Annotated in this window: 52 protein-coding genes; 25 read left to right on the top strand and 27 right to left on the bottom strand. The window is 57.5% G+C overall.

The window, feature by feature from the left end; translation table 11 throughout:
- The first annotated feature begins 472 nt into the window (after window positions 1-472).
- Window positions 473-1723, top strand: a complete 1251-nt coding sequence (locus KGB18_RS23650) for a ribonucleotide-diphosphate reductase subunit beta (RefSeq protein WP_007905373.1) — start codon at window positions 473-475, stop codon at window positions 1721-1723.
- A gap of 166 nt (window positions 1724-1889) precedes the next feature.
- Here KGB18_RS23650 and KGB18_RS23645 read toward each other — a convergent pair whose 3' ends face one another.
- The 3 genes from KGB18_RS23645 to KGB18_RS23635 are packed head-to-tail and all read right to left on the bottom strand — an operon-like array spanning window position 1890 to window position 4691.
- On the bottom strand, window positions 1890-2927 hold the full coding sequence (locus KGB18_RS23645; RefSeq protein ID WP_223570554.1) for an RES family NAD+ phosphorylase: 1038 nt from the start codon (window positions 2925-2927) through the stop codon (window positions 1890-1892).
- Between the two features lies 1 nt (window position 2928).
- Window positions 2929-3843, bottom strand: a complete 915-nt coding sequence (locus tag KGB18_RS23640; RefSeq protein WP_223570553.1) for a sce7725 family protein — start codon at window positions 3841-3843, stop codon at window positions 2929-2931.
- Window positions 3844-3854: 11 nt separating this feature from the next.
- Window positions 3855-4691, bottom strand: a complete 837-nt coding sequence (locus tag KGB18_RS23635) for a sce7726 family protein (RefSeq protein WP_223570552.1) — start codon at window positions 4689-4691, stop codon at window positions 3855-3857.
- 453 nt (window positions 4692-5144) lie between these two features.
- On the opposite strand from KGB18_RS23635, the gene KGB18_RS23630 reads away from it, so the two are divergent.
- Window positions 5145-5678, top strand: a complete 534-nt coding sequence (locus tag KGB18_RS23630) for a Bro-N domain-containing protein (protein ID WP_223570551.1) — start codon at window positions 5145-5147, stop codon at window positions 5676-5678.
- 176 nt (window positions 5679-5854) lie between these two features.
- Here KGB18_RS23630 and KGB18_RS23625 read toward each other — a convergent pair whose 3' ends face one another.
- Window positions 5855-6949, bottom strand: coding sequence for an HNH endonuclease signature motif containing protein (locus KGB18_RS23625; RefSeq protein WP_223570550.1), 1095 nt, complete (start codon window positions 6947-6949; stop codon window positions 5855-5857).
- A 184-nt stretch (window positions 6950-7133) separates the two neighbouring features.
- Here KGB18_RS23625 and KGB18_RS23620 point away from each other — a divergent pair, with 184 nt between their 5' ends.
- Complete coding sequence (locus tag KGB18_RS23620) at window positions 7134-8123, top strand: hypothetical protein (RefSeq protein ID WP_223570549.1); 990 nt, start codon at window positions 7134-7136, stop codon at window positions 8121-8123.
- On the opposite strand, the gene KGB18_RS23615 is transcribed toward KGB18_RS23620, so the two are convergent.
- Both KGB18_RS23615 and KGB18_RS23610 read right to left on the bottom strand, forming a co-directional pair.
- Window positions 8124-8492 (bottom strand): hypothetical protein, encoded by a 369-nt coding sequence (locus KGB18_RS23615; protein WP_223570548.1) that lies wholly within the window; start codon window positions 8490-8492, stop codon window positions 8124-8126.
- Between the two features lie 71 nt (window positions 8493-8563).
- Entirely contained in the window at window positions 8564-9382 is an 819-nt protein-coding gene (locus tag KGB18_RS23610; protein ID WP_223570547.1) for a sulfite exporter TauE/SafE family protein, read from the bottom strand.
- 112 nt (window positions 9383-9494) lie between these two features.
- On the opposite strand from KGB18_RS23610, the gene KGB18_RS23605 reads away from it, so the two are divergent.
- Entirely contained in the window at window positions 9495-10262 is a 768-nt protein-coding gene (locus KGB18_RS23605) for an AraC family transcriptional regulator (protein ID WP_223570546.1), read from the top strand.
- Window positions 10263-10415: 153 nt separating this feature from the next.
- On the opposite strand, the gene bglX is transcribed toward KGB18_RS23605, so the two are convergent.
- On the bottom strand, window positions 10416-12707 hold the full coding sequence (bglX, locus tag KGB18_RS23600; RefSeq protein ID WP_223570545.1) for a beta-glucosidase BglX: 2292 nt from the start codon (window positions 12705-12707) through the stop codon (window positions 10416-10418).
- 275 nt (window positions 12708-12982) lie between these two features.
- Here bglX and KGB18_RS23595 point away from each other — a divergent pair, with 275 nt between their 5' ends.
- Both KGB18_RS23595 and KGB18_RS23590 read left to right on the top strand, forming a co-directional pair.
- Window positions 12983-13300, top strand: a complete 318-nt coding sequence (locus KGB18_RS23595) for a helix-turn-helix domain-containing protein (RefSeq protein WP_038979406.1) — start codon at window positions 12983-12985, stop codon at window positions 13298-13300.
- Between the two features lie 11 nt (window positions 13301-13311).
- Complete coding sequence (locus tag KGB18_RS23590; RefSeq protein WP_123721885.1) at window positions 13312-13572, top strand: XRE family transcriptional regulator; 261 nt, start codon at window positions 13312-13314, stop codon at window positions 13570-13572.
- A 252-nt stretch (window positions 13573-13824) separates the two neighbouring features.
- On the opposite strand, the gene KGB18_RS23585 is transcribed toward KGB18_RS23590, so the two are convergent.
- Window positions 13825-14883 (bottom strand): MBL fold metallo-hydrolase, encoded by a 1059-nt coding sequence (locus tag KGB18_RS23585; protein ID WP_223570544.1) that lies wholly within the window; start codon window positions 14881-14883, stop codon window positions 13825-13827.
- A gap of 214 nt (window positions 14884-15097) precedes the next feature.
- Between KGB18_RS23585 and KGB18_RS23580 the strand changes: the two genes are divergently transcribed.
- Both KGB18_RS23580 and KGB18_RS23575 read left to right on the top strand, forming a co-directional pair.
- A complete protein-coding gene (locus KGB18_RS23580) occupies window positions 15098-15706 on the top strand; it encodes a TetR/AcrR family transcriptional regulator (protein WP_123721887.1) in 609 nt (202 codons plus the stop codon).
- Between the two features lie 141 nt (window positions 15707-15847).
- Window positions 15848-16393 carry a DUF1003 domain-containing protein gene (locus tag KGB18_RS23575; RefSeq protein WP_123721888.1) on the top strand — a complete coding sequence of 182 codons (546 nt, stop codon included), beginning with the start codon at window positions 15848-15850 and terminating at the stop codon, window positions 16391-16393.
- 6 nt (window positions 16394-16399) lie between these two features.
- Here KGB18_RS23575 and KGB18_RS23570 read toward each other — a convergent pair whose 3' ends face one another.
- On the bottom strand, window positions 16400-17341 hold the full coding sequence (locus tag KGB18_RS23570) for a LysR family transcriptional regulator (protein ID WP_223570543.1): 942 nt from the start codon (window positions 17339-17341) through the stop codon (window positions 16400-16402).
- A 15-nt stretch (window positions 17342-17356) separates the two neighbouring features.
- On the opposite strand from KGB18_RS23570, the gene KGB18_RS23565 reads away from it, so the two are divergent.
- Window positions 17357-18064: a CTP synthase gene (locus KGB18_RS23565; RefSeq protein ID WP_223570542.1), complete on the top strand. Its 708-nt coding sequence runs from the start codon at window positions 17357-17359 to the stop codon at window positions 18062-18064.
- On the top strand, window positions 18061-18384 hold the full coding sequence (locus tag KGB18_RS23560; RefSeq protein WP_123721891.1) for an antibiotic biosynthesis monooxygenase family protein: 324 nt from the start codon (window positions 18061-18063) through the stop codon (window positions 18382-18384). The genes KGB18_RS23565 and KGB18_RS23560 overlap by 4 nt, the downstream gene beginning before the upstream one ends.
- 143 nt (window positions 18385-18527) lie before the next feature.
- On the opposite strand, the gene KGB18_RS23555 is transcribed toward KGB18_RS23560, so the two are convergent.
- On the bottom strand, window positions 18528-18854 hold the full coding sequence (locus tag KGB18_RS23555; RefSeq protein ID WP_123721892.1) for a DUF2025 family protein: 327 nt from the start codon (window positions 18852-18854) through the stop codon (window positions 18528-18530).
- A 234-nt stretch (window positions 18855-19088) separates the two neighbouring features.
- On the opposite strand from KGB18_RS23555, the gene KGB18_RS23550 reads away from it, so the two are divergent.
- The 3 genes from KGB18_RS23550 (at window position 19089) to KGB18_RS23540 (ending at window position 22072) form a co-directional block, all read left to right on the top strand.
- Window positions 19089-20216, top strand: coding sequence for a glycerophosphodiester phosphodiesterase (locus tag KGB18_RS23550; protein ID WP_123721893.1), 1128 nt, complete (start codon window positions 19089-19091; stop codon window positions 20214-20216).
- 211 nt (window positions 20217-20427) lie between these two features.
- Complete coding sequence (locus KGB18_RS23545; RefSeq protein WP_223570541.1) at window positions 20428-20733, top strand: PepSY domain-containing protein; 306 nt, start codon at window positions 20428-20430, stop codon at window positions 20731-20733.
- Window positions 20734-20893: 160 nt separating this feature from the next.
- Complete coding sequence (locus KGB18_RS23540) at window positions 20894-22072, top strand: GAF domain-containing sensor histidine kinase (RefSeq protein ID WP_223570540.1); 1179 nt, start codon at window positions 20894-20896, stop codon at window positions 22070-22072.
- Here KGB18_RS23540 and KGB18_RS23535 read toward each other — a convergent pair.
- Window positions 22069-22503, bottom strand: coding sequence for a hypothetical protein (locus KGB18_RS23535; protein ID WP_123721895.1), 435 nt, complete (start codon window positions 22501-22503; stop codon window positions 22069-22071). The genes KGB18_RS23540 and KGB18_RS23535 overlap by 4 nt on opposite strands.
- Before the next feature lie 111 nt (window positions 22504-22614).
- Window positions 22615-24240 carry a methyl-accepting chemotaxis protein gene (locus tag KGB18_RS23530; RefSeq protein ID WP_223570539.1) on the bottom strand — a complete coding sequence of 542 codons (1626 nt, stop codon included), beginning with the start codon at window positions 24238-24240 and terminating at the stop codon, window positions 22615-22617.
- 275 nt (window positions 24241-24515) lie between these two features.
- On the opposite strand from KGB18_RS23530, the gene KGB18_RS23525 reads away from it, so the two are divergent.
- The 4 genes from KGB18_RS23525 (at window position 24516) to KGB18_RS23510 (ending at window position 29060) form a co-directional block, all read left to right on the top strand.
- Window positions 24516-25538, top strand: a complete 1023-nt coding sequence (locus KGB18_RS23525) for a transporter (protein WP_007898751.1) — start codon at window positions 24516-24518, stop codon at window positions 25536-25538.
- Between the two features lie 131 nt (window positions 25539-25669).
- On the top strand, window positions 25670-27286 hold the full coding sequence (locus KGB18_RS23520) for an inorganic phosphate transporter (RefSeq protein WP_223570538.1): 1617 nt from the start codon (window positions 25670-25672) through the stop codon (window positions 27284-27286).
- 188 nt (window positions 27287-27474) lie between these two features.
- Window positions 27475-28341: a hypothetical protein gene (locus tag KGB18_RS23515; RefSeq protein ID WP_008009875.1), complete on the top strand. Its 867-nt coding sequence runs from the start codon at window positions 27475-27477 to the stop codon at window positions 28339-28341.
- Window positions 28338-29060 (top strand): TylF/MycF/NovP-related O-methyltransferase, encoded by a 723-nt coding sequence (locus KGB18_RS23510; RefSeq protein ID WP_007898747.1) that lies wholly within the window; start codon window positions 28338-28340, stop codon window positions 29058-29060. Before KGB18_RS23515 ends, KGB18_RS23510 begins: the two co-directional genes overlap by 4 nt.
- Window positions 29061-29309: 249 nt before the next feature.
- Here KGB18_RS23510 and KGB18_RS23505 read toward each other — a convergent pair whose 3' ends face one another.
- Window positions 29310-29747: a multidrug/biocide efflux PACE transporter gene (locus tag KGB18_RS23505; protein ID WP_123721898.1), complete on the bottom strand. Its 438-nt coding sequence runs from the start codon at window positions 29745-29747 to the stop codon at window positions 29310-29312.
- A gap of 89 nt (window positions 29748-29836) precedes the next feature.
- Between KGB18_RS23505 and KGB18_RS23500 the strand changes: the two genes are divergently transcribed.
- Complete coding sequence (locus KGB18_RS23500) at window positions 29837-30691, top strand: LysR family transcriptional regulator (protein WP_201059717.1); 855 nt, start codon at window positions 29837-29839, stop codon at window positions 30689-30691.
- A 139-nt stretch (window positions 30692-30830) separates the two neighbouring features.
- On the opposite strand, the gene KGB18_RS23495 is transcribed toward KGB18_RS23500, so the two are convergent.
- The 4 genes from KGB18_RS23495 to KGB18_RS23480 all read right to left on the bottom strand — a co-directional run bounded on the left by KGB18_RS23495 (window position 30831) and on the right by KGB18_RS23480 (window position 33483).
- Window positions 30831-32066, bottom strand: coding sequence for an RNA polymerase sigma factor (locus tag KGB18_RS23495; RefSeq protein WP_123721900.1), 1236 nt, complete (start codon window positions 32064-32066; stop codon window positions 30831-30833).
- Complete coding sequence (locus tag KGB18_RS23490) at window positions 32066-32557, bottom strand: SRPBCC family protein (protein WP_052966489.1); 492 nt, start codon at window positions 32555-32557, stop codon at window positions 32066-32068. Before KGB18_RS23490 ends, KGB18_RS23495 begins: the two co-directional genes overlap by 1 nt.
- A 26-nt stretch (window positions 32558-32583) precedes the next feature.
- Entirely contained in the window at window positions 32584-32928 is a 345-nt protein-coding gene (locus tag KGB18_RS23485) for a YciI family protein (protein WP_123721901.1), read from the bottom strand.
- Window positions 32929-33057: 129 nt separating this feature from the next.
- A complete protein-coding gene (locus tag KGB18_RS23480) occupies window positions 33058-33483 on the bottom strand; it encodes a YybH family protein (protein WP_007898742.1) in 426 nt (141 codons plus the stop codon).
- Window positions 33484-33623: 140 nt separating this feature from the next.
- Between KGB18_RS23480 and KGB18_RS23475 the strand changes: the two genes are divergently transcribed.
- The 3 genes from KGB18_RS23475 (at window position 33624) to aqpZ (ending at window position 35632) form a co-directional block, all read left to right on the top strand.
- On the top strand, window positions 33624-34109 hold the full coding sequence (locus KGB18_RS23475; RefSeq protein WP_123721902.1) for a GNAT family N-acetyltransferase: 486 nt from the start codon (window positions 33624-33626) through the stop codon (window positions 34107-34109).
- Window positions 34110-34127: 18 nt separating this feature from the next.
- A complete protein-coding gene (locus KGB18_RS23470; RefSeq protein WP_123721903.1) occupies window positions 34128-34733 on the top strand; it encodes a pyridoxamine 5'-phosphate oxidase family protein in 606 nt (201 codons plus the stop codon).
- A gap of 200 nt (window positions 34734-34933) precedes the next feature.
- Window positions 34934-35632, top strand: a complete 699-nt coding sequence (aqpZ, locus tag KGB18_RS23465) for an aquaporin Z (protein ID WP_217856558.1) — start codon at window positions 34934-34936, stop codon at window positions 35630-35632.
- Window positions 35633-35652: 20 nt separating this feature from the next.
- On the opposite strand, the gene KGB18_RS23460 is transcribed toward aqpZ, so the two are convergent.
- The 7 genes from KGB18_RS23460 to aceK form a co-directional block, all read right to left on the bottom strand.
- The gene (locus KGB18_RS23460) at window positions 35653-36777 is read right to left on the bottom strand and encodes a GNAT family N-acetyltransferase (protein ID WP_223570555.1); all 1125 of its coding nucleotides are present in this window, start codon (window positions 36775-36777) and stop codon (window positions 35653-35655) included.
- A gap of 149 nt (window positions 36778-36926) precedes the next feature.
- Window positions 36927-38270 carry an OprO/OprP family phosphate-selective porin gene (locus tag KGB18_RS23455; protein WP_038979382.1) on the bottom strand — a complete coding sequence of 448 codons (1344 nt, stop codon included), beginning with the start codon at window positions 38268-38270 and terminating at the stop codon, window positions 36927-36929.
- Window positions 38271-38502: 232 nt separating this feature from the next.
- Window positions 38503-38739 (bottom strand): anti-sigma factor family protein, encoded by a 237-nt coding sequence (locus KGB18_RS23450; RefSeq protein ID WP_008071928.1) that lies wholly within the window; start codon window positions 38737-38739, stop codon window positions 38503-38505.
- On the bottom strand, window positions 38733-39347 hold the full coding sequence (locus tag KGB18_RS23445) for an RNA polymerase sigma factor (protein ID WP_217856561.1): 615 nt from the start codon (window positions 39345-39347) through the stop codon (window positions 38733-38735). The genes KGB18_RS23450 and KGB18_RS23445 overlap by 7 nt, the downstream gene beginning before the upstream one ends.
- A gap of 181 nt (window positions 39348-39528) precedes the next feature.
- Window positions 39529-40650 carry a beta-ketoacyl-ACP synthase III gene (locus tag KGB18_RS23440; RefSeq protein WP_223570537.1) on the bottom strand — a complete coding sequence of 374 codons (1122 nt, stop codon included), beginning with the start codon at window positions 40648-40650 and terminating at the stop codon, window positions 39529-39531.
- Window positions 40651-40957: 307 nt separating this feature from the next.
- On the bottom strand, window positions 40958-44869 hold the full coding sequence (gene hrpA, locus KGB18_RS23435) for an ATP-dependent RNA helicase HrpA (RefSeq protein WP_223570536.1): 3912 nt from the start codon (window positions 44867-44869) through the stop codon (window positions 40958-40960).
- 221 nt (window positions 44870-45090) lie between these two features.
- Window positions 45091-46812 carry a bifunctional isocitrate dehydrogenase kinase/phosphatase gene (gene aceK, locus KGB18_RS23430; protein WP_123721907.1) on the bottom strand — a complete coding sequence of 574 codons (1722 nt, stop codon included), beginning with the start codon at window positions 46810-46812 and terminating at the stop codon, window positions 45091-45093.
- Window positions 46813-46941: 129 nt separating this feature from the next.
- Between aceK and KGB18_RS23425 the strand changes: the two genes are divergently transcribed.
- Window positions 46942-47850, top strand: coding sequence for a DMT family transporter (locus KGB18_RS23425; protein WP_223570535.1), 909 nt, complete (start codon window positions 46942-46944; stop codon window positions 47848-47850).
- Between the two features lie 111 nt (window positions 47851-47961).
- Here KGB18_RS23425 and KGB18_RS23420 read toward each other — a convergent pair whose 3' ends face one another.
- The 3 genes from KGB18_RS23420 to cysK form a co-directional block, all read right to left on the bottom strand.
- Window positions 47962-48825 carry a DMT family transporter gene (locus tag KGB18_RS23420; RefSeq protein ID WP_201059732.1) on the bottom strand — a complete coding sequence of 288 codons (864 nt, stop codon included), beginning with the start codon at window positions 48823-48825 and terminating at the stop codon, window positions 47962-47964.
- Between the two features lie 393 nt (window positions 48826-49218).
- Complete coding sequence (locus KGB18_RS23415) at window positions 49219-50157, bottom strand: aspartyl/asparaginyl beta-hydroxylase domain-containing protein (RefSeq protein ID WP_123721910.1); 939 nt, start codon at window positions 50155-50157, stop codon at window positions 49219-49221.
- Window positions 50158-50406: 249 nt separating this feature from the next.
- Complete coding sequence (gene cysK, locus KGB18_RS23410; RefSeq protein ID WP_123721911.1) at window positions 50407-51384, bottom strand: cysteine synthase A; 978 nt, start codon at window positions 51382-51384, stop codon at window positions 50407-50409.
- A 126-nt stretch (window positions 51385-51510) separates the two neighbouring features.
- Here cysK and KGB18_RS23405 point away from each other — a divergent pair, with 126 nt between their 5' ends.
- From KGB18_RS23405 to KGB18_RS23395, 3 genes are all read left to right on the top strand, one after another.
- Complete coding sequence (locus KGB18_RS23405; RefSeq protein WP_123721912.1) at window positions 51511-52584, top strand: DUF748 domain-containing protein; 1074 nt, start codon at window positions 51511-51513, stop codon at window positions 52582-52584.
- A 144-nt stretch (window positions 52585-52728) separates the two neighbouring features.
- Entirely contained in the window at window positions 52729-53574 is an 846-nt protein-coding gene (locus KGB18_RS23400) for an AAA family ATPase (RefSeq protein WP_038979370.1), read from the top strand.
- Window positions 53575-53599: 25 nt separating this feature from the next.
- On the top strand, window positions 53600-54778 hold the full coding sequence (locus KGB18_RS23395) for a vWA domain-containing protein (protein ID WP_123360386.1): 1179 nt from the start codon (window positions 53600-53602) through the stop codon (window positions 54776-54778).
- Window positions 54779-54912 lie beyond the last annotated feature (134 nt).

Raw genomic sequence — 54912 nt, 5'->3', positions numbered from 1 at the left:
CCCCTGAAAGCCCCGCCCCACCTGGCTTGCAACACAACACCAGACCATAGCCACGCGAACACCTTGCTCTCACCGTCAAAAACCAGCCAAAACAGACGAAAAAAAAACTTCCTGCGCCAAAGCCCTGTAAACCCTCGCTCCAACCTGAAAACGTCCCTCGCCGACCACGCCGGGTGCCATTTCGCCGCACCACGGGGCCGAAAATTTCCTTATAATGCGGACTTAAACGGGCCTGCAATATTCCCTTACAGGGGTGAAAAGCCAGTCTGAAGCCCACGCAGAAGCGACTCACGTTTTCTGCGCCCATCAGCGGCTTCGGAACACCCGTACAAAATTCTGTTTGTTGCCTGCGTTGTACCGCTGCAACAAACGATTTCCTTTAGATCCAACGCGGCCAGAAACGGCTGTGTGAAAAACCAACCTATCAGTTTTCACACGGGCAATCTGGCCCTCACGCAGGAGACGACACGTCATGCTGAGCTGGGACGAATTCGACAAAGAAGACAGCGGCGAGACCGTGGTAAAAGGCGCCAACGCCGGCCACGCAACTGAAGCCAACATGGACCGCCTCGACACCGCTGGTGGTGTCGCCGCTCAAGAAGCTCGCGCTGTTACCGCGACCGACTCTGCCGCAATCGCCCGTGCCAAAGCTGCCCTGGACACCCTCGACGTCGCCGAAGGCCTCGCCGAACTCGAAGGCGCCTCCGCCCGCGTTGCTGTCGACGAAAAGCGCATGATCAACTGCCGCGCCGACCTCAACCAACTCGTACCGTTCAAGTACGACTGGGCCTGGCAGAAGTATCTGGACGGTTGCGCAAACCACTGGATGCCGCAAGAAGTCAACATGACCGCCGACATCGCCCTCTGGAAAGACCCGGAAGGCCTGACCGACGACGAGCGCCGCATCGTGATGCGCAACCTCGGCTTCTTCTCCACCGCCGACTCCCTGGTTGCCAACAACCTGGTCCTGGCCGTGTACCGCCTGATCACCAACCCGGAATGCCGCCAGTACATCCTGCGCCAGGCCTTCGAAGAGGCGATCCACACCCACGCCTACCAGTACTGCATCGAATCGTTGGCCATGGATGAAGGCGAGATCTTCAACATGTACCACGAGATCCCATCGGTCGCGAAAAAAGCCACCTGGGGCCTGAAATACACCCGTTCGATCTCCGATCCGAAGTTCGAAACCGGCACCGTCGAAACCGACAAAGAATTGCTGCGCAACCTGATCGCCTACTACTGCGTTCTGGAAGGCATCTTCTTCTACTGCGGCTTCACCCAAATCCTCTCCATGGGCCGCCGCAACAAAATGACCGGCGTCGCCGAGCAGTTCCAGTACATCCTGCGCGACGAATCCATGCACCTGAACTTCGGCATCGACGTGATCAACCAGATCAAAATCGAAAACCCGCACTTGTGGGATGCTGAAATGAAGGAAGAAGCTTCGCAGATGATTCTGCAGGGCACTCAGCTGGAGATCGAATACGCTCGTGACACCATGCCTCGTGGGGTGTTGGGCATGAATGCGGCGATGATGGAGGATTACCTGAAGTTCATCGCTAACCGTCGTTTGAGCCAGATTGGTTTGAAGGAAGAGTATCCAGGGACGACTAACCCGTTCCCTTGGATGAGCGAGATTATGGACTTGAAGAAAGAGAAGAATTTCTTTGAGACGAGAGTTATTGAGTATCAGACTGGTGGGGCTTTGAGCTGGGATTGATTTAATCGTTGACTACAACTTCCCATACGGAAAAGCCCCGAACTTGTTCGGGGCTTTTTATTCCCATTAAATGGGATAGGAAATAGCTTATATGCGGGACCATAAAACAACAAAAAAACGCATTTATCGCTAAGCAAAAAAATCATCACAACTCAAAATTTAGCTATCAAACCGGATCAACCAAAAACTCATGTCGAGTCCTCACTACTTGACCACGATATGGCTCTCTAGCCAGAAACACCTCACTATTAAATATAACGTAATTCCGACCTTGCCCAAAAGAGCTATTAAAAACAATCCCATCATAATTAGCTACCGACTTGACAAACTCACACATATACTGCGTAGGTATATATTCAATATGAGATTTGTCAGGTAAAACTGGCTTAGACAGCTCAAGTGAAAAGCGCTCTAGCAGATCTAGAAAGCAAAGAACATCTTGCATTTGCTGCTCTTCGAACTTCAGCACTGAAGAGTCACACCTAGGATCAGTCAAACTTAGCAAATTCAAATCGCTAATCGCCACAAATTCCGACACATAAATTGCACTTGCATTATTCGGTCTAACCTCAGCAACGCAAGTCTCTACATTCTCCGCAAGATATAAGTACGGTATTCCTATCGGGTTAGCACGTCCTCCAGAAGCTATCATCGGAGGTGGTGTCCCCATCTGCGCAGCGGTTAAAGGACTTTCAGATATTCGAGCCCTGAACAACACTCCGCCACCATCAAAAGGTGCCTTCAGCTGTTCCAAAAGCGCCAAAAAAACTTCAAAACTTGAGTTACTTGCAGAAGGACTCAGAACTTGAGAAATCAATGCGCTACGCGGAAAAAATCTATTCTTATGCTTTAACTCTTCCTTGAAACTCAACCACTGGCTAGAATATAAGGACACATCAAACTTAAAGGCATACTTTAAACCTGCAATATCATCACCAAATATCTCACGCGCCAACCTTCCAGCATCCCTTACTACCGCAGGACTAAGCAAACCAAACTGCTTATGCAGCAGCGTAACTAAATCCTCACCTACAGCCGACACCTCTAGACTGTACAATATTAGCTCAACCGTAGAAAACAATGTATCAGAGCTAATTGTAGGGACCCTAGTCGCACCACAGTATGAACAGTTTCCAACAACCCCTTTTGATGCCGCCTCAATCAAAACCGAATCAGTAAAGCAATGAATACAGCACTTAGCCATTTCAATGCTCCTGAATGTAGTGACACGTTGTTTCAATATGATGTTTTATCGAGATTTTTTTCACATGCCCAAGGCCAGGATAGTGCCTTGAAGCATGAAGAGCAAAAAACTCACCCAGACCGGTTGTCCGAGTAAACTTATTAGGATTGACAGTAACATATTGAACAAGCTTATTCAGAGCATCCATAAACTTGCCGCCTGGGTTTGTAGGGGTACGGTCATCATAAGAAGAAAAATGCCGAACATGCATAGCGTCGTATTCTTCTCGATTTATGTATGACAGATGCACAGCCACTACATATGCAGGCCCGCCTGACTCAGAGTAGTCCTCACTTAAGATAGTGAAATCACCAAACCCGACAACATTATCAAACTCTCGGTACTCGGTGTGCAGCCCTGAAAACAAAGAGTCTTCAGCATAATCAGAGTTCTTAACTTCCTTTTTAAAGAAATCTCCATACACAACTTTATTTCTGAGCTGTGCAAACGCCGCCGAACTGACTCTAACTGGATTTACCAGCGTGTACACCGACTCATTGATTACATCTACCATTGCTCTATCGACGCTACTTTCAATATAGGCTGCCGCCCGACCACGAAAGGATTGAAAAAGCCCTATCGCGGCAGAATCCTGAGGACTCTTGATCTTGACACAAGGTAAATAAGCCCCTTCCTCCTCCTGTAAAAATTGACTTATTAAGTCCTCGCCACCGGCATAATCACCTAGAGACGGATTTATTACCACAAGTGGTATTATCCCATTATCCGCCAGCTGCCTTATAGTTCTTTTTAAGGGAGATATATTTTCCCTTACAGGCTCAACGACTGGCTTTATATATTGAGCATCGATGATCTCTGACAGCTCACGCAACGCTATCAATTCATTTTGCTTACCCTTTAGTATAGGAAAATACATCAAACATCCCTTTAAAGTGGAGAGTTAAGCACCCTCATTAGATTATTTTTCTTAACGTTTGAAAGTTTTACGCTAAGGCTGGCCATTAGCAACGTTCGTGGTAACGCAAGCGAAAACTCCCGACTTGATCGTCGTGTATCCTTTAGAGTTTTACAAAAAATTGATCGCAACAAATCCGCATCGGCTTTCAAAAAAACCGACTCACACCAACTGAAAACTTCAGTATTTGAAAGCCCTCGCGGTGCCTCTTCAATCTGACAAGCCATTGAAAAATATTCAGGTTGGCGTAAGGAGCGAATTAAAACTTTTGGGTCTATCTTACTCCTAACAATCCTCGCACTCCGGACCTCTGACAAAGTGTCTCTGCCAGTAAGAACAATCAATCCAACGCTATCATTGATATTTTTTAGTGCATACTCTCTATGAGTTTCTGCCACTACCACAAACGTCTTATCAAATATCTTCTCATATGCATTCAATTGATCATTCAATCTTGAAAAATTATCAAGATCGGTTTTTATCTCATAACAGGTGCTATTACCATTCAAAACCACACAATCAGCTTTATTATTCCCCACTCTAAACTCAGATATTAGAGTGGCGGTTGAAAGCTTATGCCGCCCAAGAACAATTTTATTCGCAACGACATTCTTAAAAAAATACTCAAATCTATAGTTCCTGCTGAGATCTTTGTAACAGACCTCATAAACATCGGCAGGAGTAAAAATCCGAGGCAAGGAATCCATATAAGAACGCGAAACATCAAGAACATGCTCAACGTTTCCGCCCGCAAGACCTTCCACACAATTAGTGGAAAAAATCCTACTCAATTCCCGGTAATTTCTCATTGCTATATCTACTACCTACTTTTCTACTGCTAACGCTAGCATTCAGAAGTCATGCTAGCAGAGAGCCTCGCACCAAGCTCGATTTAGAAACACAATAATCAAAGAAGTCTGCCTTGACCATCTCCCGTTCAAACCATACCCTCTCAAGCCGGTGCCTAAGAAACACCTCACACAGCGGACTGACCGCACCCGACAGAAGCGGCTTTTTTGTGCCTACGGTTTCCCCGTGGGCATCAAAAAAACTCTGTTATGCCGGGAGTGGACGAATACAAGACCCGAAAGGGGAATATGTCCGGCCCTCTGTGTGGGGTTTCTTAACTCCCGGCACCCAGCCCTAAGAAAGCTGACATCACACAGAGGTAAAGGATATGCCTAAAAATCTCTCCTTCTCTCCGAAGGAAATCCGCGTTAGCTGCTTCATTTTCTATGCGCTTCCATCCCTGGAGGCTTGCCATGTCTGATCCATACACCCCCACCATCTTCACTCGCCAAAACCTCGACCTTCACGCCCTCCTCCTAGAAAACCAGCCATGGTTCTGCGCCCGAGATCTGGGGCGTTTGATGGGTTTCCATCTGAGCGATCGCGTAGTCAGCAAACTGGATGAAGATCAGCGGCACACGTTGCTGATCGACTACCACGGACAACCGGAAAAGCGGCTGATGCTCAGCGAGTCAGGCGTGTATGCGTTGCTGGTCTATCACTACGCGCCGGGGAATCGGTTATTGCGCGAGTGGCTGACTCATCAAGTGGTGCCAGCCTTACGCGATGCGGGGCCGTCAAAGAATGCGGATCGGCCGATGTTGAGTTTGTTGGATTGGCCGGAGATGTCGTTGAGTCTGTTGCATTGGCAGGATGAAGGTTGGATAAGGCTGCGGGACATGCCTTATCTATTGCTGAATAGAACGCGAAGGCGCGTTCCAGCAGTTAAGCCTTTGTGGCGTAAGGTCTTGGAGGCGTTTCACTCTTCGAAGCATTCGGTCGGTTAGACCTTGTAGGATCGACAGAAAGAAGCATCGCAGTTCGCCGTAGGAATTTTCGCAGACAGTCCGCTCAGTATCCTCCGAGGGTTTTCAACCCTCGGAGTTGTTATGAGCGTAAAGAAGAAAGAAAGCGACTGGAGCGCTCTTCAGATTAGGGTCAATTGCCTTGGCGCATCGCTCAATCAGCGTTCAATGACTTCCAACCGCTTCTTCAGCCTTTCATTCACCAACGACCCGTGCACTCCAGAATGAATTTCCCGATGGCAACTTGGGCATACAGCCCCCACATAGCGTGGATGATCTAACCCACCATCTGAGAGCCGGTTTACATGATGGGGCTCTAGGTAGGGCGTGCCATCCTTTTTCATAAAAGGAGCCGGCATCTCACAGCTCTCGCATTCCCCCTGAGCGCGCATCAGTACATAGTACGCAACCTTTCGGCTGCGCTGATAGAGCTTACGTGGAGCGGATTGCCCTAACTCATCACTGCCTGGCTTACATGCAGCCAGCGCAGCCAACCGTGCAGCAGCCAGAGAGTCGGGAAGGTCAGCCTTATCCTCATCTTCTTCAGTCTCAATCATTCCACTAGGAATACCCACAGGTACTAACCGAAAAACAATCGCCGTCCGCGCCTGGCCAGTCACATCCGGCTGGGTCCGGTTAAACATGTCGGCGCACGAAAACTCGCCCTCGTAAGCGTAGCCATTACCTTTGCCAAGGGACTTAAACAAGTGCAACGCTCGGCCATCCTCGGCATGCTCAGCAATGGCTCGGTTGCCTCTGATCAAAGTCATCGGCCCGCGTTGTCCTTCACCGGTATAAAAGTAGGCGCCGTCTTCCCAATGGTCGGCATACCCGTATTGCTCACCGCTATCGCCCGTAAACAAAAAAATTACAGGGTAGGTAGCGGACGCTGCAATGCCGCTTTGCAGGCTTCCACCGAACGGTCCATTGATCTCAGTTTTTCGGTCGTAAACAGCCCCCGGCGTGAACTGCAACACCGGCTCGCCGTCCCCACGCGGTAACTCCACAATAGTGAAGCCTCGCTTCTCTAGGTAACTGTTGGTCGGGTGCCCACCGGAGAATTCGCCTACGGCAATGCCGGTAGCCAGAGAGACGATTTTCTTCGCGGGATACAGCTCACCGCCCGCGTGAACGGCGTAACGGTGAGCTAAGTTATTTTCCCAGCCCTGCCACTCGCGCTTACTCCGAAATTTACGATCAAACTCCAGCATTGCTTTGTCTATTCGTTCCTTCGAAACCGATTTGATCGCCACAAGTGCTGCCCTTTATCGACAATTGCTGTAGGAAAATTCCTACCACCGCCAAAGTACCAAAGGGTTTCAATACGTAACAGGGCGAAGAGCCATTATTTCTAAGCGCTAATGCTCAATAGGGCGTGCGCCATAACTCACTACCCGCTATTAATACGTTCCCACCTCTCACGGACCCTAGCCCACCATGAAATTCGACCTCGCCTACTGCCTCAGCCTCGACGACAAGCTGTCGATCTATGACGTGCGCGATTTGAATTTCGACGAGACGATGGAGTTCGATTCCGCCAAGGAGCATTTCCAGTGCCCCAACGATGCGTGCCGTTCGGCGTTTGATGCGGCCAACGTGTTGGGGACGTTCAACGCCAAGAATGTGAATTACGTGCGCACGCCGCACTTCAAGAACATACCCAGCACGCGGCATGTCGAGGGTTGTCCTTATGTCAGTCTGAAGACGCCGGCGTCGGGTCTGGACGCGGACGGTGCGGAATCGGATGACAGTCGGGAGGAGCATTTTCCGTCGGAGTTGTTGCTGACTCGGCGTGAGTATGTGCGTAAGCCGTCCAGCACGGCGGTGGCGGCGGATGTTATGCGCGATGAGCCGCGAGAGCCTTCAGCGGCCAGTAACGTCGAGCATCCGAGCCGGGAGTCGGCGCCGGACAAGACCAGTGTCTTCGCCCACCCGGTGGAGTGTTTTGTGTCGAACTTCGAGGACAAGGAGCTGCTCAAGCGCATGCCGCTGAAGATTGGCGAGCACACCGCGCCTTATGGGTCGTTCTTCAAGAAGATCGAATATCTGCAGGACAACAAGGGGCTGATTTACTGGGGCAAGATCAAGGAGATCAAGGATTACACGCAGAGCTTTCGCATCGATTTCGAACAGAAAGTCTGGTTCAAGCAACCGGACGAGGCGAAGAAGAAGCCTTACTCGGTGAATGTTTATCTGAGCAAGAAGCTGATCGACAACTACCGCAAGCGCAAAGCGTTTCTGGAAGAGATCAAGCATGCCGTCGACAGTGACGCGCAGTTGTATTGTTTCTTTTATGGGGTGACGCCGGAGTTGAAGCAGGTGCCGAGCAAGAAAAACCCCGAACAAACGTTCGGGGTGTTCAGTGCCAATATTGAGAACCTGGATCACTTCATTATTCGTGAAGCGCCGGGGTTGGCTGATAAGTGATCAATCCTGCCTCACAATCTCGTCAACCCATTCAAGCTCATAGGGTTGGCGAACAACCTCCGAGATGTAGTCCAGCGCATCTTCGCTGAGAACTGATAACTCTGCTTCGGTCAGCAAGTCATGCATGACCATCAACCACAAGCCTCTGAGCGCACTGGAACGGGATTGACTGTTATGGTCAAAGGCCTGGGCCATGTCCTTGTTCCGATCCTGGATCAATCCATAGAGCATTCCGTATCGAGCGTGAGCTGACAGCGCCCCGTGTTGGGCAATCGTTTTGGCATCGGCAAGAACACCTTGGCAAAATCGATCGAGCGCGATCTTGCGCAGTTCCTTGAATTTCTTCCAGTCGCTTTCGAGGATCGGCATGACATTCTCCTGCGTGAAATCTTGAACAGTGCTAAGTCCTATTCTTGCGAATAAGCCGACTGATTCCAAGCTCACTTGGCGCACATACTCAGCATCACCAAAACCAGCAAACCAATATAAACCCGCGCATGCACCCGATCCGGTATCCGCCCGATCCACGGCGTGGCCAGCCGAATCCCCACCAGCGACCCAAGCGTCAGCACCGCAAACGCCAGCACATCCACATAACCGACAAACCACGGCCCCAGATCAAACTCGGCAAACCCCGCCATCGCCATGTAAGTCAGCGTCCCGGCCACCGCAACCGGCAGACTCAACGGATTGGCCATCGACGTCGCCTGAGACATGCTCAGCCCACAACGCCGCAGCAACGGCACGGTCATGACGCTGCCGCCCACGCCGAGAAACGTGGCGATGGTGCCGATGCCTACACCGCCACCAGACACTTCTGCCCTGCCCAATCGCCGTGGGATTACGGCGTCAGGCTGTGTGAGAAAACCGCGTCGGAACAGGCAGTCCAGAATCGTCACGCCGAGGTAGGCGATGAAGGCAAAACGGATCAGCTCGCCACTCGCCCACGTCGCAGCAACGGCTCCGACGATCGCGCCCAGGCCGATGAACCCGCCCAACGGCCACACGTAACGGCGAATGAGATTACCGGCGCGGTGATGTTTTGCGGTGGCGATCAGGGCGTTGACGATCATCACGCAGGTCGAGGTGGCCACGGCGATGTGCATCGCCGATTGGCTGACGGGATCGTCGGCGCCGTGGCTGGCCGTGAGCATGCGGTACAGCAGGGGCACGACGACGAATCCGCCGCCGAAGCCGAACAGCACGGCGGTGACGCCGGTCATGCAGCCGAAGAGTGCAAGCAAGAGGTAGAAGAACATCGCGCATCGTCCGTTGGTTGAGAGTGGCCGACGATAGAGCGATGGGGCTTGGCCTGCTTCAGCAAGTCAGCCAATAATGTTTGCGTTTACGCCAACCGCTGGATGCTGCTCGATGCGCAATGTTTCGATTGATCTGCTGGACGCTACGCCACGGCCAGTGGTGGCCATCGGCACGGATTACCCCGACGGGCGTCTGTTGCCGCGCCATACCCACCGGCGGGCGCAGTTGTTGTACGGTGCCACCGGGGTGATGCAGGTGAGTACGCACGACGGCAATTGGGTGGTGCCGCCGCAGCGGGCGGTGTGGATTCCGCCGGGGGTGGCGCATGAAGTGTTGATGCTGGGGGTGAGCACGCGCAGTTTGTACATCGAACCGGGGGCGGTTGATTTGGGCAACCGCTGCCAGGTGATCAGTGTTTCGCCGTTGATGCGGCATTTGCTGATGGAGGCGGTGGAGGTTGCGCAGGAGTACGACGAGGCCGGGCGCGATGGTGCGCTGATCGACTTGCTGCTGCATGAACTGGCCCGTAGCGCTCACTTGCCATTACACATTCCGTTGCCTATGGATTCGCGGCTGCTTGGGTTGTGTCAGATGTTTCTCCAGAATCCGAACGCTCATCAATCGCCGCAGCAATGGGCCGATCAGTTGCATATCAGCCTGCGTACTTTCAATCGCCTGTTCCGCCAGCAGACCGGGCTGAGTTTCAGCCAATGGCGGCAGCGGGCCTGTGTGGTGCTGGCCTTGGCGCGGCTGGCGGTGGGCACGCCGGTGACGCGGATTGCGCTGGATTTTGGTTATGACAGCCCGGCGGCGTTTTCGACGATGTTTCGTCGTGTGCTGGGGCAAGCCCCGTCCGTTTGGTTGGAGGGTGCGAAATAGAGAGCTCGCGGCAAGCGCAGCACCTGTGGGAGCGTGGCTTGCCCGCGAAGAATGCACCGCGGTTTTTCAGGTATTACGCGTCATCGTTCTTCGCGGGCAAGCCACGCTCCCACAGGCTCTGCGCTAGGCACTTCATTTCTTTACTGATCGGTCTTAACCACTGCCTTGTTCTGACAGCAACTCAAAACTCTGCTCCTTCACATCCTGGGAATCCAGACCGATTTGCACCCGGAATTCGCCTGGTTCGGCGGCGTATTCCAACTGGCTGTTGAAGAACTTCAAGTCGTTCTCATTGATGCTGAAATGGACCGCTTTCTCCTCTCCGGCCTTGAGCATGATTTTTTGAAAGTTCTTCAGTTCTTTGACCGGACGGCTGACGGAGCCAACGACATCGCGGATATACAGCTGAACCACCGTTTCGCCGTCGCGCTGGCCGATGTTCTTCACCATGATGCTGGCGACGAGATTGTCGGTCTTGCTCAGCGTGGTCGAAGACAGGGCCATGTCGGTCAGGCTGAAATCGGTATAACTCAGCCCATAGCCGAAGGGATAAAGCGGACCGTGGGATTGATCGAAATATTGAGACGTGTAGTTGCGAAGCGCACCCGCTATGTAGGGGCGACCGGTGTTCAAGTGACTGTAGTAATTCGGGATCTGCCCCACGGAGCGCGGAAAGGTGATGGGTAATTTGCCAGACGGGTTGTAGTCCCCGAACAACACATCGGCAACGGCGTTGCCTCCCTCGGAGCCGCTGTACCAGGTTTCCAGAATCGCATCGGCCTGTTTCTGCTCCTTGCCGATGGACAGTGGTCGGCCATTCATCAATACCAGTACCAGCGGCTTGCCGGTGGCTTTAAGCGCGGTGATCAATTCACTCTGGCGCCCAGGCAGATCAAGGCTGGTTCGACTGGCCGCTTCATGAGACATACTGCGGGGCTCGCCCACCACCGCAATCACAACATCGGCTTGCTGTGCAGCCTTCACCGCTTCGTCAATCATTTCAGCTGCCGGACGAGGGTCGTTCGCGATTTCGGACACTCCCTGGTACTCCAGGTATTTAACGACCTCCTGATCCTCCTCGAGATTGGCGCCTCGGGCATAGATCAGCGAGCCCTGGTTCATCGCGTTTTTCAGCCCGTCGTAGATCGTCACCGATTGCGCGGGCACGCCGCTTGCGGACCAACTGCCCATGATGTCGACGGTACTTTTTGCCAATGGGCCTATGAGCGCGATCACGCCCTCTTTTTTTAACGGCAAGAGCGAATTTTCATTCTTCAGCAGCACCAACGTCTTGCGCGCGACCTCACGGGCCTGCGTTCTGTGCAGACGGTATTCGGCGTTGTTATCAGCGGGGTCTTCACTGGCAATGCCGATGCGCCGGTAAGGGTCTTCGAACAGCCCCATGTCGTACTTGGCCCCCAGCACTTCCCGCACCGCGTTATCAATATTGCTCTGGGAAATAGCGCCTGACTCAAGCAGCCCCGATAGCTCCGGCCCATAGGAGAAATCGTTCATGCTCATATCAACGCCAGCCCTGATCGCGAGCCTGGCCGCTTCGCGGTGATTCTTCGCCACACCATGCTGAACCAGATCGTTTATCCCGTTATGGTCGCTGATGACCAGTCCCTTGAAGCCCCATGCTTTGCGCAACAGGTCTTGCATCAACCAGGCATTGGAAGCGGCTGGCACGCCATTTATCGAGTTAAGCGCCACCATCATCGCCCCCGCGCCACCCTCAATTGCCGAACGATAAGGTGGCAGGTAATCCTGGTGCATTCTGGCCAGGCCCATGTCGACGCTGTTGTAGTCGCGCCCACCCTCTACAGCCCCATACAACGCAAAGTGTTTGGCGCTGGCCATGATGCTGTCGGGTGCATTCGGGCTTGTGCCCTGGTAGGCCTGAACCATCGCTTTGGCAATGCGCGAAACCAGGTAGGTGTCTTCGCCAAAGCCTTCGGAGGTGCGTCCCCAACGAGGATCCCTGGCGATATCTATCATCGGGGCGAAGGTCATATCGATACCGTCCGCACTGGCTTCTTTTGCCGCTATGCGACCGCTTAACTCGATAGCGCCAATATCCCAGCTGGAGGCCAATGCCAGGCCAATGGGGAAAATGGTTCGATGGCCGTGTATCACGTCCCAGCCAAAAAACATCGGTATTTTCAGGCGACTTTGTTGAGCCGCGTCCTGCATGGGTCGGTTTACGTAGCGGCTTACAGAGCCGTAGGTAGCACCGATTCGCCCGGCGGCGATCTCTTCGCGTATTTTTTCGGGCGTCATCTTTTCATCAATAGCGATCAGCCGCAGTTGGCCGATTTTTTCCTCCAGGGTCATCTGATTTATCAGGTTGGTGACGAAGGCATCTTTGCTCAACAATGCCATATCAGCCGCGACGGGCAGACTTGTAAAACCGATCAGGGCACATAGCAGACGTAGTCTTTTCATGATTCCCTTCCCTGCATAACGCTGTGACGCACTGCGTCATAAACGCCACCTTTCCCTGTATTGAAAATCAGAAAGCTGACGTTCAATCATTGCTGCTACGGGAGCTGAAAGCCCTGAGCTATCGGGATCCCGCATAGAAACAGCGTAGTCGCTCCCAAGCTCCTGCCTGACTGAAAAGTGTAATCAATCAAAAAAATGAGTTTGATCCGGGATCAAAACAACTGTACAAAAACACAGTACATTTTGAGTCAGCACTCTCGAGCCCGGAGAACACCATGGCCACTCTTGCGATGAAAATCACCCTGGAACGTATCGCCCTTTTCCAGTTCACCCCTGCCCACTGTGCCCAGGCCCGAGCGATGCTGGGCTGGAGTGTTGAAGAGTTATCCGAGGAGTCCGGGGTTTCCGTTGACGCCATTCAGCGTTTCGAGGCGGAACGCGATGTGCTGGATGTCACCCGGCTGGCGTTGGCGTATCGGTTTGAGTCGCAAGGTCTGGTGTTCTTCCCGGGGTTTGCACCGGGCAGAGGGATGAACGTGAGAGGGTCGACACCGGATCCGGTGGGGCGGGCGGATTATGCGATGGTTGAGTGAGGTGTCAGCAGATGAATGAAATCGATGGAAGCAACAGCTGCGTTTATGAGGCGCTGGGCTATCCCGAGGCGAGTGAGATGCGGGCCAAAGCCGAACACGTCATGAAGATCGGCATGCTCCTCGAAACCGGTCGGCTGAGTCAGACCGAGGCTGCGCAAAGGCTCGGACTGTCTCAGGAAGAACTGGACGAAATACTGAGTGGAAAATTTCGCGATTTGACCGTGGCAAAGATCTCGGAATATCCAAACCTGCTGCTGGATGAACGCAGATAGATGGGTCAAAAACCCGGGCCGCACCTAATACCACCGACATCCTCTTTGTAGCAGCTGGCGAAGCCTGCGTTCGGCTGCGCAGCAGTCGTGAATCCGGCTGACGCGGTCTGTCTGACGTACCGCAATCTCTGATTTTACGACTGCTGCGCAGCCGAACGCAGGCTTCGCCAGCTGCTACAGATCGCATTACGGCATAACTGAGCCGCATAGGGCCGCTCCTATAGCGAGCAGCCCGGCCGCACAACATCAAGATCAAGCGTTCTGAGGCGCCATCGGATCGCTTACACCTTCCAGATCCAGCCACCAGGTATGACCACGCTGCGGATACATCACATTGAACGCCTCGCCCATCTGCGGTGTGGTAATCGACACGCTCCGCTCCCAGGCCAACGCCAAAATACGGTCGAAAGGTTCGTACCAGGCGTGCATCGACAGGTCGAAGGTGCCGTTGTGGATTGGCAGCAACCAGCGCCCTTTAAGGTCTATGTGCGCTTGCAGGGTTTGCTCGGGCTGCATGTGAACGTGCGGCCACTCGACGTTGTAAGCGCCGGTTTCCATGAGCGTGAGGTCGAATGGGCCGTACTGTTCGCCGATGCGTTTGAAGCCGTCGAAGTAGCCGCTGTCGCCACTGAAGAAGATCCGCGTGTCGCCGTCGATCATCACCCACGATGCCCAAAGGGTGCTGTTGGCGTCGAACAGGCCACGACCGGAAAAGTGCTGCGAAGGTGTGGCGACGAATTGAAAGCCATCGACCTCGGTGCTCTGCCACCAATCCAGTTGGCGTACTTTGCTGGCATCGATTCCCCATTTGATCAGGGTGTCGCCCACACCCATCGGTGTGAGGAAGTATCGGGTTTTGTCCGCCAGTTTGAGGACGGCCTGATAATCGAGGTGGTCGTAGTGATCGTGGGAGAGGATCACCGCTTCAATCGGCGGCAGGTCTTCGAGACTGATCGGTGGCTGGTGGAAACGCTTGGGGCCGGCCCACTGCACCGGTGAGGCGCGTTCGGCGAAAACCGGGTCGGTGATCCAGAATTTGTCCCGAAGCTTCAGCAATACGGTGGAATGACCAAGGCGATAGACGCTGTGGTTGGGCGCAGCGATCAACGCAGCCTGGGTCAGGGTTTGCACCGGGACGGAGGCGGACGGCCGGGTGTCGCGTGGTTTGTGGAAAATGAAGTTCCACAGAATGCGCAAGGTTTTGCGAACGCCTTGGCGCTGCACCGGCATATGGTTTCGGTACTGCCCTTGAGCCTGTCGTGAAGCTTCAGGCGTTGAGGCGTTATCCGCTGGAGAAGTTGAAGTGGCCATGACTGAATGACTCCAGAAAAACCGCACAATTGACGATCTTCCGTTTGGGACGATAAATGGCCAACGCATGCACGCTCAGCCGGAGATTCTATTTTTTACTGGGCAGGATTAACAAAACATTACACTGCACAGTGTAGTTCCAAGGTTGCATCAAAGCTGATCACAAGTAAACTACCAAGTGTAGTTCCCCACTTCTTCCTGCCTAAGCGTATTTATGACAGCTCCACAGCGCCTCACTGACCGTAAACGCGAAGCCATCATCCAGGCGGCGATTGCCGAATTCCGTGCCAACGGTTTCGACATCACCAGCATGGACAAGATCGCCGCCACCGCTGGCGTGTCGAAGCGCACCGTGTACAACCACTTCCCGAGCAAAGAAGAGTTGTTCGCCGAAATCCTCAATCAATTGTGGGCGCGGGTAACGGCTGAACAGGAAGCGGCCTATCGCCCTGACTTGCCCCTGCGCGATCAGTTGCGCCTGATGCTGCAGGCGAAACTGCAGATGCTGTCCGATGACAATTTTCTCGACCTGGCGCGAGTGGCAATCGCCGCCACCATCCATTCTCCTGAGCGCGCGCAAAACATGGTCACCCGGATGGGCGAGCGCGAAGAAAGCCTGACCGTGTGGATTCGCGCTGCCCAGGCTGATGGCCTGTTGAAACCGGTCGCACCCGAGTTCGCCGCGCAACAGGTCCAGGGATTGCTCAAGTCCTTTGCGTTCTGGCCGCAGATCTCCATGGGCCAGCCAGGCTTGTCACCCGAGATGCAGCACACCGTTGTCGAGTCGGCGCTAGACATGTTCCTGGCCTGTTATGAGCTCTGAATCGAGCTGCAAAAAATGACAATGTCCGCGGCTTTATCGCTGACCGATCGCTCTGAGTAGAAACACCGAAATGTGTTTCAGAATGAAACTGGCGCCGGGGTTATAGTGAGCCTGAGTCCCAGCGGCCATGCAGAGAGCACTATGAGCACCCCGACCCGCGAAACCGAAACCGAACTCACCGGCCCCGTCGATCACCTGCGCTTCCATCGCCCTCACGCTCACCTGGCACCCACTTTCGGTACCGACCGTTTTGCCCTGCGCGCCGAGGCCTTTGCGCGGTTCTTCGGCACGCCGACTTTTCTCGGCGCCCAGACCTTGATTGTGGTGGTCTGGATATGCCTGAACCTGTCCGGCGTGACTGATTTCGATGTGTACCCGTTCATCCTGCTCAACCTGGCGTTCAGCTTGCAAGCGGCCTATGCCGCACCGCTGATTCTGCTGGCCCAGACGCGTCAGGCGGCGCGGGACAAGGCCCAGTCGGACGCCGATGCGCGACATCGTGAAGCCTTGGCCGTGGCCAACAGCGATCGTCAGGCCCAGGCCGCACGACACACCGCGCAACTGTTGGAGCTGCTGGAGCAAAACACACGGCTCACCGAAATCACCAAGACCCTGACCGAGCGTATCGAAAACCTGACGTCGGAAATGCATCAACACTTCGTAGGCAAAGAGCCGCCGAAGGCGTGATCCGACTCAAGGCAACTTCAGCGCCAGCCCCAACTCATCGAACAACGTCACCACCGAGCGCAATGCGCGGCAGTCTGGGCGAGTGAGCAACCACAGTGCGGTGTCGTAACCGTGCAAGGGCTCGGACAACGGTTGCAGTCCATCACCGATGAGGAAGTCCGGCAATGCCGCGACACCCAGCCCGGCCCGTACCAACTCGGTCACCGACAACATGCTGTTGCAGCGATAGCTCGGTGTCACGCCAGGCAATTGTTGACGTCGCCAGGCGACGGTGGGGTGATCGGGCAGGAAGTCGTCCGGAGCTATCCAGGTCAATGCAGCCAGGTCGTGGGAATCAACCGATTGCAGATAGGCCGCACTGGCACAGACCCGGTAGGAAATATCCGCCAGCCGCCGTCCAACCAAATGCTCGGGTGGCGTGCGGGTCAGCCGCAAGGCGATATCGGCGTCGCGACGGCTGAGGTTGGCGAAGTCGTTGGAGGTACAGAGTTCAATGGTCAGCGCCGGGTAAGACGGCATGAACCGCGCCAGTGCCGGCAACAATAAACTTTGCAGGACTGAATCGGTGCAGGTCAGGCGCACGGTGCCGCTGATGACTTCACCGCCCTGCTCCACGCCAATGCGCGCCGCCTCCAGCGCTTGCTCGGCGCGTTCAGCCTGCTCGGCCAGGGTCTGCGCCAGCGTGGTCGGCAGGTAACCGGAGCGACTTTTTTCGAACAGTTGCTGACCCAACGCGGCCTCCAGTCGGCGGACGGCGCGAAACACCGTCGAGACATCGACTTTCAACAACGCCGAGGCTCGGGCCAGAGAGCCACCGCGCACCAGGGCGAGGATCAGGGACAGGTCCGGGTAGTCCAGTCGATAGTGCGTCGGTGCATTGATCACTTGGGATAACGCCAATATTGATTGCATGAACGCCAATCTATAGTGGGTGCCAGGAATCAACAAGCGTCGAGATCACTCATGGAAACCAACGCCATCCGCATCGCCCTGATCGGCGATCACGACCCTCAGGTCACCGCCCACCAAGCCATTCCCATCGCCCTCGGCATGGCCGCCGAACACTCAGGCACGGACATACAGTTTCAATGGTTGGCCACCGATACCATCAACGCCGATACGCCACTGAATGACTTCGATGGTTTCTGGTGCGTGCCCGCCAGCCCTTATCGCGACATGGACGGCGCGTTACGGGCGATCCGTTTTGCCCGCGAGCAGCAGCGACCTTTCCTCGGCACTTGCGGCGGTTTTCAGCACGCGGTACTCGAATTCGCCCGTAACATTCTGGGCTGGGAGGATGCCGAACATGGCGAGACCTCGCCCGATGCGACGCGAGCATTACTCACGCCGCTGACCTGTTCGCTGGTGGAGGCCGTCGACAGCATTCATTTGGTTGAAGGCTCGTTGATTGCCGAGGCGTACGAAATCGCTGAAATTCGCGAGGGATATCACTGCCGTTATGGCGTGAATCCTGAGTTTGAACGGGAGCTACTGAAACAGCAGTTGCACGCGGTTGGCCACGACTCTGCGGGGGATCTGCGGGCGGTGGAGCTAAAAGATCATCCGTTCTTCGTCGCCACGCTGTTCCAACCGGAACGCGCCGCGCTCAAGGGTATTCTGCCGCCATTGGTCCGCGCGTTGATCGAGGCTTGTGCGAGGCAAAAATCATGATCGCCCAGACATCGGCAACGCCTTACTACGCCGTGATTTTCACCTCGCTGCGCACCGACGGCGATCACGGTTACGAGCAGGCCGCCGAACGCATGGTGGAACTGGCCCGGGAGCAACCCGGCTTCCTTGGCGTGGAATCGGCCCGGGGTGCGGATGGGCTCGGGATAACGGTGTCCTACTGGGATAGCGAAGCGGCGATCCTGGCCTGGAAACACCATCCCGAGCACAGCGCGATTCGTGAGCGCGGGCGGTCGACCTGGTATTCGGCGTGTCATACGCGGGTGTGCAGGGTTGAGCGGGCGTATGCGTTCAAACAGTAAATGATGCGGTGTTCTGGAGGCCGTCTTCGCGGGCAAGCCCGCTCCCACAGGGATCTCCTGCGCACACAAGATTTGTGCCCAACAGGGATCAAATGTGGGAGCGGGCTTGCCCGCGAAGAGGCCAGAACAAACACCACAAAACCTCAACCCCGCACCAAACTCCTCACCGCCGTAATCTGCGGCACTTCCCGCCGATTCATGTACACCCGCAACGGTTCGGTGATGTTGATCCGGTCGTCGATGTTCTGGTCCAGCAGCAGCTGGATCAGCTCGCGCTTGAGCGTCATGGTCTGCTCGGGGCCGGGTGCCCAGACGAATTCACTGGTGGGGATGATGCCGTCATCAGCCACGTCCATGCCGAACGCGTCTTCGCTGAAACGAACGATGTATTGGCCGGTCTTGCGATTGAGGCCGACGAAGCCTTTGAGTTGGTCGGCGGCCTGGCAAATGAGCTGGGAAGTGATGCGCATGATAAACCTCACAAAAGGTCGAAGGACCGGTGATCGATGGTTTACACGCAGGGCAAGCAAACGGATTTCCCTCTGCCGGGGAAATTGCCGGGGCCAAGAGTACTGCAAAGAACCGCACAAAAGCGCTGAAAAAAACTCCTTTAAACACGTTTATGTCGGTCTTGCGATAGCGCAAGCGGCGCTCAGTTGTTAAAAGATACGTCTTTGAAAATCCATCGCAAAAGGACTTCGACCATGCCTGTCACCTTCACCAAGAGCGCCCTGCTGCTGAGCCTGATGCTCGGACTCGGCCAGGCACAGGCCGCCAACGAGCCAAGCCCCACCGCACTAGCGACCCGTCTGGGCATTCCGCACCCGGCGGTGATTGCCCACCGTGGTGCGTCTTTCGATGCACCGGAATCCACCGCTGCGGCCTACAAACTGGCTCGCGATCTGGGCGCCGACTACCTGGAAATGGACCTGCAACGCAGCAAGGACGGCGTGTTGTTCGCCCTGCACGACAACAACCTGCAACGCACCACCGACGTCGCCACCAAATTCCCTGAGCGCAAGGACAGCCTGGCCAACGAATTCACTATCGCCGAACTCAAAACCCTGGATGCCGGCAGCTGGTTCAACAGCGCTTACCCGGATCGCGCGCGTCCGTCTTACGCAGGCCTGAAGATCCTGACCCTCGATGAAATCATCGACATCGCCCAGGGCAACCCGCTGCATAAGCCGGGCCTGTACATCGAAACCAAAGAGCCAAAGCAGTTTCCCGGCATCGAGCGTGACCTCAAGGATAAATTGCAGGACCGCGGCTGGCTGAGCCCTACCGGCTCGAAACTGGCGAAGAGCAATCTGGCGGTCGGCCAGGGCAAAGGCAAAGTAGTGCTGCAAACCTTCGAGAAGAGCAGCCTCGAATTGCTTGAGAAGGAAATGCCGCAAGTACCGAAAATCCTGCTGCTGTGGGTGGGCGAAGGCAGCATCGAGCCGAAATCAAAAGTGACGTTCGCCGAGTCCGGTGACAAGGACAAGGCGACCTACTACGCCAAGCAGGAACCAAAAGACAAAGCCGAATTCCAGCAATGGGTCGAGTACGCCAAGGCCCAGGGCGCTATCGGTACCGGCCCTTCAGCCGCGCTGACCAAGGGTGGCGATCAGAGCTACTCGGACCTGGTGAAACCGTGGATGAACCAGTACACCCACGATCAGGGCCTGCTGGTGCATGTCTACACCATCGACGATGCCGTGGATTACCAGAAAGTGGCGGATGCCGGTGTCGATGGCATCTTCACCAACCGCGCCAGCGAACTGCTGAATTTCTATAAGCGTCCGGCAGCGGCGAGCGTTGCGCAGTTGTTGCAGAACAACGGGTATTGATAGGCACCAGACCCGACACCGCGTCGCCCCCATCGCGGGCAAGCCACGCTCCCACAAGGTCTGCGCAAAACCTGTGGGAGCGTGGCTTGCCCGCGATTGCTTTCTGACTGGCCTGCTTATCTGTTGAGGTCGCCACAGGCCATTAAGGGTGAATTAAGTTGCACGAGCTAACCTGATCCCACTTAAACAGCTCATCCAAGGAAAGAACTTCATGAAAACCTTAACTGCCCTGTTCACCGCTGCTGCCCTGACCCTCACCGCTGGCCTGGCCCAGGCTGACGTTCGCGTCGACCAGATCCCTGAGCTGGTCAAGAGCGGCAAGATCAAACCACTGGAAGAACTGAACCAGGCTGCCTTGAAGTTGCACCCGGGTGCCGCGATTACCGACACCGACCTGGATAACCACTTCAACGGCTACGAATATGAAGTTGAACTGCGTATGGCTGACGGCACCGAGTGGGACGTGGACTTCGATGCCACTACCGGCAAGGTTCTGAGCAACAAACAAGACACGTGATTCAACTGCAAAAAAAGCCGCACGACTTTCGGGTCGTGCGGCTTTTTTGCGTTCGGCGTCAGGCAGTTCGCTGAAGCGACGAACGAAGCCGCGACAATTCGCGCAAGCCCGCTAGAATCCCTCAAAACCATTTGGCATGTTGAAGTAGAGAACCAAGGATATGGGGCAAACAGCGGCAGCAGACATCGCCACAATCAGCCGGATCAGCGCGGTACCGGCGATTCTTCAGGTGATCAGCGAGTTGAGCGGCTTGCGGTTCGCAGCGGTGGCCCGTGTTACCGAAGAGGCCTGGACTGCCTGCGCAGTGCTCGATCGACTGGATTTCGGTTTACAGGTGGGCGATGAACTGGATCTGGTCTCCACCCTGTGCAACGAAATCCGCCAGGGCCGCCACTCGGTGGTGATCGACAAGGCCAGTGAAGATCCGCTCTATCGCGATCACCACACGCCTCAGACCTATCAACTCGAAAGCTACATTGCCGTCCCGATATTGCGCACTGACGGGCGCTTTTTCGGCACCATTTGCGCCCTTGATCCCAATCCGGCGCCGCTCAAATCCAGCACGATCCAGAGCACCATGGAGTCGTTCGCCCGGATGCTCGCGCTGCAGATCGAAGCCGAAGAAAACCTGCAACGGACCGAAACGGCGCTGATCAAGGAACGCCAAACCGCCGAACTGCGCGAACAGTTCATCGCCGTGCTCGGCCATGACCTGCGCAACCCCTTGTTCGCCATCAGCGCCGGCGCCGAAATGCTCCTGCGCAAAGTCTCTGACCCGGCGAATGAACAACGGGCCCGGCACATCCTCACCAGCGCTCGGCGTGCGAGCAAACTGGTGGACGATGTGCTGGACTTCGCGCGAGGTTCACTGGGTCGAGGTATTCCGGTGAATATTGAGCCGTGCCCGGATCTGGCGGATGCGTTGCGGCATGTGATTTCCGAGATCCAGAGCATTCACCCTAAACGCGTCATTCAGTCGTCGATTGGCGACCTGAGCAACATCCATTGCGATCGCGAACGAGTCGCGCAATTGCTATCCAATCTGGTGGCGAACGCCGTTGTCCACGGAGATCCCAACGGCCCGATCGAGGTCAGTGCGCAGGTCAAGGAAGGACACTTTGTGTTGGGCGTGAATAATCAGGGGCTGATTGCCGAAGATGCGCTGCCGCATCTGTTCCAGCCCTACTCGAAACCAGCCAGCGCAACACCGCAGGCCGGCCTCGGGTTGGGGTTGTACATTGCCAGTCAGATTGCGCAGTCCCATGGCGGGAAACTGGAGGTGGTATCGACCGAGCAACAGGGCACGACGTTTACCTTCAGCTTGCCCTCACGGACTTAAGCGGTGGTGCTGACCACCGAACCCGACGTACTGCCACCCTCATCCTGCAATGCCTGCAACAACGCCGCCGTCACCGTCTGCAACGAAGCCGAAGTAGCCGCAACCTGCGACTGAGCCGCCGCAACGTTCGCAGCTTTCGCTTCGGCGCTGTCTTGCTTGGCCTGGGCGGCTTGCAGTTGTTGCTGTTGTTCCTGCAATTGCTTTTGCAGCTCGGCGAGCTGCTTGCGCAGTTGTTTCACCGTATCGGATTCGCTGCTGCTGGAACTGCTGTCGCTCGACGCGGGTGCACCGCCAGCGGCAACCTTGGTGGTATCGCTGGACGCCTCAGTCGTCGCTGCGACTGAGGTGTCTTCGGTGCTGTCGTTGATCGCGACTTTGCTTGAAGAGGTCGATAGGGTCTGATTGATCGAAACGGAGCTGATGCTGACCATGGGATTTATCCAATGTGGAGTTTGGGTAAATCCGTCATCGACGGGCGCGGCATAAACTTGAGAGCGACTGTGTACCGATTCGGTAACCGAACCGATACACAGCCCATTTCACTAGGCGCTCAACCGCGCCGTCACTTCATTCAACTGCCCCGACAGGCCATGCAGATTGTGGCTGGCCGCTTCGGTGCGCTGCACGTTATCCAGGTTGGTGCTGGCGATGCTGGTGATTTCGGTGAGGTTGCGCGAGATGTCTTCGGCCACTGAAGTCTGCTCTTCAGCGGCGGTGGCGATCTGGCGGTTCATGTCGCGAATGGCCTCCACGGCATGGGTGATGCGCTCGAGCATGGCGCCGGCCTGGGTCACTTGCTCGACGCTTTCTTCGCTGCGCGACTGACCGCTTTCGATAGCCTGGGCCGCGTCCACTGCGCCGGTTTGCACGGTTTGAATGATCTGATTGATCTCGATGATCGACGCTGCCGTGCGCTGGGCCAGGCTGCGTACTTCATCGGCGACCACCGCAAAGCCGCGCCCGGCTTCACCGGCACGGGCCGCTTCGATTGCGGCGTTGAGCGCCAGCAGGTTGGTCTGTTCGGCGATGCCGCGAATCACTTCCAGCACTTTACCGATGCGCCCGCTGTCGACTTCCAGACGACGGATGACCGTGGCGGTGTTGGCGATTTCGCCGCGCATTTGGGTGATGGTGTGAATAGTCCCCTGCATGACTTTTTCGCCCTGCTGGGCGGACTGGTCGGCGTCATCGGCCGCACGTGCCGCGTCGGCTGCGTGACGCGCGACTTCTTGCGCGGTGGCGGACATTTCGTTCATCGCCGTGGCCACCTGATCGGTGCGGTTGAACTGCTCGTTGGTGCCACTGGTCATGACGCTGGCGATGGAATTCAACTCGCCGCTGGCGCTGTCCAGGTCCGACGCGCTGCGCTGCAAGCGGCTGAAGGTTTCGGCGAGGAAATCGCGCAGGGTGTTGGCGGCCTTGGCCAGGTTGCCCAACTCATCCTGACGGGTACTGGCCACGCGCTCGGCGAAGCGGCCCTGGCTGAGTTGTGCCACGTAATCGATCAGTTTACGGATCGGCTCCACCAGGTAGCGGTTGACCAGCCACAGACTCAACAGGCCAATCAGCAGACCCGACACCAGCATCACTATAAGCCCCAACCACACCGTCTGATCGGCGCTGGCACTGATCAGCTTCGATTGCTCGATGCTCTGCTTGCGCAGTTCGCTGACCAGTTCATTCATCTGTTCGCTGGCGGCACGGTCCACGCCTTTGACCGCGTTGTCGCCGGCCGCGGGATCAGCACCGGCCGCCACGTAGGCATCCCGGCCCTTCTGATAGGCCGCACCTAATGCACGATGCTCTTCACGCAGGCGTTCGATGCGAGCCTTGAGTTGCGGCTCGATGCCCTTCTGCCCGGCCAGTTCACCGAGGATGCCCTGCACATTGCGCTGGCCGTCCTCGAATTGCTTCCAGTATTTATCAAGGTCCGCAGGTTGCTTGCCGCGCAGCAGGACGTTTTTCCATTCCTGAACCTGCACCTTGAATTGCAGGTTGGCTTCATCGATCAGTTGTGAAGTGTGCAGCGGGCCTTCGATCAGGTTCGCGTAGTTCTGAACGCCATTGGACAGAAAGTGAAAGCAGGCCAAAGCGATCAGCAACATCGCCAACAGGCTGCCACTCAACAGGGCGAGAATTTGTGCTCTGAGGGACTTTTGCAAAAACATCGAGGGATATCTCATGGCAGGGATGAAGCACGACTTATAGGCGTGCAAGGTGTCCGGACATCCCTGTCAGCAACGCTGATTAACGACTGGAATCGAAAGATCAACATCTGTCTCATCGGCGTGCCAGAGCTTTTCTTGAGCGCTTCCGACCATCGGCATGGAGGCGGATTTTCGGCGCCACCAAATTGTCACAAAACCTTCAACATACGTTGCGATGATGGGGCTCAAGTGAACCTGTGAAACCTGCGACAGGCGCCTCCTCACAGCGAGACCTCATGAATCACAGCATTGACCAACGCCATCGAGATTCCGATCTGTTCGGCCTGCTTTACGGTTTCAGTTTTCGCCCCGGCGAGCGTGGCCGAGAGATCGATTCGGCCAAGGCGCTGCACTGCCTGCAACAACCAGACGACAGTGATGAATTCCTCTGGCTGCACCTGAACCTGGCCCATGCCGCGTGCGAGCGCTGGATGAAAAGCCATCTGGCATTGCCTGATGAATTTTTCGAGGCGCTGCACGAAGGTTCTCGCTCGACGCGCATCGAGCATGTCGATTCAGCGTTGCTGGCGGTGGTCAACGACGTGGTGTTCAACCTCAGCAGCATGGTCTCCTCGGATGTCTCGACGCTGTGGGTCTGCGCCCGCAGTCGGCTGATCATCAGCGCACGCCTGCAACCGCTGCACTCGGTGGACAAGCTGCGCTCTTCAGTGAAGGCCGGTGAATGCTTTCGCTCACCGCTGGAATTGCTGGTGCATTTGCTGCGCGATCAGGGCGAAGTGCTGACGCAGATCGTGCGCAAGACCAGCCTCAGCGTCGATCAGATCGAGGATGAGTTGCTGTCTTCGCGCCTGTCGACCAACCGGGCTGAGCTGGGCGCCAACCGCCGGGTGCTGGTGCGCCTGCAACGGTTGCTGGCGCTGGAGCCCGGGTCGTTGCTGCGCCTGCTCAATCGTCCGCCGCAATGGTTGCAGAAAGAGGACGTCAAGGAGCTGCGCAAGTCCACCGAGGAGTTTGCGCTGATCATCAACGACCTCACGGCCCTCGGTGAACGGATCAAGCTGTTGCAGGAAGAAATCGCCGCCAACCTCAACGAACAGAGCAACCGCACGCTGTTCACCCTGACCGTGGTCACGGTGCTGGCGCTGCCGATTAACATCATCGCCGGTTTCTTCGGCATGAACGTCGGCGGCGTGCCGCTTTCCGGCGATCCGGAGGGGTTCTGGATTCTGGTGGCGCTGGTCGCGACGTTTACCCTGATTGCCGGACGCTGGGCGTTTCGCAAGCGCCAGGATTATTGAATACTTCGGCCCCCTCGCCACAGATGTTTGCCTGCCCCACAAAAAAACCAAACACTGACCCAGCGCAGCCTCTCTGTAATATTTAGCAACGATCATGACCGATACTCCTTCTCTGCTCAGGATTATCCGGCATGGCTACGCCTTCCTTCACCAGCGCTGCCCAGGCTCCCGCCAGCAGCGCCAAGCCGCAGCTCGATAAAAAACCCGGCCTGCTCACCATCGTGATGTTCTTTGCGGTGCTGGGCAGCGGGCTGTTATTCACCGCTTACAGCCTGATGCACGACATGAGCGAACTCGGCACGGTGGTCACCACCTGGACGCCGTTTCTGCTATTGGGCGTCGCGCTGCTGATTGCCTTGGGCTTTGAGTTCGTCAACGGTTTTCACGACACCGCCAACGCCGTGGCGACGGTGATTTACACCAACTCCTTGCCGCCGAATTTCGCCGTAGCCTGGTCCGGGTTCTTCAACTTTCTGGGGGTGTTACTTTCAAGCGGCGCGGTGGCGTTCGGCATCATCGCCCTGCTGCCGGTGGAGCTGATTCTGCAAGTCGGTTCCTCCGCCGGTTTCGCGATGATCTTCGCGCTGTTGATCGCCGCGATCCTGTGGAACCTCGGCACCTGGTGGTTGGGTTTGCCGGCGTCTTCGTCGCACACCCTGATCGGCTCGATCATCGGTGTCGGCGTGGCCAACGCCCTGATGCATGGCCGCGACGGCACCAGTGGCGTGGACTGGGCCCAGGCGACCAAGGTCGGTTACGCGTTGCTGCTGTCGCCGCTGATCGGCTTCGCCTTTGCTGCGCTGTTGCTGCTGGCGTTGCGCGCCTTCGTCAAAAATCGCGCGCTGTACAAGGCGCCGAAGGGCGACACCCCGCCACCGTGGTGGATTCGCGGCATGTTGATTCTGACCTGCACCGGTGTGTCATTCGCCCACGGTTCCAACGACGGCCAGAAAGGCATGGGCCTGATCATGCTGATTCTGGTCGGTACCCTGCCAATGGCGTATGCGCTGAACCGGACCATGCCGGCGGATCAGGCCCTGCAGTTCGCTGCCGTGGCGGAAGTCACCCAGCAAGCACTGATGAAAAACTCGCCGCTGCCGGCGCCCGCCGATCCACGCCCGGTGCTGACCGATTACATGCGCAGCAAGGAAGCCACGCCGCAATTGATCCCCGCCCTCGCCGCACTGGCGGGCCATATCGGTAACGAAGTGAAGGGGTATGGCTCGCTGTCGAAAGTCCCGGCCGAAGCGATGGGCAACGTGCGTAACGACATGTACCTGACCAGCGAAACCATTCGCCTGATGGACAAGAACAAGGTTGGCAACTTCGACGCCGACACCACCGGCAAGCTGCAATTGTTCAAGCAACAGATCGACAACGCCACGCGGTTCATTCCGCTGTGGGTGAAGATCGCGGTGGCCATCGCCCTGGGGCTGGGCACCATGGTTGGCTGGAAACGCATTGTGGTGACGGTCGGCGAAAAAATCGGCAAGACGCACCTGACCTACGCCCAGGGTGCCTCGGCGGAAACCGTCGCGATGCTGACCATCGGCGCTGCCGACATGTTCGGCCTGCCGGTGTCGACCACCCACGTATTGTCTTCCGGCGTGGCCGGGACCATGGTCGCCAACGGTGGCGGCTTGCAGATGAAGACCATCCGCAATCTGCTGATGGCCTGGGTGCTGACCTTGCCGGCGGCGATTCTGTTGTCGGGCAGTTTGTACTGGTTGTTCACCAAGTTGTTCTAACCTCGACAGCTCCTACAGGGGCCAGTCCCGATTTGTTTCCGAGTCGGGATTTTTTTTGCCCGGCGAAAGCATTTCGTCGCAAATACAGGGGATTGCGCCTTTATTGATCCACCACCCGCCGGATTGCACTTCAGTTTGCTAACGTGTGGCCGACTCATAAGAGACTCGATGCATTCAGGAGTGGAATCGTGAATCTGTATATCAATCAGCTTCAGCACAAAGCTGACTTTAAAGAAGCCATCTACGCCGGCGACATCTTCCTGAACACTCAGCTGCGCGCCGCCAAAGAGCTGTGTGCGTTCGCCCAGGAAAGCATCACCGCCGCCTTCGACGGCGAGACCAATCACCAGGCGCTGCACACGCTGATGCCGGTGGAAGAATTCGTGGTACTGGTGACGCGCCTCAAAGGCCAGTTCACCAACAGCCAGCGCGCCAAGGACCTGATCCTGTCGTTTATCGACGAGATCGGTGTCGACCCGCGCGAGTACATTTTCGACGTGCCGCGTATTCGCGTGGTGCCGAACTATGACTACCTGCACGCTGGTGTCAGCTACGCCTACAAGCCTCATCGCGACACGTGGTACGGCAGCGTCGATTGCCAGATCAACACCTGGATGCCGGTGCATACCATTCGCCCCGACCAGACCATGATGATCAACGCCGGTTACTTCGACGTACCGGTGAAGAACACCTCCAGCGAATGGAGCCTCAACGACTGGATCAACAACCAGCGGCACAAGGCCAAGGACAACCTCAAAGAGGAAGTCCGCGTGCACCCGGTGCCGCTGGAGGCGATCAACACCGCGTCTGAAATGCGCATCGCCGGCAACACCGGCGAGATGCTGATCTTCTCCGGCTCGCATCTGCACGGCACGGTCGCCAATCACACCGAACAAACCCGCTTCAGCGTGGACTTCCGCCTGATGCACCTCGACGACCTCAAGCACAAGCGCGGCGCGATCAACGTCGACAGCGCTTGCCCTGACGTCGGCGCCGGTTTCAAAGACTATTTCCACGCCCACGACTTTTCGAATTTCCAAGGAATCGACCAATGACCAAGCGTCGCATCACGCCTGCCGAGGCCCAGTACAACGAAACCCGTGCCAACGTCCTGAAACGGGTCGATGCCGAGTACGTGGCCGACGCACCGTTCGTCTTCGCCAACCGTATCGGCGTTACCGCTGCTCTGTCGCGCATGGAGCTGTTCAAGAAAGTCGCCGAAATCCCGGGCGCGATCATTGAGTGCGGCGTGTACAAGGGCAACTCGTTGATGCTCTACATGCACCTGTCGATGATCCTGGAGCCCTACGCGATCAACCGTTCGATTATCGGCTTCGACACCTTCGAAGGCTTCCAGAGCATCGACAAGAAAGAAGACCCGGCGGACGTCAACGAGACCATGTTCTCCGACACCGACCAGTCGCTGATCCAGGACATGATCGACGCCAACGACCTGCTGCGCCCGGTCAACCGTATCCCGCGCTGCGAGCTGGTCAAAGGCGACATCGTCAAAACCGTGCCGGAGTGGGTCCAGACCCGTCCGGACCTGGTGGTGGCGATGCTGATCCTCGACACCGACCTGTACGAGTCGACCAAAGTCGCTCTGGAAACTTTCCTGCCGTACATGCCAAAAGGCGCGATCGTGGTACTGGACGAAGTGGCTTACCGCAACTTCCCTGGCGAAACCAAAGCCCTGCGCGAAGTGCTCGACCTGAACAAGATCGAACTCAAGCGCCTGCCGTTTGATTCGTGTGTAGGCTACTTCCACGTCTGACACATAACTTTGTGGGAGCGGGCTTGCCCGCGATGGCAGCATGACAGACAACATTGATGTTGAATGTACCTGCCTCATCGCGGGCAAGCCCGCTCCCACAGGTTGTGTGTTGTTTTTCAGGTTGTGGATTGGATGACTTGACCCAGCCGGTCCAGGATCAAAAGATCGCAGCCTTCGGCAGCTCCTACGCCGATCGGGTACATGGTTGTACTCAATCAACGAGCTGCCGAAGGCTGCGATCTTTGCTTTTTAAACCTCGCAAGCCCTGCGCACCAACAGCCGCTCACGTACCACGTCGTAACCCCAGTGGTATACGTAGGTGTACGGCAGGAAAAACAGCAGCACGCCGATGTCCAGCAGGAACGCCTGCCACAGGCTGACCTTCAGCCACCAGGCAATCAACGGCACGCCAAACGCTACCAGACCGCCTTCGAACAACAGCGCATGCACCACGCGGACCCAAGCGTTACGCACAATGGCAAAGCGCTTGAGCAACCGGTCGAACAAGCCGTTGAAGACCACGTTCCAGGCCAGGGCAAGGACTGCAATGGCCATGGTTACCGCGCCCATTTCCAGCATGGGTTTGTCCATGACCCAGGCCAGCAGCGGGGTACAGATCAATATCGCCAGCAGTTCGAAACCGATGGCCTGGAAAATTCGTTCAGTGATGGATTTGTTGGCGTTCATGGCCAGACTCCCTGAGTGACTATGGTTGCCATGATCTGTCATCACACCGATACTTCATAACCAATAACCATCGATCAAGGCGATAGTTCATGGCTTCCCACGAAGTGTTGCTGGCGTTTGTCCAGGCGGCGACTCAAGGCTCGTTTTCTGCAGCGGCGCGCAAGCTCGGTCGCAGTCAGTCGACCATCAGCGCCGCAGTGGCCAGCCTGGAAATCGACCTGAACCTAGCCCTGTTCGACCGCAGCAGCCGCAAGCCGAGCCTGACCCCGGCCGGGCACGTCATGTTGCAGCGGGCCGAAGAGATTCTGGCCGCCACCAGCCGTCTGGAAATGACCGCCAGCCAACTGTCCCAAGGCGTCGAGCCGAAGCTGACGGTGGCGATTTCCGACACCTACCAGTCCGACCGTTTCGAAGCGGCGCTCAGTGCTTTCGAGCAGCGTTATCCAGACCTGGAACTTGAATGCCTGATCGCCGAATGCGATGACCTGGTGGCTTTGGTGCAACGCGGTCGAGCGCATGTCGCCTTCGCTGAGATGCAAGACAGCTACCCACCCGACCTGGTCAGTTCGACGGTGGACGAGCGCACGGAAATCGCCCTGTTCGTGTCCCACGCTCACCCGTTGGCGAAGCTGAAGGGAATCGATCAGGACGTGCTGCAACAGCACCGCGAGCTGCGTCTGGCGACGATCGTCAATCCGTATGAAAGCCGCGCGAAGGGGCGCGTCTGGTCGGCGCCGAGTTACCTGATGCTGCTGGAAATGGCCCAGGGCGGATTCGGCTGGGCGCCGTTGCCTCGGTGGTTGGTGGGGCGGTTCGGGGCTGGCTTGCTGGTGGAGCTGAATGTGCGCGGCTGGCCGAAACCGGTATGCGTCGACGCGCTGTGGTCGCGGCTGCATCCACCGGGGCCGGCGGGGAGTTGGTTATTGAGCAAGATGTTGGAGTGAAGGTCCTGCGGCCCTTATCGCGGGCAAGCCTGGCTCCCACAGGGTTGTGCGTCGGACACAGATTTTGTGCACATCATCAATCCACTGTGGGAGCGGGCTTGCCCGCGATGAGACCCGCTGCCGCACCGCACATCCATGATCATCCTAACTCCCGTAATCGCCCCTCGATAAACCGCCGCTCCGGCACTTGCTGTGTCAATTCCAGCGCCCGCTCATACGCCTCCCGGGCCTCATCCACCCTCCCCAACTGCCGGTAAAACTCTGCCCGCGCCGAGTGCGCCAAGTGGTAATCCAGCAACTCGCCCCGCGCCAGAATCCCTTCGATCAACGTCAACCCGGCCAACGGGCCATCTCGCTTGGCCAGCGCCGCCGCGCGGTTCAGTTCGATCACCGGTGACGGCACGGCCCGCAGCAGCACATCATACAAACCGACAATCTGCGGCCAGTCCGTCTCCGCCGCCGTGGGCGCTTCGGCGTGCACCGCCGCAATCGCCGCTTGCAGACAATAAGGCCCGAAGCGCCGTGTCGTCAGCGCCTGCTCCACCAGTGCGCAGCCTTCGGCAATCAACTCGGCGTCCCACAACGAGCGATCCTGCTCGTCCAGCACAATCAGCTCGCCGTCGGGAGAAGTCCTGGCCGGGCGCCGGGACTCATGCAACAGCATCAGCGCCAGCAACCCCATCACCTCCGGTTCGGGGAGCAATTCCATCAACAACCGACCGAGACGAATCGCTTCGCGCGTCAGGTCTTCTCGGGTCAATTCGTTGCCGATAGACGCCGAATACCCTTCGTTGAACACCAGGTAAATCACCCGCAGCACGCTGTCGAGACGTTCGGGCAGTTCCGCCAGGGTGGGCACTTGATAAGGGATTTTCGCGTCGCGAATCTTGGCCTTGGCCCGCACGATGCGCTGGGCGATGGTGGCCGGTGCCGAGAGAAAGGCCCGGGCGATTTCTTCCGTGGTCAGGTCGCAGACTTCACGCAGGGTCAGCGGCACTTGGGCGTCCGCCGCCAGTGCCGGGTGACAACAGGTGAAAATCAGCCGCAAGCGATCGTCTTCCACATCTTCATCACTCCAGTCAGCCTGCTCCAGCGCTTCCAGTTGAGCGATCAACATCGGCCGGGATGCGTTAAAACGCGCACGCCGACGTAACACATCGATGGCTTTGAAGCGCCCGGTGGACACCAGCCATGTACGCGGATTGTCCGGCACACCGTCACGCTGCCAGCGTTCGACCGCGACGAAGAACGCCTCGTGCAGCGCTTCTTCGGCGAGGTCGAAATCGCCGAGCAGACGGATCAGGGTCGCCAGAATCCGCCGTGAGTCTTCGCGGTAGACCTGCTCGACTCGCGCCCGTACCGACTCGCCAGGCATCAGTCCGGCATGCCTTCAGTCACCAGCGTCTCCAGCCGATCGAGGCTTTGCCCCCAACCGTCATGAAACCCCATGGCCTCGTGCGCCTGACGATCTTCTTCGCTCCAGTGCATGGCACGAGCGGTGTAGAGGGTTTTGCCGTCCCGGTCTTCGAGCGTCACTTCGGCGGTCATGAACGGCTTGCCGGAGGGAATCCAACCGGGAAGAAAAGCATCGGTGAACACCAGACGCTCCGGGGCGACGATCTCCAGAAACACGCCCATGGTCGGGTACTCGGAGCCATCCGGCGCACGCATCAGGGTGCGAAACTGACCGCCCACCCACAGGTCCATTTCGCACTCGGGCGTGGTCATGCCGTGAGGCCCCCACCATTGGGCGAGCAACGCGGGCTCGGTCCAGGCGCGGAAGATTTTGCTGCGCGGCGCATCGATCAGGCGGCTGATGGACAGCTCGAATTTGGCCGGCTTTCGCTGGACGGATTGCGGACTCATGAAAGAACTCCTGTTGTGATTGTTATTCAGGGATTCAACTGGCGAACGGGCCGCACCTCGACGCAGCCGACCCGAGCCGCCGGAATGTCAGCGGCGACCTGGATGGCTTCATTGAGGTCCTTGGCATCGATCAGGTAGAAGCCGGCCAACTGCTCCTTGGTTTCAGCGAACGGGCCATCGGTGACCGACATTTTGCCGTTGCGCATGCGCACGGTGGTCGCAGTCTGCACCGACTCCAGCGCTTCGGCGGCGATCATCCGGCCGCTGCCCTGGATCGACTCGGCGTAAGCCATGCACTCGGCGTCATTGGGGCTTTCGGGCAGCGAGTGCAACTCGTGCTCGTTACTGTAGACCAGGCATAAATACTTCATGGGGACTCTCCATTCTTTGGGGCTCTCCATCTCTTGGAGCTCTGCCCTGATCGAACTGATCAACTATGGCTGCAGATGGGTGCTTTGGCGTTGCTTTCCGATAAACAGCCCGACGAATCAGGCCGACCATCAGGGTTCCAGATTGAACAGCGCCGCGCCGCTCGTCATGTCGAACGGTGCCGACCAGTGCTCGTGAACGATCTGCCATAGCCCCGCTTCCTGGCGGTAGCACGCGGTGACGCGCATCCAGCAAGCCTGGGTTTCACCCTTTTCATTGGTGCCGCCGCAATGCGCCAGCCAGTGAGCGAAAGCGATCTCCTGCGACGGCACGATGTCGATCTCGTGGAACTCGAAAATGTGCGGGCCAGGGCACATCTCCATGCATTCCTGCCAATGCGCACGGTAGGCCGCCTTGCCCTTGAATTGCAGGGCTTTGACCGCGTCGAAGGAGACGATGTCGTCGGCGTACAGGGCCATGACCTTCTCCACGTCCTTGGCGATGACCGCCTGGCGATAGTTCTCGATCAGGTTATGGATTTGTGTCTGAGCATTCATGATGGTTCTCCGTGTTTTTTTGTTGAAGACACCCTTAGTCGTCTGGCGAAAAGCCAAATCGACAACCGAAATAAAAATAATCCATGGGTGCAAATTCGCTAGAATCCGAGGCTCATTTCCGTTGGAAAAAGGACACTCCAGTGACTGCCCGACTCGTGCCTTACGAAAGCCTGAACGCCTTGCAGCGCCAACAGGTCGAGGCGATCGAAATCCACGCCGAACAAATCAAATTCTCCGGCGACATTCATGGTGCGTTGCACACCTTGCTGTCCAAGCCGGGCCCTGGCGTCAAAGGCTTTGCCCTGCTGGCGGAGGATGTTCCGGTGGCCTTCCTGCTGCTCAAGCGCCCGCCGGTGCTGCCGGCCTGGGCCGATGAACACAGCGCCACTCTGCACGCCCTGCAAGTCGATCGCCGCGCACAGGGCAAAGGCTATGGCAAAGCCTGCCTGCAAGCCCTGCCCGAGGTTGCGCGCCAGGCCTGGCCGGAAATCAAAGGGCTGGAGTTGTCGGTGGATGCGGACAATGAGTCGGCCATCGCGCTGTATGCCAAATATGGCTTTGTCGACAGCGGCGAAGCGTACAAAGGCCGGATCGGTTACGAGCGGCGGATGGGGCTGGTTTTCTGATTCGTAGAGGGATGAACGATGTTGCATTCAATCGAAGCGCTGGAAGCGATCTACGGCCTGCCCCATGACCGCGCAGTGCGCAAGCAGATCCCGTTTCTGAACGAGGACTATCAGGCGATGGTCCGCGCCTCGCCACTGGTGATTATCAGCTCGGTCGGCCCCGACGGCATGGACGGCTCGCCGCGTGGCGATACGCCGGGTTTCGTGCGGATCGTCGATGAACGCACGCTGGCGATCCCGGATCGACCGGGCAATAACCGCATCGACACGCTGCGCAATGTCGTGCTCGATTCGCGAGTATCGCTGCTGTTCATCATTCCGGGGATAGGCGAGACATTGCGGGTCAATGGCACGGCGCAGATTAGCGCCGAGCCCGAGTTGCTGGAGAGTTTTGCAGTCAACGGCAAACCGGCACGCACGGTGATGCTGGTGACGGTGGAAGCGGCGTATTTTCACTGTTCGAAAGCGATGGTGCGTTCGGATGTGTGGAACCCGCAGAAACACCTCGAACGCTCTGCCCTGCCGACCGCCGGGGCGTTTCATAAGCGCCTGAACGATGGGCAGTTCGATGCCGAAGCGTATGACCGGGAAGCACCGGCGAGAGTGCGCGATAGCCTCTACTGACACAACGACTCACCACAGAGCCCGCTCCCACATTAGATCTGCGAACCGCCACAATCCTTTGAACACGGGCTGTGGCGGTTTTTTATGGTCACTGGAATTTCATTAAAACCCTGCTGTACTCAGGCAAGGTTCTGGAGATGGTTCTGTAGTCCATCTGCTGGATGTACAACGACAGTGTTATCTCGACAGGGAAATTCGCTATGTCTTTGTTCAAACGCTCGGCTACAGAATTGGTGGGGACGTTCTGGTTGGTGTTAGGGGGGTGCGGCAGTGCGGTTCTGGCGGCGGCGTTTCCAGAGGTGGGGATCGGTTTGTTGGGAGTGTCCCTGGCATTCGGTTTGACGGTGCTGACGATGGCCTTCGCTATTGGCCACATTTCGGGCTGTCATCTCAACCCTGCGGTTTCGGTCGGACTGGTGGTCGGCGGACGATTCCCTGCCAAAGAACTGCCCGCCTACATCATCGCTCAAGTGATTGGCGGGATCATCGCAGCGGCTCTGCTGTACTTCATCGCCAGCGGCAAACCCGGCTTCGAACTGGCCAGCGGCCTTGCATCCAATGGCTACGGCGAACACTCGCCAGGCGGCTACTCGATGGCGGCGGGCTTTGTCAGTGAACTGGTGATGACCGCCATGTTCATCCTGATCATTCTCGGCTCCACCGACAAACGCGCCCCGGCCGGACTGGCGCCCATCGCCATCGGCCTGGCGCTGACCCTGATCCACCTGATCTCGATTCCGGTCACCAACACCTCGGTGAACCCGGCCCGCAGTACGGGCCCGGCGCTGATTGTCGGCGGTTGGGCGATTCAACAACTGTGGCTGTTCTGGCTGGCGCCGATTCTGGGTGCCGTCATCGGCGGCGTGACCTATCGATGGCTGGGTAAAGAGGACAGCTAACAAGGGACATAACGCGAAGATCAGCCTTGTCGGTAGGGCAAGGCGGTCTTCGCTTCTTCTGCATACCCCATGACCCCGACCCGCTCACGCTCAAGGAAATCTTTCACCGCCGACTTCAAGCCCGGGTGGCGCAGGTAATGCCAGGAATGGGTGATTACCGGTTCAAAGCCACGAATCAATTTGTGCTCGCCCTGAGCGCCAGCGTCGAAACGTTGAAATCCGTTGGCAATCGCGTAGTCCATGCCCTGATAGAAACAGGTCTCGAAATGCAGGCGATCGAACTCTGCCAGGCAGCCCCAGTAACGACCATAAAAGCTGTCGCCACCGACCAGACTAAAGGCCATGGCCACCGGTCGTGAGCCTTGTTTAGCCAAAACCACACGAATCGATTCCGGCATGCGCTCGGCCAGCAGACTGAAAAACTCTCGCGTCAGGTACGGCGATTGTCGACGCACCGCGTAGGTATTGGCGTAGCAGGCATACACAAAGTCCCACTGCGCCTGATCCAGTTGTCGTCCTTCCAGCCATTCGAAGTCGATGCCCTGCCCCGCCACTTGCTCACGTTCCTTGCGCATTTGCTTGCGCTTGCGCGAACTGAGGGCGTCGAGGAAGTCCTGAAAATCCCGATAACCACGATTCTGCCAGTGGTACTGACAGCCAATGCGCTGCAACCAGCCTGGCTGTTCGGCCAATGCCGCGTCGGTGAATGGATCGGTGAAGTTGATATGGGCGCTGGAAAGTCCTTCGATCTCCAGATAACCCGGCAGGCTCTGCAGGAGTTCGAAACCTTCCTCGATCGTCGCCGCCAGCAATCGCGGCCCGCTGACCGGACTGAACGGCACCGCCGTCAACAACTTTGGGTAGTAGTCTATGCCGGCACGCTCACAGGCTTCGGCCCAGGCATGGTCGAACACGTATTCGCCATAGGAATGCCATTTGCGGTAACTGGGCAGCGCGGCGATCAGCCGATCTCCTTCAACATGCAGCAGATGCTCGGGCTGCCAGCCGGAATGCGGGCCGAGGCTGCCGCTGTCTTCCAGCGCGCTCAGAAAGGCATGACGCAGAAACGGCTGAGTTTCCGGTACCAGCGCGTCCCAGGTGTGCGGCGCGATTTCGGACAGACTTTCCAGACGTTGCAGCGGCATTAGCATCCCAACCATCATTTTCTACAGATGGGACGAGTATCGCTTATCTGATTGCCTAACCCGAAACAAAAAAAACCCCGCCAAGGCGGGGTTAAAACGAGAGGAGCTTTAACGGATGAAGAAAGAGCTCGTACAGCGTTTACTGCAATTTAGAACACGTATTGAGCGCGGACCACGAAGCCGTCACCGCTGTCATCACCGGTACGACGTGCCGGGGTAGTGCCGCTGGCAGCCGTGGCATTGGTCACGTTGTCCGTCTTGGCCTTGAGGTAGGCGCCAGTGATTTTCACCGCTTCGTTGGCGTACCAGTTGACACCCAGGGTGTGCACTTGGGCTTCGGCATCGCCGACATCGCGGGTCAGGCTGGCGGTGGTGATGTTGTCGTCTTCGACGGTCAGGCTGTCGTAACGATAGAACAGCTCCCAGGCGCCGATGGATTTGTTGGCTGGTTTGATCGCGTCGAACTTGCCGACTTTATAGCCACGGGCTTCGCCGGTGAGGGTGTAGGCACCCTGAACGTAGAAACCGTGACCCTTGATGTCTTCAAGGTTGCTGGCATCGGCCTTGGTTTTGCGGGCGACGTATTCACCCTGGATCGAGGCCGGGCCCATAGCGAATGCGGCTTCCAGGCCGTAAGCGTCGTCACGGTCATAGGAGCCGGCAGCCGAAGTGGAACTGCCGCCCAGCACCGGACGGTTGCCGTTGGTGCCAGCATCGTTGCCGCCGAGGGTTTCCACGCCACGCATGCCCATGCGGGTGCGATAACGCGAATCGAAGGCCGTGTCGGAGACATCACGGGAAGCCACGTTCACACCGAAGTGCAGCACGTTGCCGGCGTCATGCATCGGCGCGAATACAAAGCGGCCGTTGACCTGTTTGACGCTGTTGCCATCGGTATCGTCGGTGTCTTTGCTGAACACGCCGGCGGAAGCGTAGAACGAATCAGCGAAGGTGCTGGAGGCTTGCAGGCCCAGACCATTCTGGTGGCTGTTCGCCCAATCGACCATGTCGTACGCCATGTTGCGTTCTGGCGCAGTGACCCACTTGGAGCTGGTGGCTTTTTCCAGGCCGAAATCCGGGTCGAAACGACCGACTTTGATCGAGACCGGTTTGAAGCCGTTGTAGGCCAACGACGCTTCGTCGAAGTAACCGTTATCGGAATCACCACTGTTGTGGGAGAAGTCGTAGTTGATGGTGTAAGCCCAATCCGTGTACAGCACACCAGACAGTTCCAGGAACCCACGACGGATGTAGGCAGCGTCAGCTGTATCGCCGTTTCTGGTGTAGACGCCATCGAACTGGCTGTAGTCAGCCTGCAAGCGACCGCCGAGTTTGAAGCTGAATTCTTTATCGGTAGTGGCGACTTCGAGGCCGCCCTTGGTTTTTACTACGATATCGGCGCCATCAGTGGTGACGGTGCCAGCGAAAGCCTGGGCGGTTACTGCCATGGCCAATGCGCTGGCGGCAAAACCGGCGAAGTGCTTACGGATCATCGAAGAGTTCCCCTAATTGGTGGTCTGTAGCTTGGAAACACGCGGGTCTGGCCCGCTTGTGTTGGGAGGGAATCTTGGAGGCGGGGTATTTCAGCCGGGTTGCTGATAGATAAAGATTTTATGACAGGGGAACTTTTTTACTTCGAATCGAAATAACAGAAAAGCAGCCGCAGGTGATGAGCTGCAAGCCGCAAACTAGAGCGGCTGAAGGGGGTGTTACGAGAGGGAAAATCTACGGTTTGTTCTTCAGATGCTCGTTGGCAAGCCGTTCAGCCAGCGCATCCAGATCAGCCACAGGCGGCTCGGGCATCACCTTCAGGGTGGCCTGCATCAATCGCATCTGCCGAATGAACCGTCGGCAATTGGGGCAGAACATCAAATGATGCCGCACCATCAGTCGCTCTCGAAAACTCAACTGGCCATCGAGATAATCGCTGGAGCGCGCCACTTGTTCCTTGCAGGTCAACATTCGCCGGTTTCCTCAAAATGCTCCACGGTCGCAAAGACCTTTAACCGTGCTCGATGTAGCAGCACACGAACATTGGAGAGCGAGATCTCCAGAAGATTACAGATCTCCTCCAGCTCCAGCCCTTGTCGTTCGCGTAACAGCAAAACACTGCTTTGCAGTTCCGACAGGCTGAGCAACGTATGTTCCAGACATTCGCGCAGTTCGTTTTCGGTCAACAGAGCCTCTGGCGTGTCCTGATGCCAGGCGTACGGCGCCACCAGCCAATGACCATCAGTCGATGAAAAACGATCGTCATCGACCGTGCCGTGAGGCGACGGCAGGTCATCGAGCAAGACTTCCCGGCGGTTTTGCTTGTAGCGGCTTTTGGCCGAGTTGGCGGTGATGGTCAGCAGCCAGGTCTTGAGGCTCGAACGCCCCTCGAACCCGCCGAGATTGCGCACCACCGACAGCCAGGCATCCTGTACTACCTCGTCGACGTGTCGGTTGCCGACGATGGCATAGGCCACCGCGCGCATGGCGCTCTGGTAAGTGCTGACCAGTTCCTTGAAAGCCCTCTGCTCGCCCGCCAGCAGGCGTTTGAGCAATAGGGTGTCGTCAGCTGCGGCCATGCAAACCTCGTTTCAGAACCATCTATGTTCCAGCATCAGACAACATCGTGGCGAAGGGGCTCACCCCCGTTGGGTGGCGAAGCCGCCCCAAATCTGCGGCATCAGTTATACCGAGTGCGCTGGTTTTACGACTGCTACGCAGCCGAACGGGGGCAAGCCCCCTCGCCACAATCAGGCGCACTCAGCGCTTGCGCAGAATCACGCTACCGATCGAGTAGCCAGCGCCGAACGAACTGAGTACAGCCAGCGAACCGCTGACCAGATCGTCCTGATTTTTGTGAAACGAAATCACCGAACCGGCAGAACTGGTGTTGGCATAGGTGTCGAGAATCACCGGGGCTTCTTCTTCGGTGGCTTCGCGGCCCAGCAGTTTCTTGACGATCAGGTGGTTCATGCTGAGGTTGGCCTGGTGCAGCCAGAAGCGCTTCACGTCGCTGACGTTGAGCTGGTTTTCTTCCAGGTGCGTGGCGACCAGCTCGGCGACCATCGGGCAGACATCGCGGAACACCTTGCGGCCTTCCTGGACGAACAGTTTGTCGGGGGCACCGATGCCCTCTTCCGCGGCGCGGTTGAGGAAGCCGAAGTTGTTGCGGATGTTGTTGGAGAACTTGGTCAGCAGTTTGGTGCTGACCACGTCGAACTGGTACTTGGACGTCGCGAGATCCGCACGTTCGATGATCACCGCCGTGGCGGCGTCGCCGAAGATGAAGTGGCTGTCGCGGTCGCGGAAATTCAGGTGACCGGTGCAGACTTCCGGGTTGACCATCAGGATCGCCCGGGCCTGGCCCAGTTGCACGCTGTTGGCCGCAGCCTGGATGCCGAAGGTCGCCGAGGAACAGGCGACGTTCATGTCGAAACCGAAACCCTGAATGCCCAGCGCTTCCTGAACTTCGATGGCAATGGCCGGGTAGGCGCGTTGCAGGTTGGAGCAGGCGACGATCACACCGTCGATGTCTGCGGCGGTCTTGCCGGCACGCTGCAAGGCTTGTTCGGCCGCACCGATGGCCATCTGGCAAAGCACCGACCACTCGTCGTTGGAACGTTCTGGCAGGCGTGGTGCCATGCGCTGCGGATCGAGAATACCGTCCTTGTCCATGACAAAGCGGCTTTTGATGCCGGACGCTTTTTCGATAAACGCTGCGCTGGATTCGGTCAATGCCTGGATTTCGCCGCGCGCGATGGCTTCGGCGTTGTCGGCGTTGAACAGCGCGACGTAAGCGTTGAAAGACTGCACCAGCTCTTCATTGGAAATGCTGTTGGCCGGGGTGTACAGGCCGGTGCCGCTGATGACGACGTTATGCATGGTCGTTTCTCTAATCCGTTCAGGCAGAAAGCGCTGGCACCGACGTACCAACACACAAAGGGTCTATTCCAGGTTCCGGACGCAAACCTGGCATCGCTTTATTCCGATCCGCCCGGCCCGTGAAGGCTCAAAACCGCGGGACTGGCGTTTATAGGCGCGAAGTTTGCCATAAACGCTGGCTTTTGGCGCCTTTTGCAAGCGCAACAGCGTACCTGTGGGAGCGGGCTTGCCCGCGATGAGGCCATCACATCCAACATTTATATCGAATCGCAGGCCGCCATCGCGGGCAAGCCCGCTCCCACAGGGTTTAGGGCTCGACTTGTGTCCATTGCTTGTTCAGGCGCTTGTCGGAGATCGGTACCTTGGTTCCCAATTGCTGCGCGAACAGCGAGACCCGGTATTCCTCCAGCCACCAGCGATAGAGTTCCAGCTGCGGATCGCGCTTGCCTTCCTGGGCGTGTTTGTTGGCGCGGGTCTGGTATTGAGCCCAGAGGCCGGACAATTCGCCGCTCCAGACCCGGTCCTTCTGCACTTGAGCGCCGAGTTTTTCGAAACGTTGCTCGACAGCCTTGAGGTAACGCGGCAGTTCCTTGAGCCACGGCATCGGCGTTTCACGCACGAACCCCGGATACACCAGATGGCTGAGCTGCTGCTTGATGTCGTTCAAAGCCACGGCTTGCGCCAGGTCGATCTTGCCCTTGAAGCGTTTTTGCAGGCCGTGCCACAGTTTGAGAATCTCCAGCGTCAGCTTGGCCAACCGTTCGGCGTGCTCGGTCCAGCCACCGCGTTTACGCTCGGCCAGCGACGCCAGCCCGGCGCCATCGCGTGGCAATGGGTCTTCGCCGTCGAGAATGCAGCTGTCGAGACTGGCCAGCAGAATGTCTTCCACCAGGCTGTCGACACGCCCCATGTCACGGTACATCAGGCCCAACTCGGTCAGCCCCGGCAACTTGCCGCGCAGGAACTTCGCCGGTTCCGCCAGTTGCTGCATCAGCAAACGCTGCAAGGCCCGGCGATGCTGGAACTCGGCTTCGGCCGGGGTCGAGAATCGACCTTCCTTGACCGTACCGCCCTCTTCCACTAGCGCCGGATACACCGTCATCGATAGCCCGGCGATTTTCTGCTGGGTTTTCTCAGCCACGGCAGCAAAGACTTTCGGCTCCACCGGTTGTTGGCTCTTCGCCGTTTGCGGCACCGCCAACGCAGCCTGACTGGCCTCGGCAAAGCGTGCGGTCAGCTCGGCCAAGTCACGGCCTTCACCGAGGAACTTGCCCTGACCATCGACGATTTCCAGGTTCATCCGCAAATGGCTTTCGACCTGCTGCGAGGCTTCGGCCCACGCCTCATCGCTGACCCGCGCGCCGGTCATGCGCAGCAACTCGCGGCCCAGCGCCAAAGGCAACGAGCCCTCGGCAAACGTGATGCGCTGCAACGCGGCTTTGACGAAGTCCGGCACCGGCACGAAATTCTTGCGCAGGGCCTTGGGCAGGTTGCGCACCAGCGCAATGCACTTGGCCTCGATCACCCCCGGCACCAGCCATTCCAGACGTTCCGGCGGCAGCATCGGCAACAGCGGCGCCGGCACGCGCAAGGTCACGCCATCACGCGGATGGTTGGGCTCGAAGTGATAACTCAGCGCCAGTTCCAGATCGCCGATGTGCAGGGTGTCCGGGTAATGCGCGGCGGTGACTTCGCTGGCTTCGCGGGCCAGCACGTCTTCTTCGCGCATGATCAGCAGCTGTGGGTCTTTCTGACTGTTGACCCGGTACCAGCTATCGAAAGTCGCGGTCTGGTGAATCTCTGCTGGCAGTCGCGCATCGTAGAAGGCGAACAAGGTTTCTTCATCGGCGAGGATGTCGCGGCGGCGCGCCTTGGCTTCCAGTTCGTCGAGCTGTTCCAACAACTGTGCATTGGCGGACAAACACTTGGCTTTGGATTGAATCTCGCCACGCACCAGACCTTCGCGAATAAAAAATTCGCGAGACACCACCGGATCGATCGGCCCGTAATGCACCGGCCGGCGCCCGACCACAATCAGCCCGAAGAGGGTGATTTGCTCGAAGGCCACGACCTGACCGCGCTTCTTCTCCCAATGGGGTTCGAAGTGGTTTTTCTTGATCAGGTGCCCGGCCAGCGGCTCGATCCAGTCAGCGTCGATCTTGGCGACCATCCGTGCGTAAAGCTTGGTGGTTTCCACCAGTTCGGCGGTCATCAGCCATTGCGGACGCTTCTTGCCCAGGCCGGATGACGGGTGAATCCAGAAGCGCCGCTGACGAGCACCGAGGTAATCGCCGTCTTCGGTTTTCTGGCCGATCTGGCTGAGCAATCCGGAGAGCACGGCTTTGTGCAGTTTCGGGTAATCCGCCGGCTCTTTGTTGAGGCTCAACTGCATGTCGCGGCAGATCAGGCTCAACTGACGATGGGAGTCACGCCACTCGCGCAGGCGCAGGTAATTCAGAAAATTCTTGCGGCACCAGTTGCGCAGCGGACTGGCCGTCAGGGCCTGACGTTGTTCTTCAAAACCACGCCACAGATTAACCAGCCCGGCGAAGTCCGAGTCCACGTCTTTCCACTGCGCGTGAGCCTGATCGGCGGCTTGCTGACGCTCCGGCGGACGTTCGCGCGGGTCCTGAATCGACATGGCACTGGCGACGATCAGCACTTCCTGCAAGCTGCCAAGTTTCGCCGCTTCCAGCAGCATGCGGCCCATGCGCGGGTCCACCGGCAGCCGCGCCAGTTGGCGACCGAGCGGCGTCAGCTGACTGTTGCGGTCCACCGCCGAGAGTTCTTGCAGCAGGTTGAAACCGTCGCTGATGGCTTTGCCGTCAGGCGGCTCGATAAACGGGAAATCGGTGATCTCGCCGAGGCGCAGATGAAGCATCTGCAGAATGACTGCTGCGAGGTTGGTACGGAGGATTTCCGGGTCGGTGAATTCCGGCCGACCGATGAAATCTTCTTCGCTGTAGAGGCGGATGCAAATGCCCGGCTCGACCCGCCCGCAACGGCCTTTACGCTGGTTGGCGCTGGCCTGGGAAATCGCTTCGATGGGCAGGCGCTGAACCTTGGCGCGGTAGCTGTAGCGGCTGATGCGCGCGGTGCCGCTGTCGATCACATAACGAATGCCTGGCACCGTCAGCGAGGTTTCGGCGACGTTGGTCGCCAGTACCACGCGACGCCCAGGGTGCGACTGGAAAATCCGCTGCTGCTCGGCCGGCGACAGTCGCGCGTACAACGGCAGAATTTCGGTGTGTTTGAGCTGGGCCTTGCGCAGCATGTCGGCGGCGTCGCGAATCTCACGCTCGCCCGGCAGGAACACCAACACGTCGCCTGGGCTCTTGCGCTCGCTGCGTTCGAACGCGGCAATTTCGTCGAGGGTAGCGAGGATCGCCTGGTCCACGGTCAAGTCATCCTCGACACGGTTGCCCTCCTCGTCCTGCTCCAGGGTCAGCGGGCGATACCAGGTTTCCACCGGGAAGGTACGGCCGGAGACTTCGACAATCGGCGCATCGTCGAAATGCTTGGAAAAACGCTCCAGGTCGATGGTCGCCGAAGTGATGATGACTTTCAGATCCGGACGACGCGGCAGCAGGGTTTTCAGGTAACCGAGCAGGAAGTCGATGTTCAGGCTGCGTTCGTGGGCTTCGTCGACGATGATCGTGTCGTAGCGCTCGAGGTAGCGGTCGTTCTGGGTTTCCGCCAGCAGGATGCCGTCGGTCATCAGTTTGATCAGGGTGTTGGAATCGCTCTGATCCTCGAACCGCACCTGATAACCGACCAGCGCGCCCAACGGCGTCGCCAATTCTTCAGCAACCCGGCTCGCTACGCTGCGGGCGGCGATTCGACGGGGCTGGGTGTGGCCGATCAGGCCGTGCTGGCCGCGACCGATTTCCAGGCAGATCTTCGGCAACTGGGTGGTTTTACCCGACCCGGTTTCGCCGGCAATGATCAGCACCTGATGCTTGAGCAGCGCCTCTTTGATTTCGTCGCGCTTGGCGGCGATCGGCAGGCTGTCGTCGTAACGAATCACCGGCAGGCTGGCGCGCCGCGCCAACACCTGATCACAAGACGTCTGCGTGCGCGTCACCCACTGGGCCAGTTTGGCCTCGTCAGGTTTCTTGCGCAGCTCAAGCAACTGCCGCCGCAGCCGGTGGCGGTCGGCGAGCATGGCGTGATCGAGGTTTTTCAGCAGTTTGTCGATTGAAGGCGATTCGTCAGTCATCAGGTACGCAAAAGTCGTCTAGTGGCGCAGGGGGCGGATTGTCGCAGATTTGGCAGGGATTGCGGGTGGTTCTACTGTAAGAGCTGTGTGGGGCTGTGTAGGAGCTGTCGAGTGAAACGAGGCTGCGATCTTTTGATTTTGATTTTTAAAGACAAGATCAAAAGATCGCAGCCCCGTTTCACTCGACAGCTCCTACACAGTTCCTACCAGAGGGGGTGGTGTTATTCGTTATCGAGGCCCTTGCGCCGATACGGAAACACATCAATCACCTTCCCCGCCCGAATAGCCTCCTGCAAACTCTTCCAGTAATCAGCGTTGTACAACTCACCGTGCAACTGATCGAACAACTTTCGTTGCCCCGAATCAGCAAACAAAAACGGTGGAAACTCCTCGGGGAATACATCCAGTGGCCCGATCGAGTACCACGGTTCGGAGGCCATTTCGTCTTCCGGTGTACGCGGTTGCGGGATGTGGCGGAAGTTGGCTTCAGTCAGGAAGCAGATCTCGTCGTAGTCATAAAACACCACCCGACCGTGACGGGTGACGCCAAAATTCTTCAGCAACATGTCACCGGGAAAAATGTTCGCCGCCGCCAGTTGCTTGATCGCCAGGCCGTAATCCTCCAGCGCCTCGCGAACCTGCGCATCGTTGGCGTGTTCCAGATAAAGGTTCAACGGTGTCATCCGGCGTTCGGTCCAGCAGTGGCGAATCAGTACCGTGTCACCTTCCAGGGATACCGTGGACGCGGCCACTTCGAGCAACTCTTCCAGGCATGCTGGCTCGAACTTGCTCAACGGGAATCGGAAGTCGGCGAACTCCTGGGTATCAGCCATGCGCCCGACCCGGTCGACGCTTTTCACCAGGCGATACTTTTCGATCACCGTAGCGCGGTCGACGTTTTTCGACGGTGAGAAGCGGTCCTTGATGATCTTGAAGACGGTGTTGAAGCCCGGCAGGGTAAACACGCTCATGACCATGCCGCGCACGCCGGGGGCCATGATGAACTGATCGTCGGTGTTGGCCAGGTGATTGATCAGCGCCCGGTAAAACTCGGACTTGCCATGCTTGTAGAAACCGATCGATGTGTACAGCTCGGCAATATGCTTGCCCGGCAGGATGCGTTTGAGAAAGCCGATGAATTCCGCCGGCACCGGCACATCGACCATGAAGTACGATCGGGTGAAGGAGAAGATGATCGACACCTCCGCCTCGTCGGTGATCAGCGCATCGATCTGGATGCCCCGGCCTTCGCGGTGCAGCAGCGGAATCACCAGCGGCCACTGCTCGTCCTGGGTGTAAATGCGCCCCACCAGATAGGCGCCCTTGTTGCGGTAAAGCACCGAGGAAAACAGCTCGACGCTCAGCTCCGGGTCCTTGCAGACCCAATCCGGCAGGTTCTCGCGCAACTGCGCTTCGAGGCGGCGCAGGTCGCCGGCCAGATCGGCGTAATCTTCGCTGAAGCGGTAGTCGGCAAAGATGCTCGTGAGCATGCCGGCCAACTGCCCCTGCGGCTTGTAGGTGCGGGTTTGCGCGGCCCGGGCGCGGCGCAGGCTCGGCCGCGTGGTGTGGATGAACATGCAGCCGTCGCTGATCAGGTCATGGCTGAACAGCCCGCAGAAAATCGAGTTGTACCAGGTCTCGGACAGTTCATCGTCGAAGCGCAGGTCGATCAGGCTGATGTAAGCGCTTTTGACCAGCGGCCAGTTGCTGACGTCCATCAGCACATCGGTCTCGAACGACGCATGCAAGCGCCCTACCGTTTCGCCGACCTTTTCTTCGTAGAGGTTGATTCGCGCCGCCGACGCAACTTGCGTCTCTTGCCATTGGGCCTGCTCGAAACGGGCTCGAGCGCCGTCGGTGATCTGACGGAAATGCTCGCGGTAATCGTCAAAGCCATCGAGGATCATTCGGGCGATGTCGGCGGCTGGCCATTGCTGCGGCATAGGTAAAACCTCGGCGGCTGTTCTTGTCGTTGGAGCCTGAGCTTAGTGGCCCTGTGTGACGCAACGCAACCATTGCCTTGTGCCCTGACTGGCGCGACACTTGCGCGCCAATCAAGGAAGGAAAGTGCTGTGAACCCCGTCGATATCCTGCGTATGTTGTCGCTTGCCGCCATTTGGGGTGCGAGCTTTCTGTTCATGCGCGTTATTGCCCCAGTGATTGGCACAATCCCCACTGCTTTTTTTCGCGTGTCGATTGCCGCCGTCGGGCTGCTGGTGATCCTTGGGCTGATGCGCATCAACTGGGATTTCAAAGGCAAGCTCAAGACGGTGATGCTGCTCGGGATGATCAACTCAGGGATCCCGGCAACCCTCTATTCCGTGGCCGCCCAAGTGCTGCCGGCCGGTTACTCGGCGATTTTCAACGCCACCACGCCTTTGATGGGGGTATTGATCGGTGGGCTGTTCTTCCATGAAAAACTCACCGCCGCCAAGTTGGGCGGGGTATTTCTCGGCCTGTTCGGCGTCGGCATCCTCACCCGGGCCGGGCCGGTGGCGTTCAACCTGGAACTGCTGATGGGCGCACTCGCGTGCCTGATGGCCACCACCTGCTACGGCTTTGCCGGGTTCCTCGCCCGGCGCTGGCTCGACCATGCCGGCGGCCTCGACAGTCGCCTTTCGGCGCTGGGCAGCATGCTCGGCGCGACGTTGTTGTTGCTGCCGCTGTTTGGCTACAGCGTGATCAGCCAGCCGCCGGCGAGCTGGGGCGGCTGGAATGTCTGGTTGTCGTTGCTGGGGTTGGGTTTGGTGTGCACGGCCTTTGCCTACATTATTTACTTCCGTTTACTGACTTCGGTTGGCCCGGTGAAATCCATGACCGTGACCTTCATGATCCCGCCGTTCGGGGTGTTGTGGGGGGCGCTGCTGCTGGATGAGCCGTTGTCGATGGCACATCTTTATGGCGGGGTGTTGATAGCGGTGGCGTTGTGGTTGGTGTTGAAGCCGGCGGTGGTGAAGACGGCTGAGGTGGCTGCTCGGTAGTGCTGCTGACAATGCCATCGCGAGCAAGCTCGCTCCCACAATGGATCGGTGTCACGACGAAGATCCAATGTGGGAACGGTGCCCGGAGCAATGTTCCGGGCTTGTTTTGTTTCAAGCAGTTTTGCGGAAGACGAACATCAGACCAATGATGATCAGCAGCATGCCGAGCATGCTCAATGCCGCCAGACGGTTGCCAAAAATCAGGTAGTCCATGACCGCCGTTACTGCCGGCACCAGGTAAAACAGGCTAGTGACATTTACCAGATTGCCTCGTGCAATCAGCCGATACAGCAGCAGCGTCGCCAGCACTGATACCACCAACCCCATCCACAACACCGGCACGATGAACCCTGTGCTGTGTTCAACATGAAACGGCTGGAACGGTACGAAGATCCCGCAGAGCAACAATCCCGCCAGATACTGCACCGGCAGCGTGCCGAGGGGATTATCGGTGATGCGTTTCTGCATGATCGAGCCGAAGGTCATGCTCGCCAGCGCCAACAGACCGAAGAGCATCCCGGCCAACGACATGCCGGCCAGTCCGATGCCCTGGTAAACCACCATGATCAACCCGGCCAGGCCTAGCGCCAGACCGAACATCCGGCTTATTGATCGGTGCCGCTCCATGATCACTACGGTGAGAATCGGTTGAACGCCCATGATGGTTGCCATCATGCCGGGAGTGACCTTCAGGTCCAGGGCCAGCAGATAGAAAATCTGATAAGCCCCCAGCAACACCACGCCCGTGGCCATCGCATACAACATCGGCTTGCCGCCCTTGGGTAGTTTCAGCTTGAGCAACGGCATCAACAGCACCAGCCCGCACAAGGCAATGGCGAAACGAATCAGCAAAAAAGCGAAGGGTGATGCGTGGGCCAGGCCCCATTTGGAGAAGATCGCGCCGCTGCTCCACAGCAAAACGAACAGGCTCGTGGACGCCGCCGCGAGCGCGGATTTTTTCGAAAGGACAAACATGAATACCACCTGTAGTCAGGCAAAAAGCCAACTCAGCCGAAGCTGAAATTCAGTAGTTTTTTCAGGCGCTTTTCAGATGGGCACGGGAACAGCAGAAAAAAGCTGATCAGCCCGAGAAGCCAACGCCTGGCGGTGATACGACTGCGCACACCGGCGTGTTACTGACAGGTGGGGGGTAATGACTGATCTGCGCAGGCTGCTGATTCCCGCACGGCACGACGCCAGCGTTGACCGCTGAATCGACTACCGCGTTGATGGGGGAAGCTGGCATGGGCTGATCTTTTTTGATGAGTGAAAGAGTGGTTCAGGAAACCACAGAGGGCCGACTATAACCAGCGCTCGACAGGGATTGCAATGACTTGACGAAAGAACCCGGGGAATAGGCCTGAGGCCTCAACCAAACAACCAATACCCCAACAACGTCAACACCACCACGGCCAGCACCGGCCGCAGTACACGGTAGGCCTTGGGGTTACGACGCTTCCACTGTTTGACCATACCGCTGAATTTGTCGCTGAAGTTCTTGCTCCAGGCGTAGGCCTGGTTGATCCCGCCAACGCGTTCATCATCAAGGTTCTGGGGTGCAGTGGCGCGCCCCAGAAAGCCGCTGATCGAGCGGTTGATGCGGGTCATGAGGCGATTGCTCAGCGGTCGCTCGATATCGCAGAACAGGATGACCCGGGTTTGCTCGGTTTCATTCTTGACCCAGTGCACGTAGGTTTCATCGAACATCACATCTTCCCCATCACGCCAGGCATAAACCTGACCGTCGACGAAGATGCGGCAATGATCGGAGTTCGGTGTCGACAGCCCCAGGTGATAACGCAGGGAACCGGCGAACGGGTCGCGATGCGGATTGAGGTGACTGCCACCCGGTAGCAGCGCGAACATGGCGCCTTTGACGTTGGGAATACTGCTGACCAACGCCACGGTTTTCGGGCACAAGGCTTCGGCCGATGGCAGCGGTTTGTCGTACCACTTGAGGTAGAAACGCTTCCAGCCCTTCTTGAAGAACGAACCAAAACCGGCGTCGGTGTTCTTTTCGGCGGCGCGAATGTAACCCTCGTCGAACAAGTGTATGGCTTCGTCGCGGATAACTTCCCAGTTGTCCCTGAGCACATCCAGTTCGGGGAACTTGCTGCGGTCCAGGTAGGGTTTGGATGGCACGCCGGAGAACAGGTACATCAGGGCGTTATAAGGTGCAAACAGAGCCGAGTGGTTGACGAACTGGCGCAGGACCGGCAAACGCGCCTTGCCACGCAAGTGCACATAGAGCGTGCTGCCGAGGAACAGCAACAACACCGAAGCCTTCGCGACAAAGGAAAAGCTCATCTACAACTCCTTGATAGTAGGTAACTTTGCACAACGCCATTTACCCGACGTGGCAATCGGCCATGATAAACACTACCGGCCTCGGGAAAAACCCGCATAACTCAACATTCAGTGTTAAGGATTACGCAATAAACCCTTATTAACACAAGGTTCCTGAACGGGGGCTGACCTGAATCACCCCCCTTTCACACGAGAATCAAAAACAAGATCAAAAGATCGTCCGAACGCGGACCGAACCTTCGGTAGCTCTTACTGCTGATTCTCCTGTTCGGTAAACAGATCACTGAACAGCATGCTCGACAGGTAGCGTTCGCCAGAGTCGGGCAGGATCACCACGATGGTCTTGCCCTGCATTTCCGGGGTTTCAGCCAGTCGCACAGCCACCGCCATGGCGGCGCCGCACGAGATACCGCTCAAAATCCCTTCTTCCTGCATCAGCCGCAGGGCCATCGCCTTGGACTCATCGTCGCTGACCAGCTCCACCCGATCGACCATCGACAGATCCAGGTTCTTCGGTACAAAACCAGCGCCGATGCCCTGGATTTTGTGGGGGGCAAGGGGCTTGATCTCATCCCCAGCCCTCGCCTGAGTGATGACTGGCGACAATACTGGCTCCACCGCCACCGAGATTATCGGCTTGCCCTGGGTATTCTTGATATACCGCGAAACCCCGGTAATGGTTCCACCTGTTCCGACACCCGCCACCAAGACGTCGACTGCGCCGTCGGTGTCGTTCCAGATTTCCGGCCCGGTGGTTTTTTCGTGGATGGCCGGGTTGGCCGGGTTTTCGAATTGCGCAGGCATGAAGTAGGTCGATGGATCACTGGCGAGGATTTCGGCAGCCTTCTCGATTGCGCCTTTCATGCCTTTGGCCGGTTCCGTCAACACCAGTTCGGCGCCAAGGGCTTTGAGCACCTTGCGTCGTTCGATGCTCATGGATGCGGGCATGGTCAGTACCAGCCGGTACCCGCGGGCGGCGGCAACGAACGCCAGGCCGATGCCGGTATTGCCCGAAGTCGGTTCGATGATGGTCATGCCGGGCTTGAGTTTACCGCTGCTTTCGGCCTCCCAGATCATGTTCGCGCCGATCCGGCACTTGACCGAATAACCAGGATTGCGCCCTTCGATCTTGGCCAGGATGGTGACACCGCGCGGGGCGATACGGTTGATTTGCACCAGCGGCGTATTGCCAATGGAATGGGCGTTGTCAGCATAAATACGGCTCATGGCTGGGTCCTTATACAGCGTTGAATTAGCTGTCCAAGGTATGCCTGTTACCCGTGGTCGTCCAGTCAGTCGAACGTCCGCTTAGCCCCGCAGTCAATCGCTTTATACCGCCAGAGATTTGCCGCCATGAAGCGTCGATACAGTTGGCCCCTGTGGACCCTCGCCGGCCTTGTTGTGCTGCTGGTTGCCCTGCACATTGCCCTGCCCTACATGGTGCGCGATTACCTCAACGAGAAACTGGCGGACATGGGTGACTACAGCGGGCAGATTACCGATGTAGACCTGGCCCTGTGGCGCGGTGCTTACAAAATCAACGGACTGAAAATCGTCAAGGTCAATGGCAAGGTCCCCGTACCTTTCGTCAACGCCCCCTTGATTGACCTCTCCGTCAGCTGGCACTCGCTCTGGTACGACCATGCCGTGGTGGCCGAGGCGCAGTTCGACAAACCCGAGGTGAATTTCGTCGACGGTGCCACCAAGAAAAACTCCCAGACCGGTCAGGGCACCGACTGGCGGGCACAATTGGAAAAATTGCTGCCGATAACCCTGAACGAAGTGCGGATCAACGATGGGCGGGTCACCTTTCGAAACTTCAATTCAAAACCGCCGGTGAACATGAATGCCACCCAGGTTAACGCCAGCATTTACAACCTGACCAACGTAGTCGACACCAAAGGCAAGCGCGACGCCCGTTTCGACGGCAAAGCGCTGTTGCTGGGGCATGCACCGCTGGAAACCCTGGCGACCTTTGATCCATTTAGCAATTTCGAAGACTTCGAATTCCGCCTGCGCGCCAAGAACCTTGAACTCAAACGTATGAACGACTTCGCCTCGGCTTACGGCAAGTTCGACTTCAATTCCGGCCATGGTGACGTGGTCATTGAAGCCGAAGCCAACAAGGGCCAACTCACTGGCTACATCAAGCCGCTATTGCGGGACGTCGATGTATTCAATTGGCAACAGGACGTGGAGAACAAAGACAAAGGGATTTTTCGCTCCATCTGGGAAGCACTCGTCGGTGGCACCGAGAATGTGTTGAAGAATCAACCGAAAAACCAGTTCGCCACTCGCGTCCAGCTCAAAGGCAGCGTGCATCAGCGAGATATCAGCGCATTCGAGGCTTTTTTGCAGATTTTGCGTAATGGTTTCATCCAGGCATTCAATGCCCAGTACGAACGACCCAAGCCGGATACGGACTGAGTCAAGATGTGACGCCCCATTCAGAGACTGAATAAGTCGTCTGCGTTCACAGTCGACCGGGCAGCGCGTTATAGTCGAGCCTGACAATTTATCGCGCCCCGCCCTGCCTCGTTCAGGTCGGCGTTACCGTTCGAGGATTAGCAGATGAAGTTCGAAGGCACCCAGGCCTACGTCGCCACCGATGACCTGAAGCTGGCGGTCAACGCCGCCATCACCCTGGAGCGGCCACTGCTGGTCAAGGGCGAGCCAGGCACCGGCAAAACCATGCTCGCCGAGCAACTGGCCGAGTCCTTCGGCGCCAAGTTGATTACCTGGCACATCAAGTCCACCACCAAGGCACATCAAGGTTTGTACGAGTACGACGCGGTCAGTCGCCTGCGGGACTCGCAGCTGGGTACGGAGAAGGTCCACGACGTTCGCAACTACCTGAAAAAGGGCAAGCTCTGGGAAGCTTTCGAGTCCGAAGAGCGGGTGATTCTGCTGATCGACGAAATCGACAAGGCCGACATCGAGTTTCCTAACGACCTGCTGCAAGAACTCGACAAGATGGAGTTCTACGTTTACGAGATCGACGAGACCATCAAGGCCAAGAAGCGCCCGATCATCATCATTACCTCCAACAACGAGAAAGAGCTGCCGGACGCCTTCCTGCGCCGCTGCTTCTTTCACTACATCGCCTTCCCGGATCGCGTCACGATGCAACGGATCGTCGACGTGCACTACCCGAACATCAAGAAAGACCTGGTCAGCGAAGCGTTGGACGTGTTCTTCGATGTGCGCAAAGTGCCGGGCCTGAAGAAGAAGCCATCGACCTCCGAACTGGTGGACTGGCTGAAGTTGTTGATGGCCGACAATATCGGCGAAGCGGTGCTGCGCGAGCGCGATCCGACCAAGGCCATTCCGCCACTGGCAGGCGCCCTGGTGAAGAATGAACAAGACGTGCAATTGCTTGAGCGCCTGGCGTTCATGAGCCGTCGCGGCTCTCGCTAAGCCCCGATAGAGAGAGGCGATCGCCATGCTGCTCAACCTGTTCAATGAAATGCGTGCAGCCAAGGTGCCGGTCTCGGTGCGTGAGCTGCTGGACCTGATCAACGCGCTGAAACAGCGCGTGACCTTCGCCGACATGGACGAGTTCTATTACTTGTCGCGGGCGATTCTGGTGAAGGACGAAAAGCATTTCGACAAGTTCGACCGGGCGTTCGGTGCCTACTTCAATGGCCTGGAAAAGCTCGACGATCACCTTCAGGCATTGATTCCAGAAGACTGGCTGCGCAAGGAATTCGAGCGTTCCCTGACCGATGAAGAGCGGGCCGCGATCCAGTCACTCGGTGGGCTGGACAAGCTGATCGAAGAGTTCAAGAAGCGCCTGGAAGAACAGAAAGAACGCCATGCCGGCGGCAACAAGTGGATCGGCACCGGCGGCACCAGCCCGTTTGGCTCCGGTGGCTTCAACCCCGAAGGCATTCGGGTCGGCGATGCCGGCAAGCGCCAAGGCAAAGCGGTCAAAGTCTGGGATCAGCGCGAGTACAAGAACCTCGACGATTCGGTCGAACTGGGCACACGCAACATCAAGGTCGCCCTGCGTCGCCTGCGTAAATTCGCTCGTCAAGGCGCGGCGGAAGAACTCGACATCGACGGCACCATCGACCATACCGCTCGCGATGCCGGGCTGCTGAACATCCAGATGCGTCCGGAGCGCCGCAACACCGTCAAGTTGTTGCTGCTGTTCGACATCGGCGGCTCGATGGACGCCCACGTGAAGATCTGCGAAGAACTGTTCTCGGCCTGCAAGACCGAGTTCAAGCATCTGGAGTACTTCTACTTTCACAACTTCATTTATGAATCGGTGTGGAAGAACAACATGCGCCGGAGCTCCGAACGCACCGCCACCCAGGACTTGCTGCACAAGTACGGCGCCGACTACAAAGTGATCTTCATCGGCGACGCCGCCATGGCGCCCTATGAAATCACCCAGGCTGGCGGCAGCGTCGAGCACTGGAACGAAGAAGCCGGTTACGTGTGGATGCAGCGCTTCAAGGAAAAGTACAAGAAGCTCATCTGGATCAACCCGTACCCGAAAGACACCTGGGGCTATACCTCGTCGACCAATATCGTGCGGGATTTGATTGATGACCAGATGTATCCGCTGACGTTGCGGGGGTTGGAGGAAGGGATGCGGTTTTTGTCCAAATAAGGCGTAGCACCTGTGGCGAGGGGGCTTGCCCCCGTTGGGTTGCGAAGCGACCCCAAAATCTGCAATCGCGATGTATCAGATACACCGCATGCATGGTTTTACGACTGCTGCGCAGCCGAACGGGGGCAAGCCCC

The organism is Pseudomonas sp. BF-R-26, from assembly GCF_019947395.1.
GTDB lineage: Bacteria > Pseudomonadota > Gammaproteobacteria > Pseudomonadales > Pseudomonadaceae > Aquipseudomonas > Aquipseudomonas farris.
The sequence above is the reverse complement of the archived record's forward strand: the minus strand, read 5'-3'. Positions and strand labels throughout refer to the sequence as shown.

What these genes read in the sequence shown, in the direction of transcription:
- hrpA (WP_223570536.1), bottom strand. Translation starts at nt 44,869, where the DNA reads ATGACTGACGAATCGCCTTCAATCGACAAACTGCTGAAAAACCTCGAT.
- KGB18_RS23415 (WP_123721910.1), bottom strand. Translation starts at nt 50,157, where the DNA reads ATGAGCTTTTCCTTTGTCGCGAAGGCTTCGGTGTTGTTGCTGTTCCTC.
- KGB18_RS23460 (WP_223570555.1), bottom strand. Translation starts at nt 36,777, where the DNA reads ATGCCGCTGCAACGTCTGGAAAGTCTGTCCGAAATCGCGCCGCACACC.
- KGB18_RS23505 (WP_123721898.1), bottom strand. Translation starts at nt 29,747, where the DNA reads ATGAACGCCAACAAATCCATCACTGAACGAATTTTCCAGGCCATCGGT.
- KGB18_RS23595 (WP_038979406.1), top strand. Translation starts at nt 12,983, where the DNA reads ATGGCCACTCTTGCGATGAAAATCACCCTGGAACGTATCGCCCTTTTC.
- KGB18_RS23485 (WP_123721901.1), bottom strand. Translation starts at nt 32,928, where the DNA reads ATGAAGTATTTATGCCTGGTCTACAGTAACGAGCACGAGTTGCACTCG.
- KGB18_RS23580 (WP_123721887.1), top strand. Translation starts at nt 15,098, where the DNA reads ATGACAGCTCCACAGCGCCTCACTGACCGTAAACGCGAAGCCATCATC.
- aqpZ (WP_217856558.1), top strand. Translation starts at nt 34,934, where the DNA reads ATGTCTTTGTTCAAACGCTCGGCTACAGAATTGGTGGGGACGTTCTGG.
- KGB18_RS23645 (WP_223570554.1), bottom strand. Translation starts at nt 2,927, where the DNA reads ATGGCTAAGTGCTGTATTCATTGCTTTACTGATTCGGTTTTGATTGAG.
- aceK (WP_123721907.1), bottom strand. Translation starts at nt 46,812, where the DNA reads ATGCCGCAGCAATGGCCAGCCGCCGACATCGCCCGAATGATCCTCGAT.
- KGB18_RS23585 (WP_223570544.1), bottom strand. Translation starts at nt 14,883, where the DNA reads ATGGCCACTTCAACTTCTCCAGCGGATAACGCCTCAACGCCTGAAGCT.
- KGB18_RS23530 (WP_223570539.1), bottom strand. Translation starts at nt 24,240, where the DNA reads ATGTTTTTGCAAAAGTCCCTCAGAGCACAAATTCTCGCCCTGTTGAGT.
- KGB18_RS23480 (WP_007898742.1), bottom strand. Translation starts at nt 33,483, where the DNA reads ATGAATGCTCAGACACAAATCCATAACCTGATCGAGAACTATCGCCAG.
- KGB18_RS23555 (WP_123721892.1), bottom strand. Translation starts at nt 18,854, where the DNA reads ATGCGCATCACTTCCCAGCTCATTTGCCAGGCCGCCGACCAACTCAAA.
- KGB18_RS23450 (WP_008071928.1), bottom strand. Translation starts at nt 38,739, where the DNA reads ATGTTGACCTGCAAGGAACAAGTGGCGCGCTCCAGCGATTATCTCGAT.
- KGB18_RS23490 (WP_052966489.1), bottom strand. Translation starts at nt 32,557, where the DNA reads ATGAGTCCGCAATCCGTCCAGCGAAAGCCGGCCAAATTCGAGCTGTCC.
- KGB18_RS23395 (WP_123360386.1), top strand. Translation starts at nt 53,600, where the DNA reads ATGCTGCTCAACCTGTTCAATGAAATGCGTGCAGCCAAGGTGCCGGTC.
- KGB18_RS23630 (WP_223570551.1), top strand. Translation starts at nt 5,145, where the DNA reads ATGTCTGATCCATACACCCCCACCATCTTCACTCGCCAAAACCTCGAC.
- KGB18_RS23440 (WP_223570537.1), bottom strand. Translation starts at nt 40,650, where the DNA reads ATGCATAACGTCGTCATCAGCGGCACCGGCCTGTACACCCCGGCCAAC.
- KGB18_RS23635 (WP_223570552.1), bottom strand. Translation starts at nt 4,691, where the DNA reads ATGAGAAATTACCGGGAATTGAGTAGGATTTTTTCCACTAATTGTGTG.
- KGB18_RS23400 (WP_038979370.1), top strand. Translation starts at nt 52,729, where the DNA reads ATGAAGTTCGAAGGCACCCAGGCCTACGTCGCCACCGATGACCTGAAG.
- KGB18_RS23420 (WP_201059732.1), bottom strand. Translation starts at nt 48,825, where the DNA reads ATGTTTGTCCTTTCGAAAAAATCCGCGCTCGCGGCGGCGTCCACGAGC.
- KGB18_RS23500 (WP_201059717.1), top strand. Translation starts at nt 29,837, where the DNA reads ATGGCTTCCCACGAAGTGTTGCTGGCGTTTGTCCAGGCGGCGACTCAA.
- KGB18_RS23470 (WP_123721903.1), top strand. Translation starts at nt 34,128, where the DNA reads ATGTTGCATTCAATCGAAGCGCTGGAAGCGATCTACGGCCTGCCCCAT.
- KGB18_RS23615 (WP_223570548.1), bottom strand. Translation starts at nt 8,492, where the DNA reads ATGCCGATCCTCGAAAGCGACTGGAAGAAATTCAAGGAACTGCGCAAG.
- KGB18_RS23590 (WP_123721885.1), top strand. Translation starts at nt 13,312, where the DNA reads ATGAATGAAATCGATGGAAGCAACAGCTGCGTTTATGAGGCGCTGGGC.
- bglX (WP_223570545.1), bottom strand. Translation starts at nt 12,707, where the DNA reads ATGAAAAGACTACGTCTGCTATGTGCCCTGATCGGTTTTACAAGTCTG.
- KGB18_RS23445 (WP_217856561.1), bottom strand. Translation starts at nt 39,347, where the DNA reads ATGGCCGCAGCTGACGACACCCTATTGCTCAAACGCCTGCTGGCGGGC.
- cysK (WP_123721911.1), bottom strand. Translation starts at nt 51,384, where the DNA reads ATGAGCCGTATTTATGCTGACAACGCCCATTCCATTGGCAATACGCCG.
- KGB18_RS23510 (WP_007898747.1), top strand. Translation starts at nt 28,338, where the DNA reads ATGACCAAGCGTCGCATCACGCCTGCCGAGGCCCAGTACAACGAAACC.
- KGB18_RS23605 (WP_223570546.1), top strand. Translation starts at nt 9,495, where the DNA reads ATGCGCAATGTTTCGATTGATCTGCTGGACGCTACGCCACGGCCAGTG.
- KGB18_RS23620 (WP_223570549.1), top strand. Translation starts at nt 7,134, where the DNA reads ATGAAATTCGACCTCGCCTACTGCCTCAGCCTCGACGACAAGCTGTCG.
- KGB18_RS23455 (WP_038979382.1), bottom strand. Translation starts at nt 38,270, where the DNA reads ATGATCCGTAAGCACTTCGCCGGTTTTGCCGCCAGCGCATTGGCCATG.
- KGB18_RS23520 (WP_223570538.1), top strand. Translation starts at nt 25,670, where the DNA reads ATGGCTACGCCTTCCTTCACCAGCGCTGCCCAGGCTCCCGCCAGCAGC.
- KGB18_RS23405 (WP_123721912.1), top strand. Translation starts at nt 51,511, where the DNA reads ATGAAGCGTCGATACAGTTGGCCCCTGTGGACCCTCGCCGGCCTTGTT.
- KGB18_RS23545 (WP_223570541.1), top strand. Translation starts at nt 20,428, where the DNA reads ATGAAAACCTTAACTGCCCTGTTCACCGCTGCTGCCCTGACCCTCACC.
- KGB18_RS23650 (WP_007905373.1), top strand. Translation starts at nt 473, where the DNA reads ATGCTGAGCTGGGACGAATTCGACAAAGAAGACAGCGGCGAGACCGTG.
- KGB18_RS23560 (WP_123721891.1), top strand. Translation starts at nt 18,061, where the DNA reads ATGATCGCCCAGACATCGGCAACGCCTTACTACGCCGTGATTTTCACC.
- KGB18_RS23610 (WP_223570547.1), bottom strand. Translation starts at nt 9,382, where the DNA reads ATGTTCTTCTACCTCTTGCTTGCACTCTTCGGCTGCATGACCGGCGTC.
- KGB18_RS23565 (WP_223570542.1), top strand. Translation starts at nt 17,357, where the DNA reads ATGGAAACCAACGCCATCCGCATCGCCCTGATCGGCGATCACGACCCT.
- KGB18_RS23495 (WP_123721900.1), bottom strand. Translation starts at nt 32,066, where the DNA reads ATGCCTGGCGAGTCGGTACGGGCGCGAGTCGAGCAGGTCTACCGCGAA.
- KGB18_RS23575 (WP_123721888.1), top strand. Translation starts at nt 15,848, where the DNA reads ATGAGCACCCCGACCCGCGAAACCGAAACCGAACTCACCGGCCCCGTC.
- KGB18_RS23550 (WP_123721893.1), top strand. Translation starts at nt 19,089, where the DNA reads ATGCCTGTCACCTTCACCAAGAGCGCCCTGCTGCTGAGCCTGATGCTC.
- KGB18_RS23525 (WP_007898751.1), top strand. Translation starts at nt 24,516, where the DNA reads ATGAATCACAGCATTGACCAACGCCATCGAGATTCCGATCTGTTCGGC.
- KGB18_RS23535 (WP_123721895.1), bottom strand. Translation starts at nt 22,503, where the DNA reads ATGGTCAGCATCAGCTCCGTTTCGATCAATCAGACCCTATCGACCTCT.
- KGB18_RS23640 (WP_223570553.1), bottom strand. Translation starts at nt 3,843, where the DNA reads ATGTATTTTCCTATACTAAAGGGTAAGCAAAATGAATTGATAGCGTTG.
- KGB18_RS23540 (WP_223570540.1), top strand. Translation starts at nt 20,894, where the DNA reads ATGGGGCAAACAGCGGCAGCAGACATCGCCACAATCAGCCGGATCAGC.